General features: G+C 71.8%; 57 protein-coding genes (1 of these 57 cut by a window edge). 29 read left to right on the top strand and 28 right to left on the bottom strand.

What is annotated here, in order from left to right; translation table 11 throughout:
- Positions 1-347, bottom strand: the 5' portion of a protein-coding gene (locus tag ACZ3OF_RS33280) for a DEAD/DEAH box helicase (RefSeq protein ID WP_467308546.1). Its footprint begins 2677 nt before the window's first position; 347 of the gene's 3024 nt are visible here — the first part of the coding sequence; its start codon is at positions 345-347; the stop codon falls past the left edge of the window.
- Positions 348-704: 357 nt separating this feature from the next.
- On the opposite strand from ACZ3OF_RS33280, the gene ACZ3OF_RS33275 reads away from it, so the two are divergent.
- The 3 genes from ACZ3OF_RS33275 (at position 705) to ACZ3OF_RS33265 (ending at position 2651) form a co-directional block, all read left to right on the top strand.
- Positions 705-1796 (top strand): fatty acid desaturase family protein, encoded by a 1092-nt coding sequence (locus ACZ3OF_RS33275; protein WP_467308544.1) that lies wholly within the window; start codon positions 705-707, stop codon positions 1794-1796.
- Between the two features lie 16 nt (positions 1797-1812).
- Positions 1813-1995, top strand: a complete 183-nt coding sequence (locus ACZ3OF_RS33270) for a hypothetical protein (protein WP_361444727.1) — start codon at positions 1813-1815, stop codon at positions 1993-1995.
- A 110-nt stretch (positions 1996-2105) separates the two neighbouring features.
- Entirely contained in the window at positions 2106-2651 is a 546-nt protein-coding gene (locus tag ACZ3OF_RS33265; protein WP_361680823.1) for an MOSC domain-containing protein, read from the top strand.
- A gap of 45 nt (positions 2652-2696) precedes the next feature.
- Here the strand turns inward: ACZ3OF_RS33265 and ACZ3OF_RS33260 are convergent, their stop codons facing one another.
- The 4 genes from ACZ3OF_RS33260 to ACZ3OF_RS33245 all read right to left on the bottom strand — a co-directional run bounded on the left by ACZ3OF_RS33260 (position 2697) and on the right by ACZ3OF_RS33245 (position 6256).
- On the bottom strand, positions 2697-4088 hold the full coding sequence (locus tag ACZ3OF_RS33260) for a tannase/feruloyl esterase family alpha/beta hydrolase (RefSeq protein WP_361680820.1): 1392 nt from the start codon (positions 4086-4088) through the stop codon (positions 2697-2699).
- 162 nt (positions 4089-4250) lie between these two features.
- Positions 4251-5156 carry a hypothetical protein gene (locus tag ACZ3OF_RS33255; protein ID WP_467308540.1) on the bottom strand — a complete coding sequence of 302 codons (906 nt, stop codon included), beginning with the start codon at positions 5154-5156 and terminating at the stop codon, positions 4251-4253.
- 93 nt (positions 5157-5249) lie between these two features.
- Positions 5250-5555 (bottom strand): hypothetical protein, encoded by a 306-nt coding sequence (locus ACZ3OF_RS33250; RefSeq protein WP_361680814.1) that lies wholly within the window; start codon positions 5553-5555, stop codon positions 5250-5252.
- An 86-nt stretch (positions 5556-5641) separates the two neighbouring features.
- Complete coding sequence (locus ACZ3OF_RS33245) at positions 5642-6256, bottom strand: class I SAM-dependent methyltransferase (protein ID WP_467308538.1); 615 nt, start codon at positions 6254-6256, stop codon at positions 5642-5644.
- A gap of 151 nt (positions 6257-6407) precedes the next feature.
- Between ACZ3OF_RS33245 and ACZ3OF_RS33240 the strand changes: the two genes are divergently transcribed.
- The 5 genes from ACZ3OF_RS33240 (at position 6408) to ACZ3OF_RS33220 (ending at position 11907) form a co-directional block, all read left to right on the top strand.
- Positions 6408-7325 (top strand): MHYT domain-containing protein, encoded by a 918-nt coding sequence (locus ACZ3OF_RS33240; protein ID WP_467308536.1) that lies wholly within the window; start codon positions 6408-6410, stop codon positions 7323-7325.
- 141 nt (positions 7326-7466) lie between these two features.
- Positions 7467-10448, top strand: a complete 2982-nt coding sequence (locus tag ACZ3OF_RS33235) for a sensor histidine kinase (protein WP_467308534.1) — start codon at positions 7467-7469, stop codon at positions 10446-10448.
- The gene (locus ACZ3OF_RS33230; RefSeq protein ID WP_361444703.1) at positions 10445-10879 is read left to right on the top strand and encodes a roadblock/LC7 domain-containing protein; all 435 of its coding nucleotides are present in this window, start codon (positions 10445-10447) and stop codon (positions 10877-10879) included. Before ACZ3OF_RS33235 ends, ACZ3OF_RS33230 begins: the two co-directional genes overlap by 4 nt.
- A gap of 13 nt (positions 10880-10892) precedes the next feature.
- Entirely contained in the window at positions 10893-11309 is a 417-nt protein-coding gene (locus tag ACZ3OF_RS33225; protein ID WP_361680802.1) for a DUF742 domain-containing protein, read from the top strand.
- Positions 11290-11907 carry a GTP-binding protein gene (locus ACZ3OF_RS33220; RefSeq protein WP_361444698.1) on the top strand — a complete coding sequence of 206 codons (618 nt, stop codon included), beginning with the start codon at positions 11290-11292 and terminating at the stop codon, positions 11905-11907. Before ACZ3OF_RS33225 ends, ACZ3OF_RS33220 begins: the two co-directional genes overlap by 20 nt.
- Positions 11908-11922: 15 nt before the next feature.
- Here ACZ3OF_RS33220 and ACZ3OF_RS33215 read toward each other — a convergent pair whose 3' ends face one another.
- Positions 11923-12348, bottom strand: a complete 426-nt coding sequence (locus tag ACZ3OF_RS33215; RefSeq protein ID WP_361680799.1) for a PPOX class F420-dependent oxidoreductase — start codon at positions 12346-12348, stop codon at positions 11923-11925.
- A gap of 163 nt (positions 12349-12511) precedes the next feature.
- Between ACZ3OF_RS33215 and ACZ3OF_RS33210 the strand changes: the two genes are divergently transcribed.
- The 3 genes from ACZ3OF_RS33210 (at position 12512) to ACZ3OF_RS33200 (ending at position 14982) form a co-directional block, all read left to right on the top strand.
- Positions 12512-12916, top strand: coding sequence for a roadblock/LC7 domain-containing protein (locus tag ACZ3OF_RS33210; RefSeq protein ID WP_361608886.1), 405 nt, complete (start codon positions 12512-12514; stop codon positions 12914-12916).
- 83 nt (positions 12917-12999) lie between these two features.
- The gene (locus tag ACZ3OF_RS33205) at positions 13000-14106 is read left to right on the top strand and encodes a DUF6397 family protein (protein ID WP_467308530.1); all 1107 of its coding nucleotides are present in this window, start codon (positions 13000-13002) and stop codon (positions 14104-14106) included.
- Positions 14107-14268: 162 nt separating this feature from the next.
- Positions 14269-14982: a DUF6333 family protein gene (locus tag ACZ3OF_RS33200; RefSeq protein ID WP_467308528.1), complete on the top strand. Its 714-nt coding sequence runs from the start codon at positions 14269-14271 to the stop codon at positions 14980-14982.
- 2424 nt (positions 14983-17406) lie between these two features.
- Here the strand turns inward: ACZ3OF_RS33200 and ACZ3OF_RS33195 are convergent.
- Positions 17407-17970: a DUF4232 domain-containing protein gene (locus ACZ3OF_RS33195; protein ID WP_467308526.1), complete on the bottom strand. Its 564-nt coding sequence runs from the start codon at positions 17968-17970 to the stop codon at positions 17407-17409.
- Here ACZ3OF_RS33195 and ACZ3OF_RS33190 point away from each other — a divergent pair.
- The gene (locus tag ACZ3OF_RS33190) at positions 17969-19516 is read left to right on the top strand and encodes an ATP-dependent DNA ligase (RefSeq protein ID WP_467308524.1); all 1548 of its coding nucleotides are present in this window, start codon (positions 17969-17971) and stop codon (positions 19514-19516) included. The genes ACZ3OF_RS33195 and ACZ3OF_RS33190 overlap by 2 nt on opposite strands.
- A gap of 14 nt (positions 19517-19530) precedes the next feature.
- Here the strand turns inward: ACZ3OF_RS33190 and ACZ3OF_RS33185 are convergent, their stop codons facing one another.
- Complete coding sequence (locus ACZ3OF_RS33185) at positions 19531-20046, bottom strand: DUF6328 family protein (RefSeq protein ID WP_361681477.1); 516 nt, start codon at positions 20044-20046, stop codon at positions 19531-19533.
- Positions 20047-20226: 180 nt separating this feature from the next.
- On the opposite strand from ACZ3OF_RS33185, the gene ACZ3OF_RS33180 reads away from it, so the two are divergent.
- From ACZ3OF_RS33180 to ACZ3OF_RS33165, 4 genes are all read left to right on the top strand, one after another.
- Complete coding sequence (locus tag ACZ3OF_RS33180) at positions 20227-20604, top strand: hypothetical protein (protein WP_361681479.1); 378 nt, start codon at positions 20227-20229, stop codon at positions 20602-20604.
- Between the two features lie 196 nt (positions 20605-20800).
- Positions 20801-21595: a polysaccharide deacetylase family protein gene (locus tag ACZ3OF_RS33175; protein ID WP_361681482.1), complete on the top strand. Its 795-nt coding sequence runs from the start codon at positions 20801-20803 to the stop codon at positions 21593-21595.
- A gap of 392 nt (positions 21596-21987) precedes the next feature.
- Positions 21988-22689 carry a hypothetical protein gene (locus ACZ3OF_RS33170; protein ID WP_361681485.1) on the top strand — a complete coding sequence of 234 codons (702 nt, stop codon included), beginning with the start codon at positions 21988-21990 and terminating at the stop codon, positions 22687-22689.
- Positions 22686-23054, top strand: a complete 369-nt coding sequence (locus tag ACZ3OF_RS33165) for a peptidase inhibitor family I36 protein (protein ID WP_361681488.1) — start codon at positions 22686-22688, stop codon at positions 23052-23054. Before ACZ3OF_RS33170 ends, ACZ3OF_RS33165 begins: the two co-directional genes overlap by 4 nt.
- Positions 23055-23103: 49 nt before the next feature.
- On the opposite strand, the gene ACZ3OF_RS33160 is transcribed toward ACZ3OF_RS33165, so the two are convergent.
- The 6 genes from ACZ3OF_RS33160 to ACZ3OF_RS33135 all read right to left on the bottom strand — a co-directional run bounded on the left by ACZ3OF_RS33160 (position 23104) and on the right by ACZ3OF_RS33135 (position 27476).
- Positions 23104-24291, bottom strand: a complete 1188-nt coding sequence (locus ACZ3OF_RS33160) for a globin domain-containing protein (RefSeq protein WP_467308520.1) — start codon at positions 24289-24291, stop codon at positions 23104-23106.
- 101 nt (positions 24292-24392) lie between these two features.
- A complete protein-coding gene (locus ACZ3OF_RS33155) occupies positions 24393-24845 on the bottom strand; it encodes an RrF2 family transcriptional regulator (protein WP_467308518.1) in 453 nt (150 codons plus the stop codon).
- Positions 24846-24890: 45 nt separating this feature from the next.
- Positions 24891-25730, bottom strand: coding sequence for a hypothetical protein (locus ACZ3OF_RS33150; protein ID WP_361681497.1), 840 nt, complete (start codon positions 25728-25730; stop codon positions 24891-24893).
- A gap of 95 nt (positions 25731-25825) precedes the next feature.
- Entirely contained in the window at positions 25826-26227 is a 402-nt protein-coding gene (locus ACZ3OF_RS33145) for an SHOCT domain-containing protein (RefSeq protein WP_361681500.1), read from the bottom strand.
- 128 nt (positions 26228-26355) lie between these two features.
- The gene (locus ACZ3OF_RS33140) at positions 26356-26811 is read right to left on the bottom strand and encodes a peroxiredoxin (RefSeq protein WP_467308516.1); all 456 of its coding nucleotides are present in this window, start codon (positions 26809-26811) and stop codon (positions 26356-26358) included.
- A 95-nt stretch (positions 26812-26906) separates the two neighbouring features.
- A complete protein-coding gene (locus ACZ3OF_RS33135) occupies positions 26907-27476 on the bottom strand; it encodes a PadR family transcriptional regulator (RefSeq protein ID WP_361608916.1) in 570 nt (189 codons plus the stop codon).
- A gap of 80 nt (positions 27477-27556) precedes the next feature.
- Between ACZ3OF_RS33135 and ACZ3OF_RS33130 the strand changes: the two genes are divergently transcribed.
- Positions 27557-28036, top strand: coding sequence for a TetR/AcrR family transcriptional regulator (locus ACZ3OF_RS33130; RefSeq protein ID WP_467308513.1), 480 nt, complete (start codon positions 27557-27559; stop codon positions 28034-28036).
- A gap of 62 nt (positions 28037-28098) precedes the next feature.
- The gene (locus ACZ3OF_RS33125; protein ID WP_361681509.1) at positions 28099-28893 is read left to right on the top strand and encodes an ArsR/SmtB family transcription factor; all 795 of its coding nucleotides are present in this window, start codon (positions 28099-28101) and stop codon (positions 28891-28893) included.
- Positions 28894-28963: 70 nt separating this feature from the next.
- Here the strand turns inward: ACZ3OF_RS33125 and ACZ3OF_RS33120 are convergent, their stop codons facing one another.
- Positions 28964-29677, bottom strand: coding sequence for a response regulator transcription factor (locus ACZ3OF_RS33120; RefSeq protein ID WP_361681512.1), 714 nt, complete (start codon positions 29675-29677; stop codon positions 28964-28966).
- Positions 29674-30510 carry a sensor histidine kinase gene (locus ACZ3OF_RS33115; RefSeq protein WP_361681514.1) on the bottom strand — a complete coding sequence of 279 codons (837 nt, stop codon included), beginning with the start codon at positions 30508-30510 and terminating at the stop codon, positions 29674-29676. The genes ACZ3OF_RS33120 and ACZ3OF_RS33115 overlap by 4 nt, the downstream gene beginning before the upstream one ends.
- 137 nt (positions 30511-30647) lie before the next feature.
- On the opposite strand from ACZ3OF_RS33115, the gene ACZ3OF_RS33110 reads away from it, so the two are divergent.
- Positions 30648-31370 carry an ABC transporter ATP-binding protein gene (locus tag ACZ3OF_RS33110; RefSeq protein WP_467308510.1) on the top strand — a complete coding sequence of 241 codons (723 nt, stop codon included), beginning with the start codon at positions 30648-30650 and terminating at the stop codon, positions 31368-31370.
- A complete protein-coding gene (locus ACZ3OF_RS33105; RefSeq protein WP_467308508.1) occupies positions 31367-33718 on the top strand; it encodes an FtsX-like permease family protein in 2352 nt (783 codons plus the stop codon). Before ACZ3OF_RS33110 ends, ACZ3OF_RS33105 begins: the two co-directional genes overlap by 4 nt.
- A gap of 202 nt (positions 33719-33920) precedes the next feature.
- Here the strand turns inward: ACZ3OF_RS33105 and ACZ3OF_RS33100 are convergent, their stop codons facing one another.
- The 4 genes from ACZ3OF_RS33100 to ACZ3OF_RS33085 form a co-directional block, all read right to left on the bottom strand.
- Positions 33921-36419 (bottom strand): ATP-dependent Clp protease ATP-binding subunit, encoded by a 2499-nt coding sequence (locus tag ACZ3OF_RS33100; protein WP_467308506.1) that lies wholly within the window; start codon positions 36417-36419, stop codon positions 33921-33923.
- Between the two features lie 203 nt (positions 36420-36622).
- Positions 36623-37771: an MFS transporter gene (locus tag ACZ3OF_RS33095; protein ID WP_361681572.1), complete on the bottom strand. Its 1149-nt coding sequence runs from the start codon at positions 37769-37771 to the stop codon at positions 36623-36625.
- A 95-nt stretch (positions 37772-37866) separates the two neighbouring features.
- Positions 37867-38433 carry a Chromate resistance protein ChrB gene (locus ACZ3OF_RS33090; protein WP_467308505.1) on the bottom strand — a complete coding sequence of 189 codons (567 nt, stop codon included), beginning with the start codon at positions 38431-38433 and terminating at the stop codon, positions 37867-37869.
- Positions 38434-38523: 90 nt separating this feature from the next.
- Complete coding sequence (locus tag ACZ3OF_RS33085; RefSeq protein WP_361681529.1) at positions 38524-40131, bottom strand: extracellular catalytic domain type 2 short-chain-length polyhydroxyalkanoate depolymerase; 1608 nt, start codon at positions 40129-40131, stop codon at positions 38524-38526.
- A gap of 264 nt (positions 40132-40395) precedes the next feature.
- On the opposite strand from ACZ3OF_RS33085, the gene ACZ3OF_RS33080 reads away from it, so the two are divergent.
- A complete protein-coding gene (locus tag ACZ3OF_RS33080) occupies positions 40396-40905 on the top strand; it encodes a tetratricopeptide repeat protein (protein WP_361681575.1) in 510 nt (169 codons plus the stop codon).
- Between the two features lie 16 nt (positions 40906-40921).
- Here ACZ3OF_RS33080 and ACZ3OF_RS33075 read toward each other — a convergent pair whose 3' ends face one another.
- Both ACZ3OF_RS33075 and ACZ3OF_RS33070 read right to left on the bottom strand, forming a co-directional pair.
- The gene (locus tag ACZ3OF_RS33075) at positions 40922-41239 is read right to left on the bottom strand and encodes a cupin domain-containing protein (RefSeq protein ID WP_361681532.1); all 318 of its coding nucleotides are present in this window, start codon (positions 41237-41239) and stop codon (positions 40922-40924) included.
- Between the two features lie 89 nt (positions 41240-41328).
- Positions 41329-42621: a M20 metallopeptidase family protein gene (locus ACZ3OF_RS33070; RefSeq protein WP_467308502.1), complete on the bottom strand. Its 1293-nt coding sequence runs from the start codon at positions 42619-42621 to the stop codon at positions 41329-41331.
- A 96-nt stretch (positions 42622-42717) separates the two neighbouring features.
- Between ACZ3OF_RS33070 and ACZ3OF_RS33065 the strand changes: the two genes are divergently transcribed.
- Both ACZ3OF_RS33065 and ACZ3OF_RS33060 read left to right on the top strand, forming a co-directional pair.
- The gene (locus ACZ3OF_RS33065) at positions 42718-43368 is read left to right on the top strand and encodes a M15 family metallopeptidase (protein ID WP_361681538.1); all 651 of its coding nucleotides are present in this window, start codon (positions 42718-42720) and stop codon (positions 43366-43368) included.
- A 70-nt stretch (positions 43369-43438) separates the two neighbouring features.
- Positions 43439-43780 carry a DUF5713 family protein gene (locus ACZ3OF_RS33060; protein WP_361681541.1) on the top strand — a complete coding sequence of 114 codons (342 nt, stop codon included), beginning with the start codon at positions 43439-43441 and terminating at the stop codon, positions 43778-43780.
- Between the two features lie 170 nt (positions 43781-43950).
- On the opposite strand, the gene ACZ3OF_RS33055 is transcribed toward ACZ3OF_RS33060, so the two are convergent.
- Complete coding sequence (locus ACZ3OF_RS33055; protein ID WP_361681544.1) at positions 43951-44535, bottom strand: TMEM165/GDT1 family protein; 585 nt, start codon at positions 44533-44535, stop codon at positions 43951-43953.
- 311 nt (positions 44536-44846) lie between these two features.
- On the opposite strand from ACZ3OF_RS33055, the gene ACZ3OF_RS33050 reads away from it, so the two are divergent.
- The 3 genes from ACZ3OF_RS33050 to ACZ3OF_RS33040 all read left to right on the top strand — a co-directional run bounded on the left by ACZ3OF_RS33050 (position 44847) and on the right by ACZ3OF_RS33040 (position 48145).
- Positions 44847-45449 carry a TetR/AcrR family transcriptional regulator gene (locus tag ACZ3OF_RS33050; protein WP_361681546.1) on the top strand — a complete coding sequence of 201 codons (603 nt, stop codon included), beginning with the start codon at positions 44847-44849 and terminating at the stop codon, positions 45447-45449.
- Between the two features lie 35 nt (positions 45450-45484).
- Positions 45485-46909: an MFS transporter gene (locus ACZ3OF_RS33045; protein ID WP_361681578.1), complete on the top strand. Its 1425-nt coding sequence runs from the start codon at positions 45485-45487 to the stop codon at positions 46907-46909.
- Between the two features lie 132 nt (positions 46910-47041).
- Positions 47042-48145 (top strand): PP2C family protein-serine/threonine phosphatase, encoded by a 1104-nt coding sequence (locus ACZ3OF_RS33040; protein WP_361681549.1) that lies wholly within the window; start codon positions 47042-47044, stop codon positions 48143-48145.
- Positions 48146-48180: 35 nt separating this feature from the next.
- Here ACZ3OF_RS33040 and ACZ3OF_RS33035 read toward each other — a convergent pair whose 3' ends face one another.
- A complete protein-coding gene (locus ACZ3OF_RS33035; RefSeq protein ID WP_361681552.1) occupies positions 48181-49017 on the bottom strand; it encodes a hypothetical protein in 837 nt (278 codons plus the stop codon).
- Positions 49018-49325: 308 nt separating this feature from the next.
- Positions 49326-49739 (bottom strand): cupin domain-containing protein, encoded by a 414-nt coding sequence (locus ACZ3OF_RS33030; RefSeq protein WP_361681555.1) that lies wholly within the window; start codon positions 49737-49739, stop codon positions 49326-49328.
- Between the two features lie 52 nt (positions 49740-49791).
- Between ACZ3OF_RS33030 and ACZ3OF_RS33025 the strand changes: the two genes are divergently transcribed.
- Entirely contained in the window at positions 49792-50886 is a 1095-nt protein-coding gene (locus ACZ3OF_RS33025) for a helix-turn-helix domain-containing protein (protein ID WP_467308497.1), read from the top strand.
- Positions 50887-50971: 85 nt separating this feature from the next.
- Here the strand turns inward: ACZ3OF_RS33025 and ACZ3OF_RS33020 are convergent, their stop codons facing one another.
- Both ACZ3OF_RS33020 and ACZ3OF_RS33015 read right to left on the bottom strand, forming a co-directional pair.
- The gene (locus tag ACZ3OF_RS33020) at positions 50972-51613 is read right to left on the bottom strand and encodes a hypothetical protein (protein WP_467308495.1); all 642 of its coding nucleotides are present in this window, start codon (positions 51611-51613) and stop codon (positions 50972-50974) included.
- Between the two features lie 303 nt (positions 51614-51916).
- Positions 51917-52501 carry a nucleosidase gene (locus ACZ3OF_RS33015; RefSeq protein ID WP_467308493.1) on the bottom strand — a complete coding sequence of 195 codons (585 nt, stop codon included), beginning with the start codon at positions 52499-52501 and terminating at the stop codon, positions 51917-51919.
- Between the two features lie 78 nt (positions 52502-52579).
- Here ACZ3OF_RS33015 and ACZ3OF_RS33010 point away from each other — a divergent pair, with 78 nt between their 5' ends.
- Complete coding sequence (locus ACZ3OF_RS33010; RefSeq protein WP_361444587.1) at positions 52580-52783, top strand: cold-shock protein; 204 nt, start codon at positions 52580-52582, stop codon at positions 52781-52783.
- 17 nt (positions 52784-52800) lie between these two features.
- Here ACZ3OF_RS33010 and ACZ3OF_RS33005 read toward each other — a convergent pair whose 3' ends face one another.
- Entirely contained in the window at positions 52801-53169 is a 369-nt protein-coding gene (locus ACZ3OF_RS33005) for a hypothetical protein (protein WP_467308491.1), read from the bottom strand.
- A gap of 109 nt (positions 53170-53278) precedes the next feature.
- On the opposite strand from ACZ3OF_RS33005, the gene ACZ3OF_RS33000 reads away from it, so the two are divergent.
- The coding region (locus ACZ3OF_RS33000) for an Hsp70 family protein (protein WP_361681569.1) at positions 53279-54385 on the top strand (1107 nt) is incomplete at its 3' end.

The raw sequence follows: 54385 nt of genomic DNA, 5'->3' as shown, positions 1-54385 counted from the left end.
CCGGGCAGCAGCAGCCCCCGTGCCGCCAGGTGCAGGGCGAACAGGGCCGCGGCGCCCCAGAACGCGGTCGCGGGCGAGGCCCCGTCCGAGAATCGGGCACGCGTGAGGAGCGGCAGGGCGTCCCGTACGGGGAGCAGCGCGGCGGCGACCTTCTGCGGGCGTACGTCGTCGGCCACCACGGTCAGCCGGCCCTCCATCGCCGGCAGACCGTCGGCAGACGGAGCCCCGTCCGTGGGAGGAGTTCCGTCGGGGGACCAGAAGGCGATACGGCCCGCTCGGGGCGGATCGGCGGGCAGGAAAACGGCGGAGCAGCGGGCGAGTTCATCGAGTCTCTGGGACGGCGACAACGCATTCCTCAAATTTGACTACTGGGGGCCGAGCGGCCGAGGGTACAGGAACCGCGCGGCCGTCCGGGAGCGGAATCGCCGTGACCTGGCTCACCTTCCGAGCCCTCCGGCGCGGGTGGAGAAATCACTCCTGACCGGGCGTCGGGCCCCGTCCCCTGTCCCTGTCGACGATCGCGGCGTAGCCGGAGAGCCCCCTCGGACCCCTAAAGGTGGAGCCAGCCCCACCCCCGCCCCCGGGGCAGCCCCCTGGGGCCTCGGGGGGTGACGCCATGGCTGCGGAGGATCACCGATCCGTACGTTCGAGGGAGTCCGGGCGGCCCGCGCCCGGGCCGCCGCCCACGGACACCGGAGACCGCCATGCCCCACGCCACAGCAATGCTCACGGCGCCGGATCGGAGCGCCGCGGCCCGGCGTGACGGCGGACGCGGCGGTGCCAGCGAGTTCGCACCGCTGCTGCGGACCATCAAGGAGCAGGGACTCCTCGAGCGCAGGGCCGGCTGGTACGCGCGCGGCATGGCGGTCAACTTCCTCGGTCTGGCCGCCGTCGTCGCGGGTCTGGTCCTGCTCGGCCCCTCCTGGTGGGCCCTCCTCCTCGCCGTCCCGCTCGCCCTGTTCTCCGCCCGCGTCGCCTTCGTCGGCCACGACGCCGGACACGCCCAGATCAGCGCGGACCGGCGGCGGAACCGGATGATCCAGCTCGTCCACGCCAACCTGCTCCTCGGTATGAGCCAGGAGTGGTGGAACGACAAGCACAACCGCCACCACGCGAACCCCAACCACCTCGACAAGGACCCGGACGTCGCGGCCGACATCCTCGTCTTCGCCCAGCACCAGACCACCGGGCGGGCGGGGATCCGCGGCTGGCTCACCCGCCACCAGGCCTGGCTCTTCTTCCCGCTGACCACCCTGGAGGGCGTCGCACTGAAGGTGTACGGGTTCCAGGCCCTGTTCTCCAAGGACGGGCCCTGCCGGACCCGGCGCGAGCGGCTCGTCGAGGGCGCCCTGCTCCTCGCCCACGTCGTCGGCTACGCGACGCTGCTCCTGACCACCCTCACCGTGGGCCAGGCGCTCGTCTTCGCCCTGATCCACCAGATGCTCCTCGGACTGCACCTGGGCATGGCCTTCGCCCCCAACCACAAGGGCATGGAGATGCCGGACGCCCACCCGGACGGCGACAGCTGGGGGCATCTGCGACGCCAGGTGCTCACCTCGCGCAACATCCGGGGCGGCTTCCTGACCGACTGGTTCCTCGGCGGACTGAACTACCAGATCGAGCACCACCTCTTCCCGAGCATGCCGCGGCCGCATCTTCGGCTCGCCCAGCCCGCCGTGCGTGCGCACTGTCGTACGGTGGGTATCCCCTACACAGAGACCGGTTTCGTCGAGTCCTACCGACAGGCGCTCGGACATCTGTACGAGGTCGGGGAGCCGCTGCGCTCGGCAGCGTGACAAGGAGGCGTCGGACATGTCGACACGGACGAAGATCGTGATCGGGGGAGTGGCCGTCGGCCTCCTCCTGTGGCCCCTCATCGGATTCTGGTTCTCCTTGCTGATCGTGCTCGGCGTCCCGGCCGTGGCGTACCTGGCCCTGGACCCGAGTCAGCGGCGCCGGCTGCGCCGGATCTCCCGCAAGGAGCTCAACCGCTGAGGAGACCTCGGCGAGCCGCCACCGCCCGCTGACCTCGACGTACGGCTGACGTACGCTCGATGATGATCACGCTTATGTGATCATCGGATCGGAGAAGGGGAGCTCCCGTGATGAGCAGCGCTACCGTCACGACGGTCAGTAGCAACGGCGTCTACTCGTTCACCAAGCCGAACCGGGACAGCATCACGCTGCTCGCCGGCCTCGGCGTGGAGGGCGACGTCCACGCGGGTGTCACGGTCAAGCACCGTTCCCGCGTGGCCAAGGACCCGACCGTGCCGAACCTGCGGCAGGTGCACCTGATCCACGCGGAACTCTTCGACGAGGTCGCGGGCGCCGGGTTCGACATCACCCCGGGCGCCCTCGGCGAGAACGTCACCACCCGGGGCATCGACCTGCTCGGTCTGCCGACCGGAACCCGGCTGCACCTCGGATCCGACGCCGTCGTCGAGGTCACCGGGCTGCGCAACCCGTGCGCCCAGATCGACAACTACCGGCACGGGCTCCTCAAGCAGGTTCTCGGCCGCAACGACAACGGGGAGATCGTCCGCAAGGCCGGGATCATGAGCATCGTGCTGACCGGCGGTGAGGTGCGGCCCGGCGACCCGATCCGGGTCGAGCTGCCGGCCGAGCCGCACCGGCCCCTGGAGATGGTCTGAGCCAGGGTCCCGCCCGGCCCCGGCGGAGGGGATCCGTGATCCTCCCTACGGGGTCTCCAGCGCACAGGAGTTGACCACGTCACCGCCCGCCGGCCTTGCGATCGTACGGTCCGCGGGCGGAGCCGTACCCTCCTCGACCCACTCCCGCAGAGCGGCGAACGCCGAGCGGTAGCAGGGCAGGATCGGCCGCAGCCGGTCCGGGTACGTGTCGTACAGCCCGTCGGTGTGCGTACCGTCCTGGACCGTGTAGTACCGGTGCTTCCCGGACCGCCCCCGCGCGTCGACCATCCCCGCGTACACGTCGGAGTCGGTCGCTATCGGCAGCAGGGTGTCCAGATCGCCGTGCAGGGTGAGGAGCGGCTTTCCGATGCGCCCTGTCAGCGCGACCTCCGCGACCGCCCGGCGCACGGACGCCGGACGCGAGGCGTAGTCGTACGAGGCGTCGGAGGCACACGGGGCGAGGATCTCTTCGACCGTGGAACCGGCCGTCGTCCCCGGGCACTCGGGGTCGTACGACGGATCGAACTCGGCCCGGAAGCTCTTCTGCGTCACGCCCCAGTACGCCTTCTCGTGGTACGGCCACAGAAAGCGCGAGCCCGGAGCGAAACCGACGTCGATCAGGTCCTCGTCGGAGGCCCTGCCGAGGGAGCGGGCGACGGTGACCGGGAGGCTCGTCAGCAGGTTGGGTCCGTGGGTCGTCCACAGGACGCCTTCCCAGTCGACCCCGCCGTCGTACAGCTCGGGACGGTTCTCCAGCTGCCAGCGGGTCAGGTAGCCGCCGTTGGAGATGCCCGTCATGTACGTGTGCCGGGGCGCCCGTCCGTAGTGCTGCCGTACGGTCTTCTTCGCGGCCTTCGTCAGCTCGGTCACCCGCCGGTTCCACTCGGCGACCGCGTCGCCCGGCTCGCGCCCGTCGGTGAAGAAGTCCGGCCCGGTGTTGCCCTTGTCGGTGGCGGCGTAGGCGAAGCCCTGGGCCAGGACGTGGTCGGAGATGAGGGCGTCGGTGGCGTACTGGCGCCGGGTGCCGGGCGCGCCGGTCACGACGAGACCGCCGTTCCATTTCTCGGGGAGCCGGATGACGAACTGGGCGTCGTGGGACCAGCCGTGTGTGGCGTTGAGGCGGGAGTCGTCGGGGAAGTAGCCGTCGATCTGGACGCCGGGGACACCGGACGGATTCCGGGTCCCCTTCGCGGAGAGCCCGGCCTGGTCGGCCATGTCGGTGTACCGGGTGCCCGCCAGGCCCGCGGTCGTCAGATCGGGGAGACACGCCGTCTCCTGGTACGCGGCCCCGGGGACGTGGTCCTGGGGCACGCCCGCGCAGCCGGGCCGGCCGGGACCGGACTCGGCCCCGGCCGGTGCGGCGGGGCCGACGACGGTCAGCGCGGTCAGGAGCGCGGCGAGGAGCGGAACGCCTCGGAACAGGCGCGTGGACGGCATGGACGGCCTCCGATGGGACGACGGGAAGGGGTGCGCCGCCACATCGTGCGGTCGTCCCTTTCCGCGCGGCCATGGTTCCGCGCCACACCTCGGGACCGTCAGCCATGTGTGAGGCCGGCCCGGGGGAACGGCCCCCAGGGTGGATCGGCCCCGGGGGACGGATCAGGACGGGCGTACCGCGATCGCGTCCAGGGCCTCCAGGAGCGCGGGCAGCTTGGGGCCGCGGGCCACGGGGAGGACCTCGCGCGGCTCGTCGTCCAGAAGGACGAAGGCCATGTCGTCGGTCCGCGCGACCATGGACCAGCCGGGTCCGTCGGCCCGGAGCATGCGCGCGTCACCCGTCGCGAAACTCGACCGCACCCGGCCCACCGGCGGGGCGTCCTCCAGATAGCCGCGCAGGTCGGAGAGGGCACGACGTACGCCGTCGTACGGGTCGTGTGCCGGGCCACCGGACGCTTCCGCACCCGTGCCGCCCGCCGCACCCCCGCCGACCGCACCGTCCGCGCCCGCCCGCGCGCCGGCGTCGGCGGCTTCCTCGGCGACTTCGGCCCCCGACTCGTCCTCGTCCATCTGGGCCCGCCAGGCCGCCCACTGCAGCGCCACCTCGTCGGCACCTAGCCTGCGCTGCGCCGGACCCCAGCCGTCCGCTTCGGGCGGGGACAGCGGGACGCGGTCACCCTCCTCCGGGTCCGGGTCGTGCGGGGCAGGCAGGCCGGGCGCGGCCGTGGCCACGGCGAGCGGCCAACCGGGGAGCGCCGCCACCACCGAACGCTCGTCGGGGGAGAGGTCGTACTCCATCCCGCAGTCCCAGGAGGCGATGGCCACGGCGACCAGCGACACGTCGTCGACGATCACGGTCCACCGGGCGCCCGTGCCGTCCTGGCCGAGCACCAGCCCGTACCCTCCGGCGTACGGTTCGATCTCCAGCGCCGCGCACGCCGCCGGGTAGTCGTCGCCCAGCACGCTCGGAAACTGCGCAGGCGTGAGCAGCACGGCGGTCAGCACATACAGCGCGTCGTCGTCGGCGGTAGCCACGGCAGCCTCCCCATCTGGTCGTCGGCGCACCATAACCAGTGGGTAACCCGCGCGTCGAGAGTCTCCGGAAGGGAATGTGGCGGGGAGGGGAGCCGGGAAGGTGCCCGGGCGCCCGTTCCGTACGGCTCAGGCCGGAGGCAGCCCGAGCAGCGACCGTGCCACGGTCTCGGGCGTCTCGTCCCGCTCGCGGGCCAGCGCGATCACCGCGCGGCAGGCGAGCTCGTTGATGCCGAACGAGAGGGCCTCGGGGGAGACCCAGGTGACGGCCTCGTCGATCCGCTCCTGATCGTCCTCCACGCATCCCGTGACGTAGGTCGCCGCGGCTTCGAAGATGTTGTGCTGCCGTCGCACCGGAGCGGGTTTGCGTGGTGCGTCCGGTGCCCGTCGTGCGGTCGGCAGGAGGGCGTTGAACAGCGCTCGCACACGGGCCATGGCCTGCCGCCTCTCCCGGACACGGCTGCCCGGCACCTCCACGGTAGACAGGGAACTGCCGCGAAAGAAGGGTGCGTCGGAGGTCTCTACGCCGGAGCGATGTCGTCCTGTCGAGCGGCGAGCACGAGATAACGGTCGTCCTCGTCCACGTAACTGACCATCCGCCATCCAGAACCGGAAAGAAGTGGGCGCAGGTTGGATTCGGCACGCAGGTCGTCGTCGGTGATCTGCCGACCGTGGCGTGCGGCGAGCGCGGCCCGGCCGATGGGGTGGAAGAGGGCGAGCCGGCCGCCGGGGCGCACGACCCGGGCCAGTTCGCGCAGGTCGGCGGCCGGGTCGGCCAGGTGGGAGATGAGCCCGGCCCCGAACACGGCGTCGAGTGCGCCGTCGCGCAGTGGCAGCCGGGCGACATCGGTCAGGATCAGCTCCCCGGCCTCGTCACGCCCGGCCCGTACCGCCTCTTCGAGCATCTCGGGGGTGAGATCCGCGCCGATGACGGTTCCCGCCGGGCCCACGGCCGCGCGGAGCGCGGTCAGTGCCCTGCCGGTTCCGCACCCCGCGTCGAGCACGGCGGCGCCGGGGCGCAGGCCGAGATCGGCGACCGCCGCGCCGTAGGCGGGGCCGTCGTCAGGGAAGCGGGAGTCCCAGTCGGCGGGGCGGGAGCCGAAGAACTCTTGGACACGGGTGGGGTCATCGCTCATGCGTGCATGATGCCTCAGCCTCAGGGGTGAACGCCCTGTGTGCATGTTCGACCTCGGCACGATCGTTCAGGAACATCTCTGTGTCATATTCCATCAGCTTTCGAAATGCGCCCCTGATGCGCCCCCTTGTCCGGTCTAGCGTCCCTGAGTCATGGGACACCTGGACCACGCCGCCTTCGGCTGGCTGACACCTGTGCTGTCGTACGCGATGGCCTGCATAGGCGCCGCCCTCGGGCTGCGCTGCACCGTACGGGCGCTCGACGCGACCGGCCGATCGCGACGCAACTGGCTGCTCACCGCCGCGTCCGCCATCGGCACCGGAATCTGGACGATGCACTTCGTCGCGATGCTCGGCTTCGGCGTCACCGGAACCGACATCCGCTACAACGTTCCGCTGACCATCCTCAGCCTGCTCATCGCCGTGGTGGTCGTCGGTGTCGGCGTCTTCGCCGTCGGCTACGGACGCCAACGGGCCGCCTCGCTCCTGATCGGCGGGCTGACGACCGGGATCGGCGTCGCGAGCATGCACTACATGGGCATGGCCGCCCTGCGGCTGCACGGCCAGGTGACGTACGACCCGATGCTGGTCGCGGTCTCCGTCGCCATCGCCGTCGTCGCCGCGACGGCCGCGCTGTGGGCCGCGCTCAACATCCACGCGCCGGCCGCCGTGGCGCTCGCCTCGCTGGTCATGGGAGCGGCCGTCAGCAGCATGCACTACACGGGCATGTTCGCCGTCGAGGTCGAGGTCGTCCCGTCGACGGCCGGCCTCCCCGGAGCCACCGCCATGCAGTTCATCTTCCCGCTCGCCGTGGGCCTCGGCTCCTATCTCTTCATCACCTCGGCCTTCGTGGCCCTCTCCCCGACCGCCAAGGAGCGCGCCGCGTACGCCTCGGCCGAACGGCTCACCGAACCGGACGAGCGCGCGGTCGACGTGGCGCCTCCCGGCTTCCGGGGCGGAGGACGGGGGAACGCCGCGGAATCGGGGACCGCGGGCCGCGGAACGCCCGGCGCCTCGCCTTCCTACGCGTACCGGGCGGGCCCGGTGGACACCGGGCCGGCGCGGTCGTAGGGGACGCCCATCCCGCTCATGGGCGGACCGTCGCCCTTCCCGCACGGGGCGCGCAGTCGGCCCACCGGGCCCATGGGCGTGCGGGGTCGGCGCGGGGCACGCACATCGCACCAGGACAGACGCAGCCGGAACGAGGAGGCCATGCGAACTCCCCGCAAGACTCAGAACGCCGGGACGACGGCGCCGCCGCCCGCGGCGCGCGGACGGCGCGCGCACGCGGGGCCGCCCGCCGACGAACCACCCGCGCACGCCCCCGAAGCACCACCCGGCGGGGCCGCATCGTCCGGCCCCTCGGCCCCTGCCGCGTTCCCCGCCTCCTTCGCGCGGTCGGCCCCGCGTGGTCGTCGCGGGCTGCGCCCCCGTACCGTCCGCGCGAAGATCGTCTCGCTGCTGATGGTCCCGGTCGTCTCCCTGCTGGCCCTGTGGGGCTTCGCCACGGTCACCACCGCCCAGGACATCTCCCGGCTGCGCCAGCTCCAGCGGGTCGACGCGGAGATCCGCGAACCCGTCGCCGCCGCCGTCACCGCGCTCCAGGCCGAACGCCGAGCCGCCGTACGCCAGGTCGCCGCGCCCGGCACGGGACGGGCCGCCGAGCTCAAGGACCAGGCGCGGCGCACCGACGCCGCCGTCGCCCGGCTCCGCCTCGACGACGAACACACCGTCGGCGACAGGGGAGACCTCCCGCGTGATGTCGCCGACCGGATCGGCCGGTTCGTCACCAAGGCCGAGGGCCTGGGCAGGCTCCGTACCGCCGCCGCGGCCGGCGACGGTGACTGGGACCAGGTGTACACGGAGTACACCGCCGCGATCACCGCCGCCTTCGCCGTCGGCGGCGCCCTGACCGGCATCCAGGACGCCGAGATCGGCGCTGACGCGCGCGTGCTCCTCGAGTTCGGCCGCGCCGGCGAGATGCTCGCCCGCGAGGACGCCCTGCTCGGCTCCGCCCATCTCGCCGGCGAGCTGAGCGCGGACAGGCATCGCCGGTTCACCGGAGCCGTCGAGACGCGCCGCGCGCTCATCGAGTCCGCCACCGCCGACCTGCGCGGCCCCGAGCGCGCGGCCTGGCGGAAGCTCGCCGACCAGCGCGGCTACCAGCAGCTCACCACCGCCGAGGACCGCATCGGAGCCGCCGCGCCAGGCCGTAAGGCGGTCCAGGCCGTGCCCGCCGCCACCTGGGACGACGCCATGGCGGTCGTACGGGGCGGGCTGACGTCCATCGAGAGCGACGCCCGCCGCGCCGCGGCCGACCGCGCGGACCCCTTCGGCGGAGGCGCCTTCACCGCCGGCGGCGCCGCCGTACTGCTCGGCCTCGCCGCCGTCGCCGCCTCCCTCGTGATCTCCGTACGCATCGGTCGCGCCCTGGTCATCGAGCTGATCAGCCTGCGCAACACCGCCCTCGGGATCGCCCGGCGCAAGCTTCCCGGCGCCATGCAGCGGCTGCGGGCCGGCGAGGAGATCGACGTACAGGCCGAGGCCCCGCCGGGCCCCGCCCCGCAGGACGAGATCGGACAGGTGGGAGAGGCCCTCACCACCGTCCACCGGGCCGCGCTCTCCGCCGCCGTGGAACGCGCCGAACTCGCCAGCGGCATCTCCGGCGTCTTCGTCAACCTCGCCCGCCGCAGCCAGGTCCTGGTCCACCGCCAGCTCAATCTGCTCGACAGCATGGAGCGGCGCGCGGACGACCCCAGCGAGCTCGGCGACCTGTTCCGGCTCGACCACCTCACGACCCGCATGCGGCGCCACGCCGAGAGCCTGATCATCCTCTCCGGCGCAGCGCCGGGCCGCGCCTGGCGGATGCCGGTACCTCTGACCAATGTCGTACGCGCCGCCGTGTCCGAGATCGAGGACTACGCGCGCGTGGAGGTGCGCCAGCTCCCGGAGACGTCCGTCATCGGCGGCGCCGTCGCCGACCTCACGCACCTGCTGGCCGAACTCATCGAGAACGCCGCCCAGTTCTCCCCGCCCCACACCAAGGTGCGGATCAGCGGAGAGCCCGTCGGCAACGGCTACGCCCTGGAGATCGAGGACCGGGGCCTCGGCATGGGCAAGGAGACCCTCGCCGAAGCGAACACGAGGATCGCGCAGTCCGAGGCCCTCGACCTGTTCGACAGCGACCGGCTCGGCCTGTTCGTGGTCAGCCGGCTCTCCTCCCGGCACGAGATCAAGGTCCATCTGCGGACCTCTCCGTACGGCGGCACGACCGCGGTCGTCCTGCTCCCCACCGACGTGCTGCAGGGCGCGCTCCCGCCCGGGAGGAGCACCGCGCACGGGCGGACGGGGGAGCCGGCGCGCGGGGACGATCCGCGGGAGTACGCGGTGCACCGGGAGCGTCCGGGCGGCGAGGAGGGGCCCTTCCCGCGCCACCGTGCCCGGCCGCCCGTCTCCGTGGGCTCCGTACCGCCCTCGCCCCAAGCCCAGGCTCTGCCTCCGTCCGGCACCACGCCCTCGTCCCGGTCGTCCCACCCCTCGCCGGAACAGGCCTCCCCGTCCGGTCCCCACACGTCGCCGTCGTCCTCCGCTGCCCAGTCGCCGTCGCAGTCGCCGTCGGAGTCCCAGGCGCCGTCGACGCCGCGGCCGCGTCCGCCCCGCATCCCCGCTCTCGCGGGACAGCAGGAGGCGGCGGGACACGGTTCTCCCGAACAGCCGCCGGCCGGCGTCACCACCCTGCGGCAGCGCGGCCGCTCCGCTGCTTCACCCCCGCAGGCACCACCCGCGACGCCCGCGCCCGGTCCGGCAGCGGCACCCGCCGACGACTCCGGCGACCTGCCCCGACGTGTGCGCCAGGCCAGCCTCGTACCGCAGCTGCGCGAGGCGCCGCCGGCCGACCTGCCGCCGACCCCGACCGTCCAGGGCGCCGACGAGCGGACCCCCGAACAGGTCAGGGACCGGATGACCGCCTACCGCGACGGCTGGGTCCGGGGCGGCGGCCCGGCCCCCGGTACCCGTCGGCCCCTCGGAACCGGCTCCGGCCGCGACTTCGGCCGTGACTCCGGCCCCGGCCGTGACTCCGGCTCCGCCTTCGGGCGCGACTCGCGGTCCGGCTCCGGCCCCGACTTCGGCAACGATCCAGACCACGGCCGCCACCTCGGCCGCGACTTCGGCAGTGAAGGAGACCACGCATGATCGACCACGAGAGGATGTCCCACCACCGCTCCGGTGAACTCGACTGGCTCCTCGACGACCTGGTCCTGAGGGTCCGTGAAGTCCGGCACACGGTCGTGCTGTCCAACGACGGCCTCGCCGTCGGCTCCTCCAACGGACTCAGCCGCGAGGACGCCGAGCATCTGGCCGCCATCGCCTCCGGCTTCAACAGCCTCGCCAAGGGCGCGGGCCGCCAGTTCCACACCGGGGGCGTACGCCAGACGATGGTGGAGATGGACGACGGGTTCCTGTTCGTCGCCGCCGCCGGAGACGGATCCTGCCTCGCCGTCCTCAGCTCCGTTAGCGCCGACATCGGCCTGATCGCCTACGAGATGGCCCGCCTCGTGAAGCGCGTCGGCGAGCATCTGCACACCCCGCCGCGGCTCACCGCGACCCCGCCGGCCGCCGGCTGACCGGAGACACCCCATGAACGAGGACAGTCCCGGCGACGGCAAGGCCCCGCCGGGCAGTCAGTGGTACGACGCGGACGCCGGGCCGCTCGTCCGGCCGTACGCCATGACCGGCGGCCGTACGAAGCCGGGACCGAGCAACGTACGGTTCGACCTCATCGCACTCGTCGTCGTCGACGACAATCCGCCCGGCCGGGCCGAGGAGTCGCTCCTCGGTCCCGAACACCGGGCCCTGCTCACCCTGTGCCGGGCGGAGACGCAATCGGTGGCCGAACTCGCCGCCGACGCAGATCTGCCCGTCGGGGTCGTCCGGGTCCTCCTCGGCGACCTCCTCGAAGCGGGCTTCGTCAGGGTCAGCCGACCCGTACCGCCCGCGCAGCTGCCCGACGAACGGATCCTGAGGGAAGTCATCGATGGCCTACGAGCGCTCTGAGAGCACGGGTGCGGGCGGTGGCGTGGACACCACGGCCCTCGCGTTGAAGATCCTGGTCGCCGGTGGTTTCGGCGTCGGCAAGACCACTCTGGTGGGTGCGGTCAGTGAGATCCGTCCCCTGCGCACAGAGGAACAGCTCAGCCGGGCCGGGGAGTCGGTGGACGACACCGGGGGCGTGGACCAGAAGACCACGACGACGGTCGCCATGGACTTCGGCCGCATCACCATCCGGTCCGGCCTCTCGCTGTACCTCTTCGGTACGCCGGGGCAGGACCGGTTCTGGTTCCTCTGGGACGAGCTCTCCCAGGGCGCGCTCGGGGCCGTCGTCCTCGCCGACACGCGACGGCTCGAGGACTGCTTTCCCGCGGTCGACTACTTCGAGCACCGCAAGATCCCCTTCGTCGTGGCGGTCAACTGCTTCGCCGGCGCCCGGAACTATGGCGCGCACGAGGTCTCGCGTGCGCTGGACCTGGACCGTGGCACTCCGGTGGTGCTGTGCGACGCGCGCGACCGGGACTCGGGCAAGGAGGTGCTGATCCGGCTGGTCGAGTACGCGGGACGCATGCACACGGCGCGGTTGCTCGACTCGGTCGGGTGAGTTCCTCCCTCGGGCTCAGTCGGCGACGCCGCTCTCGGCGGTCACCTTCTCGATCCGTACGCGTACGAGGAGTTCCCCGGGGACCCCGTTGCGGGCGCCGAACTCCTCGGCGCGGTCCTCGCCCATGTACCGGGCGCCGATGCGGGCGGCCCAGCGACGCAGTTCGACCAGGTCCTCGCTGATCTCGGCGCGGCCCCGGAGCGTGACGAAGGCGAACGGCGGCCGGTCGTCGTCGACACAGATCGCCGCCTGCCCGTCGCGGGCCAGGTTGCGGCCCTTGACGGTGAGCTTGCCCGTGTTGAAGACGATGTCGTCGCCGTCGAGCACGAACCAGATCGGGACCACGTGCGGACTCCCGTCGTCGCGCACGGTCGCCAGCTTCCCGGTGCGGGTTCCCTCGGACACGAACGCCCGCCACTGTTCCTGAGTCATCTTCGGCATGCCCCCATGGTGCGCCACCCCGAACACCGCAGCACGCTCGCCACCCCCGGCATCCCCAGGGGTGCTTGCTCTGTCCACGACAGTGCGTAAGGCTTGCCGAGACACGCGGACCGCGGGGACTTCGGGTCGACGGGGACGCCACACACAGGGGGAAGGACCACGCATGGCGCTGGACAAGGAACTGGACTGGCTCCTGGACGACTTGACCCGGCGGGTCGAGTACATACGGCACGCGCTCGTACTGTCCAACGACGGCTTGGTCACGGGAGCGAGCAGCGGACTGGAACGGGAGGACGCCGAGCATCTGGCCGCCGTCTCCTCGGGCCTGCACAGCCTTGCGCGCGGCTCCGGCCGGCACTTCCAGGCCGGGCGCGCGCGGCAGACGATGGTCGAGTTCGACGAGGCCCTGCTCTTTGTTACGGCGGCGGGCGAGGGCAGCTGCCTGTGCGTGCTGAGCGGCGCGGACGCCGACGTCGGCCAGGTGGCGTACGAGATGACGCTGCTGGTCAACCGGGTCGGCGAGCACCTCGGGGTGGCGGCGCGGCAGCCGGGCATCGGCGGCCTCTGAATTATCCACAGGCCGCGCGGGGCTGGGCCGGGCGGAGATACGGTCGTCACCGAGAGTAATCGTCGCTCACGGGGGAGACCGTCATGACAGGAGAAGAAGGCACTCGCGTCGCGTCGGCGCCGGCACAGACGTCGGCACCTGCACCGGCACCTGCACCGACGCTGGCAGCCGCTCCGGCACCGGTACCGACGCTGGCACCGACGCGCGCAGCGCAGGAACTGGAGCTGAGGCGGGACGAGTTCCAGCTCGCCGTCCAGCTGGGCCTGGTGAGGACCGTGCCGGGAACCGCTCCTGGTGCGCCTCGACCACCGCGAGCCGCCGCGCCGGGAGCCGCACCAGGCGTCGCCGGCGTCCGAGGCGGACGGCGCCGGGTGGAGCAGTCGGAGATCGACCGGCTCAGAAGCGCGCCGGACTTCCCGGCCGGACTCCGCGACCGGGTCCGTACGGTCGGCACGGGCGAGGCCGCCGAGTTGCTCGCCGTGCCGCCGGACCGCTTCACCAAGCTCGCCAGGACGGGACACTTCAGCCCGGTGCGGTTCTATCTCAACCGTTACCGCGCGGTGGTCTGGCTCTATCTCGCCGGTGAGCTCGGCGAGTTCGCCCTGACGCATCCCGGGCTGCTCACCGGCAGGCTGCCGAGGGAGATCGGGGAGCGTGTCGACGGCGGCGAGGACCGACGGCCGCGCAACTGGCGGGCGCGTCGCCTGGGGCTCCTGCTCCGGTCGACCGAGGACCCCTGGGCGCGGGCCGCGGCCATCGCCTCGCTCCTCGACCCCGGCCGGTTGTCCGAGGTCGTCGACGACCCGTACGAACGCACCCACCTCGACCGCCTCCGCCCCGAAGCGTCCTCCGGGCGAACGGAGTCGGCGGCCGCCCGTGACATCGTGGACCGACTCATGGTGGCGGACGACCCGGACGAGATCCTCTGGCACCGCATGAGCCTCGCCCTCGCCCTGGACGAGGCCCGAGCGGACCGTCCCGCCCCGCGGCTCGGCACCGCACCCACGCCGGACGCGCCGACGCCCCGCCCATCCCGCACACCCACCCTGGTCCGCCCACCCGGGCGCGGTACGCGCCGCAGTCTGCTCGACCGTCTGAGGCGCCGCAGGGCTGGGGCCGGTGAAGAGGCGGAGGAGGTTGCTCGCGTCGAGGTGCGGTCTGCGAAACTGCCGGTCACCGCCGCGCGTTGACCGCTCCGACCAGCACGTTCGCTTCGTCGCGGACGGTAAGAATCACACGTGCTCGCGGTCCGGCTCGATCCTTGCGGCAGCAATGGCTCCAGCCGGGTCCGAACCGCCGCGACGCGACCTGCCCCGCCCCGCCGCCGTCCTGCCGCACTACGGTGGACGGCTATGACCGACGACAGCATCTGGGACTCCGCGCCCGACGCCTCCATGCTCCGTGACGGCACCTACACCCTCACCGTCATCAACAACCCCTCGCCCCATGCACTTCAGGCTCTTTCCCCGCACGATCCCGCGCGCGCGAGGGAGGTCGTCGCCTCCCTGGCCGCGGTCGCCGGTGTCACCGAGGAACTGGACCCGCAGCACGCCGCCACGGAGCTGGTCCCGCAGGACACCCGCGCCGACCTCGAGCTGGTGCGGGTCGGCTGCTGGGGCCCGGTCACCGAGATCACCGACGCGGCGCTGGCCTTCCGGGACGGGTTCTTCCCTCTGGACGATCAGGCCGCCGCTCTGGCCGAGCGGTTCCCCGGGGCGGCGGTGATCGGGTCGGCCCGTATCAACTTCCCCACCCGCTATGGGGCGTGGGTCCTCCTCCATCCCGCGGGAGCACGTCTGTGGGCGGAGGGATGGTCGGGCGAGGACCCGTGGAACGTGCAGGGGAGCGTCGATGACATCCTCGACGCCTTCCAGGCCCGTACCGCTCTCGACCCCGACTTCGACTTCGACGCCGAGCCCCGGACCATGGACTTCACCGAGGTGGAGGACGCCGTTCTGCGCACGTTGATGCCGGTGGACCGGCGCGAGCGAGTCCTGTCGGTCTTCCGCGTCGCGCGCACACCCGAAGCCGCTGCTCGTCTGGAAGAGACCTGGATGGAAGAGTAACGATCGGGAAACATAAGGGAGTTGGCTGGAAGTAGCCGCCGCGTTCTCGCCTTCGCACTTGCGATGTCCCCTAAGGTTGACGCGTCTCCAGCGCCGCATCCTTCGCCGATCTCAGGAGCCCACGCGGCGCTGTGCAGGGGCTCTTCAGGGGGAGAAAGAACGTGACTGCACAGATACGGCCGCCAGGCCGCACCCGTCGCCTGTGGCCGCGCACCATGCTGGCCCTCGGCGCGGCAACCGCCATCGCCCTGACCGGTCTTCCGGGTGTTCCCGGCTTCCAGGTCGAGGAGGCCGAGGCCAAGCCGAAGCCGCAGCGCTGCGACGAGATGTACCTGGGGCACAAGTACGGCAAGACCCCGGACAACTCCGGTCCGCCGATGTCCGGGGACTACGACCCGTTCCCGGCGGACGAGAACTACACGTACGTCAACCCGGCCAAGGACTTCGACGGCGTTCTCGCTCCCACCGACAAGCAGCGGGAGAGGGCCGGCACGGACTACCGCAAGTGGCAGAAGCTCTGGGAGAAGAACGGCAACCCGGGCGACCGTGTCATGGAGATGTACGCCCGCTACAACGCCCAGTACAACAACGCCACCGGGTACAAGAACTGGGACGACTGGAAGCAGATACGCTGGCTCGCCCCGCACGGCAACCCTCCGCGCGGCTTCGCGTTCATGCAGCGGATGGTCAAGAAGTACAACATGGTCGGCCCGGACTGGTGGTGCGAGGACACCCTCGAATACACCGACGAGAAGGGCAACAAGCAGGAACGCCGCATCGACGCCCGCAACCGGGTCAAGGGCATCAACGTCGAGGCCAAGTCCAACGGTCACATCGAGAACGACCAGTTGAAGGGCGACAAGCAGCTCGCCAAGCAGTACCCGAAGGACAAGTTCCAGTACCTCACCGGGCAGACGACCGAGAAGGGGACCAAGGACAAGGTCGCCGCCTTCAACAAGGAGATGAAGGACGCCCGGGGCACCAGCGAGCGGCAGGCCAACATCGTCGAGCGCCGTTCGAACGCCATCGAGCGCCCGCTGAAGCCGAACGTCTACACCAGCTCCGACCCTCGCTTCAACGCCGACCCGCTCAAGGCCGGACGCTCCTCGATCATGGACCAGGCCCTTCGCTCGGGGAAGACCCCCCAGGAAGCGGCCCGGATGCAGAAGCAGTACGAGGCCAACAACCGGGGCGGCTACTTCAACCGGGGCCCCGGCGGCATCGACTTCTCCAGCATGGAACTCAACTACGTCTCCACGCCCGCCAAGGGCAAGGGGATGCGGTACTCCATGAAGACCACGTACGTCCCCGACGCCCAGGGCAAGCCCGGGTGGGGCGGTGAAGCCCGTCTGAACCTCGCCAACGACGCGTTCTTCACCTGGCTGGCGCTGACCCCCGACAAGTTCTGGGTGAACCTGAACCCGGTGCAGCCCGACGTCATCATGGACAAGGAGTTCGCCAAGACCGACGCCGGCCGCATCCTGCTGGAGGCGGACCTCACGCTCAAGCACGACTACGCCGACGCGATGAACCCCGACAAGTACGAACGCGGGGAGCGCTTCTGGCGCGCCGCGCCGCGTACTCCCGAGGGAGCGCCGTGCCTGCCGATCATCCGGCAGTGGATCACCCCCAAGACGGCGACGGTCCGCGAGCAGGACGGCGGCATCTACATCCTCGACGCGCCGCTGAAGGTCAACATGGAGGTGGCAAGCGGCCCCAACAAGCCGCCGAACACCTGCAGCATCACCGAGGCGCAGTCCAAGCAGGCCGAAGCGCTCATCCGCAGCGAGATCCTGCCGGAGGTGGAGCGCCGCGTGAACGAGGAGGCCGGCTACGCCGACCTGCGCTACGTCTACCGCTCCCGCGTCGCCGCCGAGCACGTCCGCCGCGCCGATGCCGCCCAGCCCACGGACTTCCGCACGGTCATCAACAGCAACGACGTCAAGCGGTGGCCGCTCCGGGGCGAGAACAAGGACTGGGACAAGAAGACCGTCTACGACAAGTACGTCCACTCGTTCAAGAACGGCGACTACAAGTTCGAGCGGGTCTACGACGGCAAGGTCTGGATCCTGTCCATGGGAGGGGTCGACTTCTCCAAGTCCCCCAAGCGCAACATCACACGGACGCAGTTCAACGTCCAGCACCGTGACCTGGACAGGACCACGAAGACCTCCCTGCAGACCGAGACCACGCACCGCGGTTCCGAAGAGGTCTTCCTCGGCTCCTCGGGTGAACGGGACGGCGGCGGCAGCGATCCCACGCCGACACCCACGCCGACGGACCCCGGCAAGCCCAGCGGGCAGCCGACGACCCCGGCACCCGATCCCTCCACGCCCGGAGGCGGCGACCACAGCACGCCGCCGGCGACGAAGGACCCCGAGGGCGACCTCGCCGACACCGGCAGCAGCACCCCCGTCGGCATGATCATGGGCATCGCGGCGGTCCTCGCCGCGGCCGGCGCGTCGGCGGTCCTGGTAGCCGATGGACAGCGCCTCCACCGACCGTCCTCCCGCTGCCTCGGAAGAGGAACACGCCCGCGTACGCCTTCTCCTTCGGCCCGATGGCGGCGATCGGCCGGTGCCCGGACCCCATCACGTCGATCGGCCCCTCGATCTCGGCGCCGAAGCCGACGTACGGGTAGTGGTAGAGGGTGCAGGCCTTCCCGCTGATGTTGCGGGCCGTGATGAGGACGTTCTGCCCCGAGTCCTGGCGCCAGAACGACGTGGTGATCGAGAGGTCGTTGTCGTTGCAGGCCGCGGCGGTGGCCCTGCCGCCGCCGTCGGGAGTGATCGGGCTCTTGCCGTTGTCCGTGCCGCCGGACTCGCGGGCCGTGGCCGAAAGAGCGCGGTGATGGCCGCGACCCCCAGGACGTAGGTTCTCCAACTGTTCCGGACAGTGCGCATGGTGGCCCCCGAGGGCACGCCCCCACCCCTCCCGTGCCGCGTCCGACGTGCGGCTCCCGGCCTCGCCGAGGGAGGATGGGCGCATGCTTCTGGCACGACTCGCCGACGCGTCCCAGCAGGTCGCCGCCACCTCCGCCCGTTCGCGGAAGATCGCGGTCCTGGCCGAGCTGTTCTCGGAGGCCGTGCCCGAGGAGAGCCCGCTCGTGATCGCCTATCTCTCCGGCAGGCTCCCGCAGGGGCGTATCGGCGTCGGCTGGAGCGTGCTCAAGAACGCGATCCCGCCCGCCGTTCCGCCGGCGGAGCACCCCACCCTCACCCTCGCCAGCACCGATGCCGCGATGACCGAGCTCGCCGCCGTCTCCGGTGCCGGGTCGCAGACCGAGCGGGCCCGCCTCGTCCACCGGCTGATGGCCGCCGCCACCGTGGAGGAGCAGGAGTTCCTGATCCGGTTGCTCTCCGGGGAGGTACGGCAGGGAGCCCTCGACGCCATCGCCCTCGAAGGGGTCGCGCGGGCCGCCACCGTGCCCTCGGCGGAACTCCGCCGGGCCGTGATGCTGGAAGGTTCGCTGCTCCGTGTCGCCCAGGCCGTGCTCGCCGACGGGCCCGCCGCCCTCGACAGCTTCGCGCTGAGGGTGGGCGTCCCCGTTCAGCCGATGCTCGCCCACACGGCCGGTTCGGTCACCGAGGCCATCGCGGGTCTCGGGCGGTGCGCCGTCGAGGAGAAGCTCGACGGCATCCGTATCCAGGTCCATCGCCGCGGCGACGAGGTCAGGGTGTTCACCCGCTCGCTGGACGACATCACCGGCCGGCTGCCCGAAGTCGTCGCCGTCGCCCGGGAGACGGCCGCCGACCCGTTCATCCTGGACGGTGAGGTCATCGCCCTCGACCCCGCAACCCGTCGGCCGCTGGCCTTCCAGGACATCGCATCCCGGGTCGGCTCCCGGGTCGACGTCGCCACCGCCAGCGCGACGCTGCCCCTGTCACCCGTCTTCTTCGACGTGCTCGCCGCTGACGGAGAGGTCCTCATCGACCGGCCGGGCCAGGAGCGCCACGCCGCCCTGGTCCGCCTGCTTCCCGAGCACCGGCGGGTCCGCCGCTTCGTCGTCGACGACCCCGGCGCGCCCGAACAGGTGGAGGCGGCGGAGCGGTTCTTCACCGACACCCTGTCCCGGGGGCACGAAGGAGCACTGGTCAAAGCACTGGACGCGCCCTATGTGGCCGGCCGGCGCGGTCGCACCTGGCTCAAGGTCAAACCGGTGCACACGCTCGACCTCGTCGTCCTCGCCGCCGAATGGGGCCACGGTCGCCGGACCGGGCTGCTCTCCAACCTCCACCTGGGCGCCAGGGCCACCGACGGCACCTTCGTGATGCTCGGCAAGACGTTCAAGGGCCTCACCGACGCGATGCTGCGCTGGCAGACCGAGAAGCTCGGCGAACTCGCGGTGGACGACGACGGCTTCACCGTACGCGTACGGCCCGAGCTCGTCGTCGAGATCGCGTACGACGGCATCCAGCGCTCCACCCGTTACCCCGCCGGGGTCACGTTGCGCTTCGCCCGCGTCGTGCGGCACCGGCCGGACAAGCCGGCCTCCGAGGCGGACACCGTCGAGCGGGTCGTCGCCGGAGCATGACCGTGGGGGCTCGCTCAGTCTCCGCTGGTGTAGCGGTTCCGGACCCAGAGCGGCAGCGCGTACCAACACAGCAGGTACCAGGCGACGAGACCCGTGACCAGCCACGGCACGTAGTCGTCGTCCGTCGCCACCCGCAGGACGAGCAGCAGCGCCGAGGTCAGCGTCGCGAGCAGCAGCACAAGCCCGAGGAACGTCAGCCGTGAAGCCCAGGCCACCGTCTGGGGCTTGATCCGTCGGCCTGCCACGATGCGGTGGAAGGACACCGGCCCTATCAGCGCACCCGTCGCCGCCGCGCCCAGCGAGACCGTGACCACGTAGATGGTCCGGTCGGTGTCCGACAGGTCGGAGAACCGCGGGGCGAAGACGACGGTGAGCAGGAAGCCGAACAGGATCTGCACGCCCGTCTGGGCGACCCTGATCTCCTGCATCAACTCCCCCCAGCGCCGGTCCGCGCGCTCCTCCGGCGTCTCGTTGCGCCCACGGGTGAGATCACCGGCGTCCGTCTGTTCCTGGACTGGTCGAGTGGACACGGAACCTCCTGTTGTCGTCCCCTTCTTCGCGGGTAACCGCAGGGAGCCGCTTCAATCCCGCGTCGCCCGAGCCAGGGGGCGGCCGCACCCGCCCAGGGTGCACGGGAACGTCGCGGGACGCTCCGGCGCGAGGGATGCTGGAAGCGTGGCAGGACGACAGGAACGCCTGGCAGCGAGGAGATGAGCGACGTGTACGACACGCACATCGACACGGATGTCACCGTGCAGCTGAGCGATTGCGACCGGGAGGACGCCAAGGCGGTCTTCGATGTCCTCGATCATGTCTACAGGCTCGAGGACATGAGCGCGCCCGGCCCGAAGGCGGCCACCGCGCCCGCCCCCACCGTCTGGATGGCGACGTTCGACACCGCCGGCGGGCGTCGGGAGGAGGCCCGCCCCGTACCTCTCACCGGGATGGTCGGCGCGCTTCTGACCGGTGGGTACCAGGCGGTCGACGAGGTGGAGAAGACCCTCGCCGCCACCTTCGACGTGCAGTCGCTGCAGTCCGTCTCGGGCGACCAGGAGACCGAGGCCCGGATGCTGCTCGCATCCCGCTGACCCGGCCGGCCTCGCCGGCCCACTGAACACCCCGGGCGGAGCGGACGGGCGCCGCCCGGGGCTCACGTCTGCCCCGACCCCCCTATGCATCGCGTGTATACACCGTATGTAGAGTGCTTCGTACGTCACGACGCGGCGCCCCTGACCAGGCGCGCGTCGCCATTCGAAGCCATCTACGGGGAAAGCGGGTTGCAGCATGTTCCGAACCGATACGGGGAAGCGCCGGGGATCGGCCGTCGCCCTTCTGGCGGCGGCCTCTCTCATGCTCGCGCTCACCGGCTGCGGGGTCGACCCGGTCACCCCGGCCGACGCCAGGGGCAAGGCCGCCGGTTCGGACGACAAGCGGGGTGCGCAGGGGGCTGCCGGTTCGGCAGCGCCGGTCGACTGTGCCCGGACGAAGTGCATAGCCCTGACCTTCGACGCGGGCCCCGGCAAGGACACGCCTCACCTCCTCGACGTGCTCAAGGAGAAGAAGGTCCCCGCCACGTTCTTCCTGCTCGGCAAGAAGCACGTCGACCGCTACCCCGAGGTGGTCAAGCGCATCGCGGACGAGGGGCACGAGGTCGCGAACCACACGTGGACCCACCGCATCCTGACCGATCTGGAGGCCGACGAGGTGCGGGACGAGCTGTCCCGCACCCAGGACGCCATAGAGAAGATCACCGGCAGTCGCCCCACCCTCATGCGGCCCCCGCAGGGGCGGACCGACGACACGGTCTCCGAGGTGAGCCGCGACCTCGGCCTGGCGCAGATCCTGTGGAGCGTCACGGCCAAGGACTACTCCACGACCGATTCGGAGCTCATACGGAAGCGGGTGCTCGAAGGAGCGCAGGGCGACGGGATCATCCTGCTGCACGACATCTACGACGGGACCGTCCCCGCCGTGCCGGGCATCATCGACGAGCTCAAGGAGCGGGGCTTCACCTTCGTGACGGTTCCGCAGCTCCTCGCGCCCGGCAAGGCCGAACCGGGGGCCGTCTACCGTCCGTGATGTGAGACGCACGAGCGGTTAAAACGGGGTGAGGTGTCTCACATCGGACAGCCTGGGCGCCGCAGAACTCGTCTTGAAGGTTTATCGTTCATCAATGTGTGACGGCGAAGGGGCCCGGTCCCCAGGTCCCCCCCTTGTGGTGACCGCTCTTCGTTGTCGCGGCAATCGGCCCCGGTTGGAATCCCCCGTCCAACCGGGGCTTTGTCGTTCCCCGGGCCGTGCTCGTGACCGTTTCGCAGGTGCGGGCCGGACGTGAGCGGCGCGCACTCCGGCGCGTTCAACCCCTTCGAGTGACTCCTCGCATGCCCTTTCCGTGGCCGGGCAGTGATCGTCACGGGCTGTGACTGACCCGTCACCGGCCTGCTGGCCAGGGACGTCACGAGGGGGCCGCCATGCCGAACGCGACCGCGCACATCCGCCGCGCCGTCGGCACCCTCGCTGCCGGGCTCCTGCTAGCGGGATGCGTCACGACCGAATCCCGTCCGGCCGTCCCGCCGACGCCGCAGGCGCAGGCCGAGCTGCTCAGGACCGTGGAGCGCACCCTCGTCGACCGCTGTCTCGACGCCCGGGGACTCACTCTCGCCCGGCGGCCGGACACCCCCGAGGAGGACCGGCGCCTCCAGGGGGCGCTCTTCGGTACCGGCCCCCGCGAACTGTCACTCACCCTGGCCACCGGTCACACGGTCACCGCCCACACCGACGGCTGCCTCGCCTCCGCCCGGCAGACCCTGTACGGAGACCAGAGGCGCTGGTTCCGTGCGCAGGTGACCGTCGACAACCTGCGCGCCGAGGCCCAGAACCGGATGAAGGACGACCCCGCCCACCGGGCCGCCCTCGCCCGCTGGAACCGCTGCGCGACCCCCTCCGGCCATCCGCCCGCCGAACGCCCCGACCCCGCGGTCGTCACCCGCTGCGACACGGAGAGCGGACTGGCCGACGTGCGGGCGCGGCTGGAACCCGCCGAGCTGGCGACAGTGCGCGTCCTGCGCGCCGACCAGCTCACCACCTACCAGCAGCTGCGCACCCGCGCACTGCGGCGGGCAGCCGAGCTGTCCGCACCCCTCACCGCACAGGAAGGCAACAACGCTTCATGAAGCGCATCCTCACCACTGCCGCCGCCCTGCTCGCTCTCACCGGCGGACTCGCCCTGACCGCACCCGCCCAGGCGGCGGACTGTCCGAGTGGCGAGTTCTGCACCTGGCAGGAAGCCAACTTCGGCGGCCAGCGCGCCAACTGGAGCGGCGACGACGGCTGGTGGGAGAGCTGGATCGCCGACACCGACTCCTCCTGGGCCAACCACGGCATCTCGGGACCGGGCATCAAGGACCACGTCCGGGTCTACGAAAGCGCTCATCAGGGCGGCGCGATGACGATCTGCCTGACCCCCGGACAGGAGGTCGGCTACAACGGCGTCGCCAACGACCGAGGCGACTCCCACACCTGGGCGATGAGCTGCTGAGCCGTCCTTCCTCCGTGACCCGCTCCCGCACCTTCCCGGTGCGGGGCGGTCAGTTCTCGGCGCCGAGCCACAGGTCCGGGCCGAAGACCTCGTAATGGACGGCCGAGGCGGCGACGCCGCCCGCCAGGAGGTCTCCGCGTACCTGACGCATGAATGGCAGCGGGCCGCAGAGGTACGCCGTCACGCCCGCGGGCAGGTCGAGCGTGCTCACGTCCGCGCGTCCCAGGCGCGCGTCCGCAGTCCCAGGCTGTTCGTACCAGAGGTGCAGGGTGCCGTTCGGCAGTGCGCCGACCAGTCGGCGCAGCTCCTCGCGGTGCGCGTGGTCCGCGGGGGAGCGGTCGGCGTGCACGACGGTGACCGAGCGGCGCGAGTCGCTGGTGGCGAGGTGGTCGAGCATGGCCAGCATCGGGGTGCTGCCGATTCCCGCGGAGGCGAGGAGCAGTGGACCCTCGCCCTCGGGCAGGACGAGGTCTCCGAACGGCGCGGACACCTCGACGGTGTCGCCCACGCACGCGTGCTCGTGCAGCCAGGTCGACACCTCGCCTGCGGGGTCGCCGGTCACCCGCTTCACCGTGATCCGCCACTGAGGGCGGCCCGGCGCGGCGGAGAGGCTGTACTGGCGGATCTGCCGGGCACCGTCGGGCAGATCCACGCGCACGCTCACGTACTGCCCCGGCCGGAACGGCCCCGTCGGACGTCCGTCGGTGTGGCGCAGTGCGAAGCAGGCCGTGTCGGCCGTCTCCTGGTGCCGTTCGACGATCTCCATCGGCCGGCGGACATCGCCCTCCGCGACCCCCTCCTCCGCGTAGAGCCGGGCCTCCAGTGCGATGAGGGCGTTGGCCATCAGCCAGTAGACCTCGTCCCAGGCCTGGGCGACCTCCGGTGTGACGGCCTCGCCGAGCACATCGACGATCGCGGCGAAGAGGTGCTCGTGGACGACCTTGTACTGGTCGGACGTGACGCCCAGTGAGGCGTGCTTGTGGGCGATACGGGAGAGCGTGACGTCCGGACGGGTGTCCGGGCTCGCCAGGAGCGCCCCGGCGAAGGCGGCGATCGAGCCGGCCAGGGCGCGCCGCTGATCGCCGTTGGCCTGGTTGCCGCGGTTGAAGAGGTCGCGCAGCAGCTCGGGCCGGGCCGCGAACATCCCGGCGTAGAAACGCTCGGTGATCTCGTCGAGCGCGGCTCCGACGGCGGGGAGGGTGGCGCGGACGACGGGGGTGGCCTGCTCGGACAGCATCGGGGCTCATAATCTGGTAGATGATCTACGTATTTAAAATCGTGAGGGGAGTGGTAGTGGGGGATGGGGGTGAAGCCTCTTGGAGGGAGTGAGGGGGGTTCTCAGGCGCCGTGCCGGATGCCCAGCGACACGAGTACCGGGCCCGTGGGTGACTCGACCAGGTCCGCCACGGTCAGCGGATCGAGTGTCGCGTAGAACGCCTCCTGCGCCTGGCGCAGCGCGCCGCGCAGCCGGCAGGCCGCACGCAGCGGGCAGGGGGTCTCGCCCTCGCAGTCGACGACCTCTTCCTCGCCCTCCAGTGTCCGGACCAGCCACCCCACCGAGGCGCGTCGCCCGGTCTCGGTCAGGACGAGGCCGCCGCCGCGTCCGCGCCGCGCCTCGACGACGCCGAGGTGCTGGAGCCGTGTCACGACCTTCGCCATATGGGCGTAGGGCACGGCCATCACCTCGGCCACCTCGCGCGTGGTGACCGCGGGCTCCTGGCCGGGTGTTCCCGGGACCGCCAGACGCATCACGGCACGCAGCGCCAGGTCGGTGAATTTCGTCAACCGCACACCGGGACCGTATCAAATAGGTATGTCGGAGGCTGATTAAGGGGGTCAGTGGGAGCGGCGCTTCGAGTGGTGGCTCCAGAGCCACATGCCACCCACCACCACGGGAGCGGCCACCAGGACGAGGGCGAGCAGCGGCCACCGGCCGCCGCCGAGCTCATGGTCCGTGAGGAGGACCAGGGCCGCAGCCACCACCGGGACGACGATCGACGCCAGCGCCCGCAGCGCGGACGCCACCATCTCCGGCTGGAGACGGCCGGTGCGGGGTGGACGCGGGTCACGGGTGCCGAAGTAGAAGACGGTGGCCCGATCCATCAGTCGGGTGGTGGCGCGGTGGTACGAGACACCCATGTACGGCAACCACACCAGCGGCGCCACGAGACCGGTCAGGAACACCAGGCCCAGGAGCGCCCACTGGCCGAGCCGGGCGAGCCTGCCCCGACCGCCGTCGTCCGGTGTGAGGATGCCGAGGAGGCGGGCCATCCGCATCGTCAGGTTCCAGAGTGAGGCGATCCGGCCCGGGCGGGGCCGCGTGTCGTCGGCGGGTGCAGGCCGGGCGCGCAGGCCGGCCTCGGCGGCCGCCGTGTCCGCGTACACCCCCTGCAGGACCAGAAGTTCGGCGGCGCGTTCGCGGACGGTGGTGTCCCGACCGTCCAAGCCTGCCAGTTCGAGGATCGACCGCGCCTGGATCAGCAGCGCGCCGCAGAACGCGACGGGGATCAGCACGATGAACGGCCCGCCCACGAACGCCCCTTCGGCGGTCACTGCCCGCCGGGTACGCGCCGCGACCAGGGCCCGGAGTTCGGCGGGAGTCGCCTCCGGACGCTCCAGGCGCAGCCGCTCCACGGCACGGCCGGCCGACGGGCCCATGTGCCGCAGGGCGAACATCGCCAGCAGCTCCGGCAGTCGGCCCGGCTCGGCCCATACCTCCCGCAGCAGCGAGCCGGAGGGAACGGGAGCCGCTGTGTCGGCGGCGCCGTTCCTCAGGACAGGACCTTGGCCTTCGCCCTCTCGAACTCCTCGTTCGTGATGGCGCCCTTGTCCTTGAGCTCCACCAGCCGGGCGAGTTCGTCCACGCTGCTGCCCGTGCCTTCGCCGCCCGTACCCGCGGCCTTGCGGATGTACTGCTGGAAGGCGGCCTCGTTCTCCTTGGCCTGCTTCACGTCCCGGCGGCTCATGCCCTTGCCGCGCGCGATCACGTAGATCAGCACGCCGAGGTAGGGGAGGAGGATGCAGAAGATCAGCCAGCCGGCCTTGGCCCAGCCGTTCAGCTCATGGTCCCGGAAGATGTCGGTGATGACCTTGAACAACAGGAACAGCCACATGATCCAGAGGAAGAACCAGAGCATGGTCCAGAAGACGTTGAGGAGGGGGTAGTCGTCCATTCCTGCGCTCCGTTCCGGCGGCGGCCGCAGTCGGCCGCGCGTAAGAGCGAGTGTCGCCCACCCCCTGTCGGCTCGCATGTCGAGGCGTCTGGATCATGGAGCGTGGATATCGGATATCGGATCCACGATCAGGCCGTGCGCGCCCTCAGCGCTGCCAGGGCGCGGTCCGCGTGCGCGCTCATCCGCAGCTCACTGCGGACCACCTCGAGGATCCGCCGGTTCTCGTCTATGACGAACGTGACCCGCTTGGTCGGTGCGAGCGAGAAGCCCCGCTTCACCCCGAACCGGTCGCGGATCGAGCCCTCCGGATCCGAGAGCAGCGGATAGCCGAGCGAGTGGCGGTCGGCGAACTCCTGCTGTCGCTCGACGGCATCGGCGCTGATGCCGACGGGGCGCGCTCCCGCCGCCCGGAACTCGGCGGCCAGGTCACGGAAGTGGCAGGCCTCGGCCGTGCACCCGGCGGTCATGGCCGCCGGGTAGAAGAAGAGGACGATGGGCCCGTCCGCGACGAGATCGACCAGCGATCGGGGCTTCCCCGTCTCGTCCGGAAGAGTGAAGTCCTCGACGATGTCACCGACGTTCATCCGGCCCACCCCTTGTCTCCGACCGGCCCGTCCGGTCGTCGACGGGTGACGCTACCGCAGGGTAGGAACGCGCGTCACCGGTGGGCCGCCCCGCCTCAGGCCCGCTGGCGGGCCGCGAGCCGCCGGTCCAGGATCGCCAGCACCTGCTCGCCCCAGCGCAGGTTCTCCTCTTCGAGATACCGGCCGCGCATCAGCGTGAGATACGGCCCGATCCGCTCGGCCTCGCGCAGGTACGTGGCCTCGTCACGGCCGGCGAGCATCCACTCCCGCAGCCGCTCCCAGCGGGCGAGTTTGCCCCGCGCCCACTCCATCCGCTCCTGGACGAAGCCGCGCACCGCTTCGGTGTCGCCCTCGTCGCACGCCTGAACCTGGACCATCAGCTCGTCGCGGATGGCGGTCGGGCGCGGCGGCTGGGCCGTGTACGCCATGAGATCCTGCCGGCCCGCGTCGGTGAGGGAGAACATGCGCTTGTTGGGGCGCCGTTCCTGCTCCACGACACGGGCGGCGATCAGACCGGCCTCGGAGAGCCGGTCGAGCTCGCGGTAGAGCTGCTGCGGCGTGGCGGCCCAGAAGTTGGCCACGGACACGTCGAAGATCTTGGCCAGGTCGTATCCGGACGCCTCGCCCTCCAGGAGGGCTGCGAGGACCGCGTGCTTCAGGGACATCCGGACACGCTAGCAGCACCGTTGATCAGGTGGTTTCGCACCTATTCAACAGATTGTCCCCGCGGTGGCCTCTGGGAGGTGTGCGGGGTCCAGTCGGCGTCACGTCCGCGTACCACCGCACCCGTTCGGCCCTGCTGACCGCACTGGTCCGGCGCCTGGTCGAGCTCGACCAGGCCGAGCCGCGGGCGCCGGGGGAGCGCGTCGGCGAGCTGCGCTCCGCCGCCGAACTGGCAGGCGCGGTCGCGGCGCTCGTCGCCGCGCGGCTCTCCGGGGAGGGCAGGCGCCGTTCCCTCGCCCGCTACGCCTGCACCGTCGAGAGCGTGCGGGACCCCGAACTCCGCGAAATCCTGGTTCCAAGGGAGAACCCGGGGCGAGACGCGGTCCGCCGCTTCCTCGCCGCCCAAGGGGTCGAGGACCCCGAGGGACGCATGCTCGCGCTGCTCGCGTGTGTGGACGGGCTCGTGCTCGACCGGGTGGTGCGAGGCGGAGGCGTCTCCGCGGAGGAGGTGCAAGGCCTGGTGGTGGCGGCCCTGCGGCCCGTCGGCGCGGTCGGTCGTTGACATGCAGCCAAGTGGCTGCCTATCCTGGATGCAGTCAAACGGCTGCATGTTGAGGTGGGGCGATGGACGAGGTGTTCAAGGCGCTGGCCGATGCCAGTCGGCGACGGCTGCTCGACAGCCTGAACGCCCGCAACGGCCAGACCCTGCGTGAACTCTGCGCGGGTCTGGACATGGCACGGCAGTCCGTCAGTAAGCATCTGGCGCTCCTGGAGGCGGCGGGGCTGGTGGTCACGGTGCGGCGCGGGCGGGAGAAGCTGCACTACCTGAACGCCGCTCCGATCCACGCCATCGGGGACCGCTGGATCAGCCGGTACGCCCGCGAGCGCGTCACCGCGCTCGCCGACCTGAAGTCAGCATTGGAGCAGAACCCGATGGACAGCAACGCGTTCGTCTACACCACCTACATCCGCACCACGCCCGAGCAGCTCTGGCAGGCCCTGACCGACCCTGACTTCACCCGGCGCTACTGGGGTGTCGCCTTCGAGACGACCTGGACCGCGGGATCCGCCATGGTCTGGGACGAGGGCGGCCGGAAGACGAGCGACCCCGAGCAGGTCGTTCTCGCGGCCGAGCCCGGCCGCCGTCTCTCCTACACCTGGCACACCTTCACGCCCGCGTGGGCCGAAGCGGTCGGGATCGGCGACGAGGTGTACGCACAGCTCGCGAAGGAGCGCCGCTCGAAGGTGACCTTCGACATCGAGCCGGCCGGGGACATGGTCAAGCTCACCGTCGTCCACGACGACCTGGAGCCCGACGGCACGATGCGCGGCATGATCGGCGAGGGCTGGCCGGCCATGATCTCCAGCCTCAAGTCCCTGCTGGAGACGGGCGAGGAGCTGCCGGAGCCGCCGCGCTGACACGGCCGGGACGACGCAACGGGCCCGGGCCGGGCGAGCCCCGGGCCCCGGCCCCGCCGCTTCCGGCCGCTCATGCCTCCGTCGAGCCGCCCGGTGTGACCAGACCCGTCTCGTACGCGAGCACCACCGCCTGCGCCCGGTCGCGCAGCGCCAACTTGGCGAAGATCCGGGCCACATGGGTCTTCACGGTCGCCTCGCTCAGCGTCAGCACCTCGGCCAGTTCCGTGTTGGAGAGCCCCCGGCCCAGCAGCGTGAGCACCTCCCGCTCCCGGGGCGTGAGCGCCGCCAGATCGCGGTGGACCGCCGTCCCGGCGCCGGCGTCCGGAGCGCGATCGCCGCCCGCGAACCGCTCGACCAGACGACGGGTGATCGACGGTGCGAGCAGCGCGTCGCCCGTGTCCACCAGCCGTACGGACGCGGCGAGATGCTCCGGCGTCACGTCCTTCAGCAGAAACCCGCTCGCGCCCAGGGCCAGCGCCGCGTACACGTACCGATCGAGGTCGAAGGTCGTCAGCATCAGCACCTTGCAGCTCGGCGACTCCGCCAGGATGCGCCGAGCGGCCTCCAGCCCGTCCGTACCCGGCATTCGGATGTCCATCAGGACCACGTCCGGGCGCAACCGCCGGGCCTCCGCCACCGCCTCGGCCCCGTCCGAGGCCTCCCCGACGACCTCGATGCCGCGCGATGCCAGGATCAGTCGGAATCCGGTACGGATCAGAGCCTGGTCGTCGGCGATCAACACGCGAGGCGCCCCGGGGAGCAGTGTCGCGCCGGCGGCCGTCATGCGCCGTCCACCGGGATCCGGGCCCGGACGCGGTAGCCGCCGCCCAGGCGCCGCCGGGCGTCCAACTCCCCGCCGTACACCGCGACCCGCTCGCGCAGCCCGATCAGCCCCCGGCCCGCCCCCGCGTGGTCACGGAGCGACAGCTTCGGCGCGGCGCTGCCGGTCAGAACGCTCGGACCGCTGTTGAGCACCTCCACCCGCACATAGCGCTCCCCGTACCGCACCGACACCTCCGCCTTCTCCCCGTCCCCGTGCCTGAGCGCGTTCGTCAGCGCCTCCTGCACGATCCGGTACGCCGTCACATCCACGCCCGTCGGCAACGACTGCGGCTCGCCCGAGATCCGTACCTCGACCGGCAGCCCGGCGAAGGCGATCCGGTCGACCAGCGGACCGAGCCTGCCGAGACCCGGCTGCGGGGCGAGGTCCGCCGTGTACGGCTCGTCCCCGCCGCTCTGCGAGGGCGCGAGCAGCCCCAGCAGATGACGCAGCTCGGTCATCGTGTCCCGACCCGCCGACTCGACGGCCTCGATCGCCGTCGCCGCCTCCTCCGGCAGCGTGGCCAGCACCTCGCGGGCCGCCCCCGCCTGCACCACCATCAGCGCCACGTTGTGGCTGACGATGTCGTGCAACTCGCGGGCGATCCGGGCACGTTCGTCCTCCACCGCGATCCGGGCCGCGCTCTCCCGCTCCCGTTCGAGCAGCAGGCGCCGCTCCTCCAGCGTCCTGCGCTGCAGCCGCCGGCACCGTACGAGCGCCACCGCGAGCCATGCCGCGACGGCCCCGAGCCCCACCACCACACCTGTCGCCCACCAGCCCACCCACGATCCACCCACGTGTTCACCCTCGCAGAACGCCAGGTCATCCGCATCATCACCGGGATGCAGCCGCGTACATCCCGAGGATGACAGGGCCGCGTGGATACCTCGGGGGAGTGATGCGACGCCCCGCCCCGGATCGTAGTTTTCCTGCCATGACCACGGAGAGAGACACCGCCACCGGCCGGACGGGCCAGACCGTCGTACGACTCGACGGCATACGCAAGGAGTTCGGCGGGACGACCGCCCTGGACGGGGTCTCGCTGGAGATCCGCAGCGGCGAGGCAGTCGCCGTCATGGGGCCCTCGGGCTGCGGCAAGTCCACCCTGCTGAACATGGTCGCCGGACTCGACCGCCCCACCTCCGGAAGGGTGCTCGTCCACGGGGACGACCTCACCGGCATGAACGAGAAGGAACTGGCCCTGTTCCGGCGACGCCGGATCGGCATGGTCTTCCAGTTCTTCAATCTGCTCGACGACCTGCCGGCCCTCGACAACGTCGCCCTCGCCGCGCAGCTCACCGGCACACCGGCGGCGCAGGCACGCCGCCGCGCCCTCGAACTCCTCGACGAACTCGGCATGGCCGACCGCAGAGGCGCCTACCCGGCCGTGCTCAGCGGAGGGGAACGCCAACGGGTCGCGGTCGCCCGCGCGTTGATGAACCGGCCCGCCCTGCTCCTCGCGGACGAGCCGACCGGAGCCGTCGACACCCGGGCCGGCGAACAGATCATGGACCTGCTCCTCGACCTCAACCAGATCGGCCAGACCCTGCTCATGGTCACCCACGACGAGCGGATGGCGGAGCGCTGCGCCGGACGGATCGTCGACATGGTCGACGGCCGGGTGGCCGGCGAACGCAGCGCGGAGCGCACGGCATGAGCGCGGTGTGGCGCGCCTCGCGCGCGGCCGTCCGGCGCCGCCGGCTGCAGACCTTCGTCATCGGCCTCGTCGTCCTCTTCTCCACCGCCACCATCGTGGTGGCACTCGGCCTCCTCGAAGCGGCCTCGGGGCCCTTCGAAAAGGGCTTCGCCCAGCAGCGCGGGGCGCACGCCGTCGCCGCGTACGACGCGGCCGAGGTCACGGAAGCGCGCCTGACCGAGGCGTCCGGGACGCCAGGCGTCGAGGCGTCCGCAGGCCCGTACCCGCTGGCCGTCCTCCAGATCCCCGAGGGCAACTCGCCACGCTACGTCGGCCCCTTCAACGTGGTGGGCCGCTCCGGACCCGGCGGGGACGTGGACCGCGTCGACCTGTGGCAGGGCCGCTGGGCGACCGCCCCCGGGGAGATCGTCGTCAACGAGTCGCGGCCCGCGCCCGCCCTGCTGCCCTTCGAGGCGGAGCACCCCGGCCCGCCGCTCGGCGACACGATCAAGGTGCCCGGCCTGCCGGTCCTCACCGTCGTCGGCTACGCGCACAGCCTGAGCAACAGCGCCGACGGCTGGGTCTCACCGGACCAGATCGACGCGCTCGGCCCCACCATGACCGAGATGCTCTACCGCTTCACCGACCACGCGACGGACGCGGACGTGGCGGCCGGGCTCGCCACGGTCGACTCCGCGCTCCCGTCCGACTCCCTCGTCGCCTCGCACTCGTACCTCACCATCCAGCGCGCCGTGGCCTCCGGACCCGGCGCGTACGTGCCCTTCCTCCTGGTCTTCGGTCTCCTCGGTCTCGCGGTCGCCGTGCTGATCGTGGCGAACGTCGTGAGCGGCGCCGTGGTCTCCGGCTTCCGGCACATCGGTGTGCTCAAGGCGCTGGGCTTCACGCCCGGTCAGGTCACGGCCGTCTACCTCCTGATGGTGTCCCTGCCGGCCGTGATCGGCTGCGTGCTCGGGACCGCCCTCGGCGACCTCGCTGCCCGCCCGCTGCTCTCGGGCGCCTTCCAGGGCACCGGCATGCGTATCGAGGGGATCAGCCTCCGAGTGGAGCTCGCCGCGCTGACCGGGATGCCGCTCGTGGTGCTCCTCGCCGCGCTCGTCCCGGCGCTCCGGGCCCGTCGGCTCTCCGCGAGCGAGGCGATCAGCGCGGGCAGCGCACCGCGTCGGACCGGCCGCGGGCTGCGGATCCAGCGCCGGCTGAGCCGGACGCGGCTGCCGCGCGCGGTCAGCCTCGGCCTCGGCCTGCCGCTGGCCCGCCCCGGCCGCACGGCACTGACGCTGTCCGCGATCGTGCTCGGCGTGCTCACGGTGACCTTCGCGAGCGGCCTCGCCGACACCGTCGTCAAGGTGACGGAGGCCTCGCACCAGGACGTCGATCTCACCCTGCGCCCGGCGAACCCGTTCTTCGACGAGGAGACGGCGAAGGACCGGAGCGACGCCGAGATGGAGGCGCTGCTGCGCTCCGCTCCCGGCGCGGCCGAGGTGACACCCGACCTGATCGTCTCGCTCGCACTGGCCGGACAGGCGGATGCCGTCGACGGATTCTTCCTGCGCGGGGACCACGCGGCGCTCGGGTACGGGAAGCAGCTCGTCGACGGCCGGTGGCTGAAGGGTGCCGGGGAGACCGTCGTCGCCTCGGAGTTCCTGAACCAGACCGGCGGGAAGGTGGGCGACCGGCTCACCCTGGGCCTGGCAGGGAAGCGGACCGAGGTGACCATCGTCGGATCGCTCATGAACCACGAGCCCGACCGCCTGCTGCTCGACCGGCGGACGCTGACGCGGCTCGACGCGAACTACCGGCCGCAGACTCACCAGTACCGCTACCACATCAAGCTCGACTCCGGCACCACGCCGCAGACGTACGCGAAAGCGGTGGACCAGGCGGCAGGGCCGGGTCTGTACCCCATCTTCAACGAACCCGCCTCCTTCACCGTCGCCGTCATCAGCCTCTCCACGGCCCTGTCCCTGATGCTCGGCACGGTCGCGGCGCTCGGGGTCTTCAACACCGTCGTCCTCAACACGCGCGAGCGCCGCCGGGACATGGGCATGCTCAAGTCGATCGGCATGACCCCGCGTCAGGTGATCGCCATGGTGGTCACATCGATGGCGGCGCTCGGTCTGGTCGGCGGTCTCGTCGGCGTTCCGCTGGGGATGGCAGCCCATCGGGTGGCCGTACCGCTGGTGGCCGAGGCGGCACTCGTCACCCTCCCGAGGTCCGTCCTCGACGTCTGGACCGCCCCGACGCTCGCCCTTCCGGCACTGGCCGGCGTCACGCTCGCCGTCCTGGGCGCCCTGATCCCCGCCCGCCGCGCCGCGCGCCTGACGATCGCGGAGGCCCTGCGCGGCGAGTGAGCCACCGGCAGGCGGACTCCGCGCCGAGGGGGCGCATGGCCGCGGGGCCTGAAGCGGAGGACAGCACTCTTCAGGCCCCGCGGGGTTCGTGGGCGGGCGCGGCGGGCGCGGCGGGCGCGGCGGAGCGCGGCGGGCGCGGCGGGCGCGGCGGGCGCGGCGGGCGCGGCGGGCGTGGCGGGCGTGGCGGGCGCGGGAGGCGCGGTCAGGCCGACGCGTCCTGCTTGGATCTCACCCGGCACACCAGCGCGTCGTTCACAACGTCCGCCACGATCGTGTCGCCGGGGTCCGCCTCACCGCCCAGGAGCAGGTCGGCGATCCGGTTGTCCAGCTCCGTCTGGATCGTGCGGCGCAGCGGCCGCGCGCCGAACTCCGGCTGGTGACCGTGCGCGACGAGCAGCTTCTTCGCCGCCTCGGTCACCTCAAGTTCCAGCCCCTGGGCGCGGACCCGGCGCTCGCTCTGGCGCAGCAGCAGCTCGAGGATGTCGCCGAGATCGTCCTCGCCCAGGCCGTGGAAGATGATCGTCTCGTCGATGCGGTTGAGGAACTCCGGCGTGAAGTGACCCCGCAGATCCTGCTTCAGATCGTCGCGGATCTCCGAGACATCGCCGTGGTGGGCCAGGATCCGCTGGGCGCCGATGTTCGACGTCATGATGACCACACAGTGACGGAAGTCCACCGTCCTGCCCTGCGAGTCCGTCAGACGGCCGTCGTCCAGGACCTGGAGCAGGGTGTTGAAGACGTCCCGGTGCGCCTTCTCCACCTCGTCGAAGAGCAGGACGCTGTACGGCTGGCGGCGCACCTTCTCGGTAAGCTGGCCCGCCTCCTCATGGCCGACGTATCCGGGCGGCGCGCCGACGAGCCGGGATACGGTGTGCTTCTCCTGGAACTCGCTCATGTCGAAGCGGACCATCCGCGTCTCGTCGCCGAACAGCAGCTCCGCCAGCGCTTTCGCCAGCTCGGTCTTGCCGACACCGGTCGGACCGAGGAAGAGGAACGAGCCCACCGGACGGTTCGGGTCACCCATGCCGGCCCGGTTGCGGCGCACGGCCTGCGCGATCGCCGTGACGGCCTCGTCCTGACCGACCACCCGGCTGTGCAGGGCGTCCTCCAGCTTGAGGAGCTTCTCCTTCTCGCTCTGGGTCATCTGCGCGACGGGGATACCGGTACGGCGCGACAGCACCTCCGCGATGTCGTCGACCGTCACCTCCATCACGCCCTCGCGCCGCTCCACGAGACCGGCCACTTCGGCCTCGATCCGCGCGATCTCGTTCTTGTGCTCGTTCGCCTTCTCGAAGTCCTCGGCGGCCACGGCCTCGTCCTTCTCGCGGCGCAGCTTCGCCAGCCGGTCCTCGCGGTCCACCACCGCGGTCGACTTGCCCAGCGAGCGCAACCGCACCCGGGCGCCGGTCTGGTCCATCAGATCGATCGCCTTGTCCGGCAGGAAACGGTCCGGGACGTAGCGGTCGGAGAGCTCGGCGGCGCCCACGAGCGCCGCGTCGCTGTAACGGACCTGGTGGTGGGCCTCGTAGGAGTCCCGCAGCCCCTCCAGGATCTGGATCGTCTCCTCCACCGAGGGCTCGGGGATCAGCACGGGCTGGAAGCGCCGCTCCAGGGCGGCGTCCTTCTCCACGTACCGCCGGTACTCGTCGATCGTCGTGGCCCCGACCACGTGCAGCTCACCGCGGGCCAGCGCGGGTTTCAGCATGTTGCCCGCGTCCATCGCGCCCTCGCCCGCCGCGCCCGCGCCGACCACGGTGTGCAGCTCGTCGATGAAGAGCACGGTCGAGTCCGCGTCCGCCTTCACCTCGTCGATGACGTTCTTCAGCCGTTCCTCGAACTGGCCGCGGTACTGGGCCCCGGCGACGAGCCCGGACAGGTCGAGGGCGATGACCCGCTTGCCCTCCAGCGTCTCGGGGACCTCGCCCGCCACGATCCGCTGGGCGAGCCCTTCCACGATCGCGGTCTTGCCCACGCCCGGCTCGCCGATCAGCACCGGGTTGTTCTTCGAGCGGCGGGAGAGGATCTCGACGGTCTGCTCGATCTCCTCGGCCCGTCCCACCACGGGGTCGAGCTTCCCCGCCCGCGCCTCCTCGGTCAGATCCCGGCCGTACTCGTCGAGCGTGGGCGTCCTGCTCTCCGGCCGGGCCGTGGGCGCGCCGTCGGGCCGCCCCGCGCGCTCGGCCGTGGAACGCAGACCGCCGACATCCGTCCCGTACGCCGTCAACAGCTTCGCCGCCGCCGAGTTCGGGTCGTCGAGGAGTGCGCCGAGGATGTGTTCGGGGCCGATGTACGAGACCCCCGACTCCCGGGAGTGCTCGTACGCGCGCAGCAGGACGCGCTTGGCCGACGGGGTGAGCCCGGGCTCCGCCGACGGGAGGCCGCTCGCGCCGGGCAGCGCCTCGGCGATCGACGCGGCCAGCTGATCGGGGTCGGTGCCCGACTGGGCGAGCAGGGTGCGCGACGGGTCGATCTGGGTGCAGGCCCAGAGCAGATGCTCCGTGTCCAGGTCGGCGCTGCCGTCCTCGGAGGCACGCGCGGTTGCCCGGCCGATCAGTTCCCGCGCGGAATCCGTCAGAAGTCTGCCGATCGGCACGCGCTGGACGGCCGGGGGCGAGGCGGCCGGTGACATGCCGAAGAAGCGGTTGAGAAGGTCGTTGAACGGATCCGATCCACCGAGGGAACCGAAGGGAGACATGGTCATGTGGTGCCGTCCAGGTGCGTCGACGTCCGGTCAGTGCTCCCACCACTCGACCAGCTGCCGGGCGTCCCCACCCGCCGAACCCCGGCTACGGAGCGTGGCCGGCGCGGGCACCCCCGCCCCGGCTCACGGTCCCGGCGGCTCTCCCCGACCGTGACGTCCCGGCCACCCGGTCCGCCGATCGGGTGAGTCGGGTTCCCTGCCGCTCAGCGAGGTGCCGCGTCGCTCCGGCGCCGGAGCGACGCCAGGGTGAGGAGCGGGCCGACGGCCAGGAGTACGGCGAGGGCCGCGAAGCCGTACGTGAGGGTGGAGACGGTGGCGACGGCGGCGACCAGCAGGGGGCCTCCGGCGTCGCCGAGTTCGCGGCCGAGCTCGGCCGACCCCATGGTCTGGCCCATCCGCTCCTCGGGCGTGCTGGTCGCGAGGGCGGTGAAGCCGAGGGGAGTGATCAGCCCGGTGCCCGCACCGATGAGGACCGCCGCGGAGAGGACGCCGACCAGGCCGGGCAGCGTCGCGCAGAGCAGGCCGGCCGCGGTGACCGCGAGTCCCACGGCGAGGCCGGTACGCGTGGTGAGGCGGCCGGCGTCCAGGGCGTGTCCGGCGTACGGCTGGACGACGGCGGCACTGGCGGCCAGCACGGAGACGGCCGCGCCGGTGGCGACGGTACCGAGACCGGCCACGGCTCCGGAGACGGGCAGGAAGCCGACGCCGACCGACAGCGCGGCGGTGGCGGCGGCCAGGGCGGCGGTAGGGGCGAGGAACGAGCGGTCGGCCAGCCGACGGGCGAGGTCGGCGAGGGTCTGGCGCTGCTTGGGCAGCGGCGGCACGGCCGGTACGGCGAGCACGGCCCACACCGCGACGGCCGCGGCGAGCACGGCCATGACCGTGAAGAGCAGACGCAGCCCGCCGGCCCAGACCAGGAGCCCGCCGAGGAGCGGGCCGAGGGTGTAGCCGATGGACTTGTAGAAGCCGTAACTGCCGAACGCGCGGCCGCGTTTCGCGGCCGGGTTGAGGCGGGCGACGAGCGCGGAGGCGGACGGGGAGAACGCGGAGGCCGCGGCGCCCTGACCGAGACGGGCGGCCCACAGCCAGCCGGGGCTGTCCGCGACGGCGTACAGGGCGGAAGCGGCGGCGAAGAAGGCAAGGCCGCCGAGGAGTACCGGCTTCGCGCCGATCCTGTCGGCCAGGGATCCGAAGACGGGCTTGAGGACGACTTCGGCGCCGTCGTACAGCGCGAGCAGACCGCCGAGGACGAGCAGGGACGTGACGGCGTCGTCGGAGAAGCCGCCGAGGTTGGCGGCGATGCCGTGCGCGCCGAACGCGGTGGTGAACCCGGCCGCGTACAGCGGCCACATGGACCGCTTCGGCGCGGCGGCCCGACCGCTGCCGGACTCCGATGCCGGGGACGCAGGGGATCCGGCGGGTGTACGAGGGGTGCGGGGCGCCTCGCTCATGCCTGGCCCTCCTGACCGCCGTGCAGTGCCGTGAAGACACGCTCGGCATAGTCCTCGCAGACCGCCGTGCACAGCTTGAGGCGTTCGCCGGCCTCGCGCGCCTCGGGCGCCCCGAAGACATCGCGCGCGGTCAGGTCCCGGTGCCAGCGGCGCAGCCGCTCCAGGCTCTGCTCCTCCTCCTCGAGCTCGGCCAGGGTGAATTTCTCGTTGCGGATCTCCTTGGCGATCTCCTGCTCGAACTTGCCGCAGTCGGCCAGGAATTCGACCCAGTCGGCGCTGCGGGCGGCAGTGAACATCGCTTCGAGGCCCGACGCGTCCTCCGGCGAGCGCCCGGCCGCCCGCAGGGTGACGGCCTGGCCGCCACCCGTGTTCGTCAGCTCGACCGCACGCCGTACCCCGTCGGCGAAGGCCGGTACGTCCGGTACGGCCCAGACACCCTGCCCCAAGGAGAGAGCGCCGGCCTTGCGCAGCTCGCGCCAGACGGCGACGCGGTGCCGGGAAGGATCGGCGGGCACTTTGAGGACCAGGACCAGCCACGGTGTCTGCGCGTCAGTTGGCGTCACGCCAGGAAATGTAGCAGGCGTTACATCAGGGGTGGTACGGGGAACACCCCCGCAGTTCGAACTGCGGGGGCCGCTGCGCACGTACGCCGGTCAGCGGTACTCGACCGTGAGCGTCACCGGCGTGTCCTTGTTCACGAAGAGGTACGCGTTCGAGGTGGGAGCCGTCTCGAAGCGCAGCCGGACCTGCGTCGTGCCGCTGCGGTCGAGGGCGGCGAGCGCCGGGGCCGACAGGTCCGAGGAGGCCGCGGAGCCCGAGGAGAACGCCGCGATCTGTGCCCCGCCCGCCACGGTCGCGGGCGCCGACCAGTCCGAGGGCTCGACGGCGCACCCGCCGAAGCAGCCCGTCCTCACGTCCGCCAGGAGCCGGTTGCCCGCCGGGGATGCCCAGGGGTCGCCCGCACCGCTGCTGCGCGCCACCGTCAGATACGCGCGCGTGATCTCCTTGCCCGCCGGGATCTGCGACGTGTCGAAGGAGAGCAGTGTCCGGTTCACCTTGGCGTCCGTGCCACGGCCGAGCGCGAGCCCGTACGTGTCCTCCAGCGTGCCCACCGTCGGACCCGAGCCGTCACCGGAGGCCTTCACGTAACCGTCCTGGGCATCGACGCTCGGCAGCGTCACCCGGTCGGTCACGGGCGGGGGAGTGGAGCCGCGCAGCGCGCGTACCATCCCCATGATCGTCTCGATCTGCTTGCCCCCGTGCCGGGCGTGCGCGGAGTCGCCGAGATAACCCCACCAGTTCCAGCAGCCGTTGGGGTTCTCCAGTGTGGCCGTCGCCTTCGCCTGCGGGTAGAGCACGATCATCTCGTTGGTGTCGGCGTACTCGTTCAGATACGCCTTGTCCACGAACTGGGTCCCGAAGCCCTGGTACCCGTACCCCTGCTTGCAGCCGTGCAGCGCCACCATCAGGGAGCAGGACGCGCCGTCGGAGCAGGACTTCGGCACGTAGACGAAGCCGTTGTCGTCCAGCGACAGGGCCGCGGCGGCGCCGCCCGGGGCGTAGACGTTCTGGTCGAACCGGATCAGCGTGCCGCCGGGGGTCGTACTGGGCGGGGCGACGGAGCCCCGCAGGTGGCCGAGGAGTTCACGCTCGGCGTCGATGCCGCAGTTGTTGATGAACGGACTCTGCGTGACCGTGCAGGAGTTGGGGCCGAGCGGGCTGATCCAGGCGTGACCGGCCGCCGTGCTCCGGTTGTACTGGACGCGTGCGCCGAACCGCCCGTAGTGGTCGGCGAGCGCGTCCGCCACCGGGCGCTTCACGGTCGAGTCGCCCGAGCCGCTGAAGACGTACACCGGGTCGCCCGCGAGGTTCGCGACCGGGTCGACGAGCCCCTGCGCCGACCAGTTCCGCGTGGTCTGCTCCAGTTGTGCGAGCTGGAGGTCCTGGACGGTGTTCATGCAGGCGTTGAGGGCGGTGGCGAGCGCGTTCTGGGCGCAGTTGTACGGCCCCGAGGCGAACACCGCCGAGCCGCTGAAGGTTCCGGAGTACGCCACATGGAGCTGCGTGGCCATGTATCCGCCCGACGAGATCCCGGAGCTGTAGACGGCATCGACGTCGTACGGCCGCAGCTCACCGGGTACGGGCGTGGGGGCGGCGGCCGCGGCGGGTGTCACGGACGGGAACAGGGCCGCGGCGGCGAACAGCAGCAGGGCTGCCGGCCGGCGCGGTCCGCGGGGGCGGAGTGTGTGGGGTGGACGCATGGGATCTCCCGGGCGGCTCGGTCATGCCAAGGGCATGTCGGGGTGGTGGCCGGGAGATTAGGGGCGGGCGACGCGTGCCACCTATGGGGCCGGGCGCCACAACCACCGGGCTGGAGTGTGGCGTTCCGTCATCTGGCAGCCGCCGCACCGCACTCCCGGAGGACCTGCGACGATGCGACCATGAGCGACTCCCAGAACGACGAACGCCCCGTGAACGGCTCCGACTCCGGCTCCGACGCGGGCCCCGACTCTTCCGTCGGGCACGTGAGCGCCGGCGAACGGGACGGTCTGCTGGCCGCGGCGGTCGGACTGCGCGAGCAGGGCCGTCAGGAGGAGGCACGGGACCGCCTGGTGGCGCTCGCCGCATGCCACCCCGACGACGCGGAGGTGGCCTACCAGACCGCGTGGGCGCACGACGTGCTCGGCCTGGAGGCCGAAGCCGTCCCCTACTACGAGCGGGCACTGAAGGCGACGACCGGCGAGGGGCTCTCCCCGGAGGACCGCAGGGGCGCGCTCCTCGGCCTCGGCAGCACCTTCCGCATCCTCGGCCGGTACGAGGAGGCCGTCTCCACCCTGCGCGGCGGCATCGAGGAGTTCCCGGACGACGGCGCGCTGCGCACCTTCCTGGCGATGGCCCTGTACAACACCGGCGAGCACCACGAGTCGACGCGTCTGCTGCTCCGCCTGGTCGCGGCCACGAGCGAGGACCCCGGGGTACGCACGTACCGCAGCGCGATCGAGCACTATGCCGAGGACCTGGACGAGACCGTGTGAGCGCTCGGGCGCAGGATCAGTCCATGACGGCGGTGAGCAGGACGACCGCATCCTCCAGAGCGGTGAGTCCGTGCCGCTCCTTGGGGATGATCTTCAGCTCTCCCGCCGCCAACTCCTCGGACCACCCCGGGGCCGTCAGCTTCACCCGTCCCCGCAGCACCTGCAGACTCGCGGCGGGCGGCGCGGTGTGCTCGTCGAGCGCCGCGCCCGCGAGCAGGGCGATCACGCTCTGCCGGAGCACGCCGTCGTGCATCACCACCTGGGCGCTGCGGTCGTGCGGCGCGGCGCGCGCGGCGGCCAGATGCTCGTCGGCGAGGGCTGCGAGATCACTCATCGTCTCTCCCTGCGGCTACGCGGTACGGGGTGGCGGGTACGCGGGTCCAGTCCCAGCCTCTCGCCTGTCACGCGCGCCGCAACTCGGGGCTAGGGGGCCAGTGAGCCGGTCAGATGGTCGTACGCCATGTGCGCGTGCAGCCGGACGCCGGTGACGAGGGTGTCGTCGTCGGCGTAGAAGTGCGGATTGTGGTTGGTGACCAGGCCGCGCCCGCCGGGCAGCGGGACCGGGCGGCCGTCCGCGCCCAGCGAGGCGTCCTGGACGCCCAGCATCACGTACAGGCCGCCGAAGCGGTTCATGAACTCCGACACGTCGTCGTATCCGAGCGTCGCCCCGGTCTCGACCGTCCGCTCCTCGCCGACCACCCGGCGGATCGTCGGCAGTCCCGCGGCGACCCACTCCGCGCTGTTGTGCACTGGTGGGACCGCCTGCAGGTACTCGACCGTGGCCGTGGCGCCGTACGCCGCGGCCGAGTGCTCGGCGAGCGTGGTGAGCCGCCGCTGCACCTCGGCCATGTCCGACTCGACCGCGCACCGGACCGTGCCCCACAGGGTGACGGCCTGGCCGATGATGTTGAAACGGCCGACGTCCTCGATGTGGCCGATGGAGACCGTGATCGGGTCGAACGCGGAGACCTGCCGGTAGAGCTGTCCGATGCCGGTCAGCACCGCGCCCACCGCCGGCATGGGGTCCACGCCCTGCCAGGGTGTCGAGCCGTGCACCTGCTTGCCCGTGACCACGATCTTCACCAGGGTGGAGGCGCCGTACTGATTCCCCACCCGGTACCCCACGTGTCCCTTGGGATAGGGCGTGACATGCATCCCGAACGTCATCGTCGGCACCGGGTCGTCGCACGCGCCCTCGTCGAGCATCGCCCGTGCCCCACCGCGCTCGCCGACCGGAGGACCCTCCTCGGCGGGCTGGAAGACGAACAGCACGGTGCCCGGCAGCCGATCGCGCACTCCGGAGAGCACGGTGGCGGCGCCCATGAGCATGGCGGTGTGGCAGTCGTGGCCGCAGGCGTGCGAGACAGGGAAGGGGCCCCCGGGGTAGTCGGTGTCGACGACCCGCGAGGCGAAGTCCGTACCGCACCGGTCCTCGACGGGCAGCGCGTCGATGTCCGCGCGCAGCGCCACCACCCGCCCGCCCTCGGCCGCCCCGTTGCCACCGCGCAGCACCCCCACCACGCCGTGCCCGGCGATGCCCGTGCGGACCTCGTCCAGGTCCAGGGAGCGGAGATGGTCGGCGATCAGGCGGGCGGTGCCGGCCTCACGGTTGGACAGTTCGGGGTGCCGGTGCAGATGGCGCCGCCAGGCGACGACCTGAGCGGCCGTCTTCTCGGCACGCCGGTCCAGTTCCTCATGGATCTGATCGGTGCTCAAGGGCCACCCCTCGTCGTCGGACCGTCCCTCCAGAGTGGCATTCCGGCCCGGCTAGGCTCGCCGAAAGCCACAGACGATCACTGCGAACGGGTGACCATGAGTGAGATCACGCTGATGTCGGACCCTCGGATCGCCGTCCTTCCGGTCGAGGAGTGCGGCGAACGGCTCGTGGACGTAAGGGAGGCCGAGGCGCTGCTGGTCGACAACCGCTGTCACGACGGAACCGGCGCCTTCGCGCACCTTCGGGAGGGCGTCCTCGAACGGCTGCTCGTGGCACAGTCACGACTCCCGGACGGGCTGCGCCTGTTGTACGTGGAGGGGTACAGGCCGCCGTCGCTGCAGCGGAGGTACTTCGAGGAGTACGGCGCCGAACTGCGCGCCGCCCACCCGGAATGGTCCGCACCGGAACTGCACGCCGGCGCGAGCCGCTACGTCTCCCCGCCCGAGATCGCACCGCACAGCGCCGGTTCGGCGGTCGACGTCACCCTGGCCGACGCCGACGGGCGCGAACTGGACCTGGGCACCCGGATGAACGCGAGCCCGGAGGAGAGCGAGGGCGCCTGCTACACCGCCGCCCCCGCCATCCCCGCCGAGGCGCGTCGGCACCGGGTGATCCTGGGCGCCGCGCTGACCGGAGCGGGGCTCGTCAACTACCCGACCGAGTGGTGGCACTGGTCCTTCGGTGACCGCTACTGGGCCCTCGCCACGGGGGCCCGCGCCGCGCTCTACGGGCCGAAGGAGCTCTGACCGGGGCGGCGTTGTCGGTGGCGTGGTGCACGATGGGGACGTCCGATGATCACGCGGGAAAGGGACCCAGATGTCGATCACGAACGAGCAGGTGGCGGGGTACGCCTTTCTCAAGGCGCTGTACGAGGACGGGTACTACCCGGACCACGTCGTCGACAAGGGGCGGGCGATCCTGCTGAGACTCTGCGAGCGGATCGAGGCGGAGCAGCCGGCCGACCTGACCGCGCTGTACGCGCTGACGGAAGTGGCCACCGAGGAGTTCAACGCGCTGGAGGCGGACTTCGACGAGGCCGGGAGCGAGATCGAGACCGTCGCGCGCGAGGAGATCGCCGAGAACTTCTGGTTCGTGGCCACGGCCTACGGGTTCGCTGACGCCGACGTGGAGGAGCTGGTGGCCGCCCGCGAGTGGTGACGGCTCGTCGGCGGTGCGCCTGCCGACGAGCGGGCCGAAGCCCCTGTGGTTCGCCGCGCCGTGTTCGTGGCCGAGGTCGACCCACGACGACCGAGGCACGCGCCCCCGCCGGCGGTCGGCCGGCCGGGGCACGCGGGTCAGCGCGCGAGTGTCGCCGAAGGGCCAGGGGGTCAGCCGACGAAGATCTCGGTCAGCGACCAGATCGCCAGGGCCGCCATGCACAGGCCGCCGATGCGCTGGACCGTCTTCAGCGGCACGCGCTTGGCGATGAAGCGGCCCGCGACCAGGGCGAGGGCCGAGACGCTCATCAGGGCGGCGGCGGAGCCGATCGCCGTGGACCAGGTGCCGTTCGTGGCGGCGAGGTTGGCCGTGGTGATCTGCGTCAGGTCGCCCCACTCGCTGATGAAGACGGCCATGAACGCGGTCGAACAGACCGGCCAGAACCCGGTCACCGCCTTGCCGCCCGCCTCGTCGTCCTCGTCGTCGCCCCCGCCGCGCAGCAGCATGAAGGCGCCGAAGGCGAACAGCAGGGCCGAGATCAGTTTGACGATCCAGTCGGGCAGCAGACCGATGAGGCTGCCGGCTCCCACGGCGATGGCGACATGCGCGACGAACGCGGTCGACGTGCCGAACCAGACGTACAGCGGACGCATGCGCGTGCCCATGGCGAGCGACGCGAACATCGTCTTGTCGGGCAGCTCGGCGAGGAAGATCAGCCCGAAGGCGGTGAGGATCGCCAAGGGGTCGAGGTGCATACCGGGGCTCTCTGTTCGGTCCGGGCCCGGGATCCGCACGGCACCACGGCGGGCGACGGGGAGAACCACTCGGCCCGGCATGACGGACCACGCCCACAGGATGCGGACATGGCGAATGCCTGGCCGAAGGTCTCGCCCGTCCGCGCCTTCGCGCGGACCCGGCCACCGGGAACCCGAGGGCTCCAGTGTGTCGACGACCGGTTCGCAGGGCTACTCCCCTTCGCTGTCGATCAGTGTAGCGGAGGGCGCTCTCGATCTTGATGCGGGTGGGTCCGTAGACACTGTCTACGGCTACATGGTAGACAGTGTCTATGAGTGAAGAGAGCGAGGCCGGACTGCGCGGCCGGCTGATCGACACCGGCGTGGAGCTGGTGCACACGGAAGGCGCGCAGGCGCTGTCCCTCCGGGAGATCGCCCGGCGGGCCGGCGTCTCCCACGGCGCCCCCCGCCGGTACTTCCCGACCCACCTCGACCTGCTGTCGGCCATCGCCCGCGAGGGCTTCGCCGAGCTCGCGGGACGGATCGGCGCCGCCGTGGGGGAAGAGGCGGAGACGCGCGACGGCGCGCGGGCCCAGCTCGACGCCCTCGCCCGCGCCCATCTCGACTTCGCGCTGACCCGGCGCGGCATGTACGAGCTGATGTTCCGGCACGACCTGCTGGAGAGCGGACGGCTCGGGCTGCGCGAGACGAGCCTGCCGCTCTTCGGCCTCCTCGGCCGGCTCGTCGCCCGCGCCCGTCCTGGAGCCGCCCCGGAACCGACCGTCGTCGCGGCCGCGCTCTGGGCGAACCTGCACGGCATCGCCCAGCTCTGGGCGTGGGGCAGCCTCCAGCTCGCCGTGTGTACCCACGACGTCGAGCCGCTGCTCCGGGCCGCCCTCGACGCGCACCTCGGCCCCGCCGGGCGGGAGCAGTGATACGGCAGCGGTGGGTGACCCTCGCCTGCAGCGTCATGGGCGCGGCAGTCGTAGCCCTGGACGGCACCCTGCTCACGATCGCCCAGCCCACACTCCAGCAGGATCTGCACGCGGACTTCGCCGCGGTCCAGTGGACCAGCACCGGGTATCTCGTTGCTGTCGCGAGCCTCCTCGTCTTCGCGGGCCGGCTGGGAGACGCGTACGGCCACCGGCGGCTCTTCGCCCTCGGCACGCTCGGCTTCGCCGCCACCTCGGCCGCCATCGCCCTCGCACAGGGGATCGGCTGGGTGATCGCCCTGCGGATACTCCAGGGAGTGTTCGGAGCGCTCCTGCAGCCGGCCACCCTGGGCATGCTCCGGGCGGCCTTCCCGCCCGACCGCCTGGCCATGCCGATCGCCCTCCGCATGAGCGCGATCGGTCTCGCGGCGGCGTTGGGCCCGCTCGTGGGCGGCGCCCTCGTCACCGCCTTCGGCTGGCGCTCGGTCTTCGCCCTGACGGCGATCCCGGCCCTGGCCATCGGCCTCCTGGCAGCCGTCACCGGGCCGACGTGCCCGGCGGGCGACTCCGGGAACGGGGCTCCGGGGAGCCGGGAGAGCGGTACGGTGCCGGCGGCCGGCGGCTCGCGCGGGGCGCTCGACCTGCCCGGCGCCGTGTTGCTCGCCGTGACGCTCGCCTGTCTGGTCCATGTGCTCGTCGCGGTGCCGGCATCCGGCTGGACGACGGCGACCGGTCTCGCCCTCGGCGGCGCCGTCGCGTCCGGCGCGGTCTTCGCCCGGCACGAGAGGCGTACCGCCCGGCCCCTTCTGCCGCCCGCCCTCCTGCGGTCGCGGCCCGTCGTGGCCGGGCTCGCCACGCTGCTGGCGACCTCGGCCGTCCTCTTCGGGGCGCTCTTCGTCGCGACGTACTTCCTCCAGGACGTCCGCGGACTCGACCCGCTGTCGACCGGCCTGTGGGTGCTGCCCCTCGCCGTCCTGATGGTGCTCGGCGCGCCCGCCGCGGCCCTGCTGCACCGCCGGTTCGGCCCCCGTCGCACGACCGTCTGGGGTGCGGCCCTGCTCGCCGTCGGCGTGCTCCTGCTCTCCCGGCTCGACGAGTCCGCCACGGCGGTACCGACCGGCGTCTGCTTCGCACTGCTGGGCGCCGGGTTCGGCACGGTCATGGCCACCGCCACCGCCGTCGTCGTGCACCAGGCCTCCGTGGCCGACGCCGGAGTCGCCGGCGGCCTCCAGCAGACCGCCATGAACATCGGCCCCGCGCTCGGCGTCGCCGCCGCGACCCTGCTGATGACGCTCGACCCGGACTCGGGCTTCGTACCGGCGATGGGGACCACGCTTCTCGTCTTGGCAGGCCTCGCGGCGCTCGGCGCCGCCGCCGCGCTCGCACTTCCCGGCCGCCCCGCCCCCACGGGCGGTCCCGAGGCGACAGCCGACCCTCAGCCTCAACCCGAGCCTCAGCCCTGACCCCACCTCAACCCCGGCCGTGGTCTCTCGACCTCGACCTGAGCCCTCGCCCGGCCCTGAACCCCCGGCCCGGACACGCCAGCGCGGCGCGGGCGCCCCGGCCGCGCCGCCCCCGCTGCGTACGATCACGAAATGCCCTCTGGTGCTCACCGTGGCGGCCCTTGGGCGCGGCCGCGCACGCAGATCGTCATCGGCCGGGTCCTGCCGCTACTGGTCATGGCCCTGACGGTGCTGGCCGACCTGGTCACCGCGGACGAGGAACGGTACGACCGGCTCCTGGGGGCCGCGCCCGCCCTCGCCGCCGTCACCTGGAGCGTCCGGGGAACCATCCTCATCGGTGTGGTGGCCATGGCCCTGGGCGCGGTGCTCGGGTTCGCCGGCGGCGACCCGTTCTACCCCGACATCGCCGCCAACGAGGTGGCCCTGCTCCTGGTGACCGCTGCCGCCGCCTGGGTCAGCCGGGCCCGGCTCCGCTACGAGCGGGACCTGCGCGAGGTGACCGCCGTCGCCGAGGTCGTCCAGCGCGTCGTTCTCCGCCCCCTCCCGCCGCGGCTCGGCCCCGTCGACCTCCATCTGTTGTACGTCGCGGCCGCGGCCAAGGCCCGGATCGGTGGTGACTTCTACGAGGCCGTACGCGTCCCCGGCGGCGTACGGCTGATGCTGGGCGACGTCCAGGGCAAGGGCCTCGGCGCCGTGGAGACCGCGTCCGTCCTGCTCGGCTCCTTCCGTGCCGCCGTCAACGACGCGCCCGACCTGCCCGCACTCGCCGACCGCCTGGAGGAGGGCCTCGGCCGCTACGGAGCCTGGGACCCCGACTCCGACGCCGCCGAACGCTTCGCCACCGTCGTCCTCGTCGAGATCCCCGACTTCGAAGCCGTCGCGCGTCTCCTGAGCTGCGGGCACCCGGCTCCGCTCCTCCAGCACGGCACCGACGTACGGCCCGTGGCCTTCACCGACCCGTCTCTCCCGGTCAACCTGTCGGGCCTCCTCGACGCCCGCCATCACGTGGAGGAGGTGCCCTTCGCGCCGGGCGACCGGCTGCTGCTCTACACCGACGGCGTGAGCGAGACCCGCGACCGGGCCGGCACCTTCTACCCCCTGGAGGAACGGATGAGCCACTGGGTGGACGAACCGGGTGAGCGCGTCCCCGCCCTGCTCCACGACGAGCTGGACGCCTATGCCGATCACGGCGTCGACGACGACGTCGCCGCCGTGCTCGTCGTACGGCAGTCCTAGGCGGCGGCTCTGGACGGCGGCCCTGGAGAGCGGTCCTACCGGGCCTGCGGCCCCTCCGGCACCGACTCGTACAGCACCGTGTGGAACCGGCCCGCCGACTCGCGCCCCTCCGGATCCGCCCCCAGCTCCCGTACCGCCTCGATCGCGAAACGCTGCTCGCGCGCGTCCGTGAAGAGCCGCTGCGGGTAGGTCCGCGACGGGTCGGAGACGGTCCGCAGGCCGTAGGCGGCGAGGCACTCGGCGATGGGCTCGTACGACACGGTCCGCAGGACGAAGGCGCTGACCCGCAGCGGCCTGCCCGCCCATTCGAGGAGTGCCGCGAAGGTGCGCCGGGTGAGGTAGCTGCCGCCACCGGTCAGGGTGATCAGGCCGACGTCCGCCATCGCGGCACGCAGTCGCGGGCTCGGCGCCGCGCCCTCCTCCAGGTTCTCCGCGAACGCGTCGTCGAGGAGCCCGACCTCCCGGGCGTAGCGCAGGGCGCTGCCCGCGACGTCGAGACCGATGACCGGCACGGCGTCCGAGCGCCGCCGTGCCGCATAGAACCCCTTGTCCTCCACGGCGAGTTCGGCGGCCGTCAGCCCGCTCACCGCCGGGTCGGTGTAGCGCGCGTACAACTCGGCCAGCGTGACGTCGTGGTTGAGCAGGGCCGCGTTGATCCCGTACGAGCAGCACAGGTCGAGAACCGTCCCGCCGTCCCGCTCGGCCGCCGCGCGCCGGAACGCGCCCTGTGCCTGCTGGGGTATCTCGTACTCCAGCGGTGCGAGGCGCCGGAAGTACGCCCGTGGGTCGGGCCGGTCGTAGATGTCCTCGAACCGAGCCTTGCCGGCCGCCGCGCCCGCCCCGGTCCCTGACCCTGCTTCGGAATCGCTCATGTGTCCCGCCTCCCTCGAAGCCCGCGGTGGGCATCGTGTGCGGAACGTGACCCGGCGCTCGCGTCCGCATCGGGGGCGCACGGGCGCACCACCCGCACCGCCGCGCGGCCTCCGGGCGGTGCCCACCCCTCCAGGATGGTCCGCCCACCGGCCACCCGCACGGGACGCGGCGGCGGCCACGCGCGCGCACGCCTGGGGACCTCCCGTTCGAAACGTGGAAAACCGGGCAAAGGGCGTCGTTCCTGACGTGGTACAGCGCCCCGTGCGCCGGCCGCCCGACGGTCACCCCACCTCCGCGCCTGTGAGGATCACGCGTCCAGCACGTGTCCCGTCGTCGCGTCCACGTGGTCGGGGATCTCCTCGTGGCGGTCGCCGACCGAGAGGGTGCCCGTGGGCTCGAACATCAGGATGGACGCACCGGAGGGTGCGTAGGGGCGGTGTTCCACGCCCTTGGGGACGGTGAAGACCGAACCCCGGGGGAGGGCCACCGTCCGCTCCGCGCCGTCCTCGCGCAACGAGATGTGCAGCTCGCCCTCGACCACCAGGAAGAACTCGTCGGTCTCGTCGTGGGCGTGCCACACGTGTTCGCCCGCCACCTTCGCCACGCGCACGTCGTAGTCGTTCACCCGCGTCACGATGCGAGGGCTCCACAGCTCCTCGAAGGACGCGAAGGCCGTGGCCAGGGCGATGGGAGCGCTGTTCTCAGCGGTTTTCCGGCTCATGCGGCCATCCTGGCCCGTGGCCGTCACCCAGCGTGAGTGCTAGAAATAGCATATGCCGCAAGGATCCTCGCAGCCCGGAGCGCACCGAGTCGTCGTGATCGTCGACGCCAACTCCAACCCCTTCGAACTGGGCTGTGCCACCGAGGTCTTCGGTCTGCGCCGCCCCGAGCTCGGGCGCGATCTGTACGACTTCCGGCTCTGCTCGCCCGAGCCCGACACGCTCATGCGCGACGGCTTCTTCACCCTCACCGGCGTCGCCGGGCTCGAAGCGGCCGACACCGCGGACACGCTCATAGTGCCCAACCGTCCCGACGTCGAGGTGCCACGACGGCCCGCCGTGCTCGACGCCGTCCGCCGCGCCCACGCCCGCGGCGCCCGTCTGATCGGCTTCTGCAGCGGCGCCTTCACCCTCGCCGAGGCGGGCGTCCTCGACGGCCGGCGTGCCACCGCCCACTGGCAGTGGGCCGACAGCTTCCGCGCCCGCTTCCCCTCCGTGCACCTCGAACCGGACGTCCTGTTCGTCGACGACGGCGACATCCTCACCGCCGCCGGCAGCGCCGCCGCCCTCGACCTCGGACTCCATGTCGTCCGCCGCGACCACGGCGCCGAGGCCGCCAACGCGGTCAGCCGCCGGCTGGTCTTCGCGGCCCACCGGGACGGCGGGCAGCGGCAGTTCGTCGAACGGCCGGTTCCCGAGACCCCCGACGAGTCCCTCGCCCCGCTCCTGGCCTGGGCGCAGGAACGTCTCGGCTCTCCGCTCACCGTCGCCGGCCTGGCGGCCCACGCGGCGGTCAGCGCGGCGACGCTGCACCGCCGGTTCCGCGCGCAGCTCGGCACCACCCCGCTCGCCTGGCTCACCGGAGAGAGGGTGACGCTGGCGTGCCGGCTGATCGAGCGCGGCGAGTCCCGTTTCGAGGTCGTCGCCCGCGCGAGCGGACTGGGCACCGCCGCCAATCTGCGCGCCCTGATGAACCGCGAGACGGGACTCTCCCCGTCCGCGTACCGCCGGCGCTTCGGCCCGACGGCACCCACCGGACCCACGGATGCGTCGGACACCGCGGCGGCCTCGACGTCGGCGGCCCTGTCGGGATCCGCGGCGGGATCCACGTCCGGATCCCCGCAGAGCGCGCAGCCGGCGAGCTCCTAGACTAGGACCTGTCCGGTCGACGGTGCCGAGCCGCCGGCCTGCGGCGACACGGGGCAGCTTCGCAGGGCCAGGCCACGTCTCGTGTTCACCAATCGCAGGTGTGGAACGTACAGAGGCGGACCTCGACGACGCCTGGGAGCCGGGCGATCTCGTCCCTGAGCCCGTCCTGGCTCTGCCCTTCCGGGAAGCTTTCGGGCATGTCCACGTGGAGTTTGAGCAGCCCGGCGCTCTCGGCCACCTGCATCCGAGTGGCGCCGAAGTCCCGCAGTCGTTCCTTACGCTCATTGAACTCCCGGTCGTGGAACCGGCTGGTGCTGTCCAGGGTCGCGTTGAAGTACGGGGGTGGTTCGTTCTCCGGGTCCGAAGGGAGGGCGATCAACGCGAAGGCGAGCGCGCCTGCGAGGGGCACCGTCACCGCGCACCAGGCACCTGGGCGGTTGTCGGCGTCCACGAAGGCAGCGACCAGCAGCAGCAGGGCCGCCGGCAGAAACAGGAACATGCCGATGACTGCACCGATCAGCGCCCAGACCAGCAGGCCCGTCCCGATGACGAGGCAAGCCCGGGCACGTACCTTCGGCTGCTCTCGCACCAACAGCGGCACGGCTGCCGCTGCCGCGCTGACCACGACGACGCCAGCCAGGAACGGGGCGAGCAGGAGTCCCAGGACCGACGCACCCCCTGCCGCCACGACCCCCGCAACAGCCCAGGCCTCCTGCCGGGCGGACACTCCCTGGCATTCCTCCATGACGGCCCCCTCGCCTTGAACGTGTTCAATTGAACGCGTTCAAGGTATCGCACGCGTGGCGCGGCGCAAGTGAGAGACCGATCCGTGCCCCCGCTCGCGGGCCGGGCCGGCACACAGAGAAGCCCGGTCAGGCCGCCCGCCTGAGCAAAGGCTCACGCGGCAGGCACCACCGGGCTTCTACGAAGAGCGGAACAAGAAACGCAACACCGTCGACCGGGCCAACAACCGGCTTGAGCACGCAGTCGTCATCCGACTCCGGGCAAGATCGGCCGGACAAACCCTAGGCTAGGAGCGGTACGGAGTGTTCTCCGCCGCCCAGTGCGCCAGCGACCGGGCACACTCGGCGACCGACTCCCGCCAGCTCCTGGCAGCCCCGTCGCCCGCCTCGTCGCTCACGTGCTTGACGATCCGGATCGGCACCCCGGCCAGGGCCGCCGCGGTCGCGAGGGCGTAGCCCTCCATGTCGACCAGCGGAGCACGGGCCGCGAGCCGGGCCCGGGCGGCCTCGTCCGAGATGAAGGCGTCCCCGGTCGCCAGAGTCACGTCACCGCCGCCCGGCAGGGAAAGCTGAGCCCCGTACGTCTCACCGGTCAGCGTCGCGAGCAGCTCCCCGTCGAGATCGTGCTGGATCACCGTGCCCACCACATGCGTCCCCGTCCACCCCGGCCGCAGCGCCCCCGCCGTCCCCAGGTTGACGACGCCCGAAGGGCGCGGGCCCCGGCCCAGAACGGTGGCGAGCGAGGTCGCCGCGTTCACCTTGCCCATGCCGGTCAGCAGGATCGGCAGATCCGTGTCGAGGAACTGAGCCTCTTCCTTGACGGCAAGGACGAGCAGGGGCCGGTCGGCCGTGATGTCTCCGATGAGTTCCATGCCGCCACGCTACCCGCCGGGACTTCCGGCCCGTGCCGAGAGAGGATGGAAGTGTTCGTCAGTGCCGAGGAGATCACCATGGCCACCGGAACAGTGAAGTGGTTCAACGCCGAGAAGGGCTTCGGCTTCATCGAGCAGGACGGCGGAGGCCCCGATGTCTTCGTCCACTACTCGGCCATCGCCAGTACCGGCTATCGCGAACTCACCGAAGGACAGAAGGTCGAGTTCAGCGTCGTGCAGGGTCCGAAGGGCCCCCAGGCCGAGAACGTCAGTCCCGCCTGAAGCGCCGGCACCCGCTCTCATTCCAGCAGGTCCGTGGGGACGTACGGGCCGAGTTCCCGTACCGCCCGCTCCGGATCGGGGTCGGAGACGGCCAGCCGACCGTAGGGCGCGTCCCGGCGCAGCTCGACGCAGACGACCGGTCTGCCCGGCTTCACCGCCGCGAAATCCCGGCCGTCCGGCAGGACCCGGATCCCCACGCAGATCCGGTCGGGGATCCACAGGCCCCGGCCGCGGCCCCCGCGCAACGCGCGCCACCAGTCGGGCTCGATCCGTACCTCGCGCAGAAAGGTCAGCGGCACCCGTACGGAGCGGCGGCGCGCGGCCAGCTTCTCGCGCGGGGACAGCCGGACGACGATGTATTCGCCGTCCACCGTCACCCGCGCCATCGCACCTCACCGACCGTTCTGATCGTCGACCCCGTCGGGACATCTCCCTCCATGATCGGGCCGTGGATGGGTAGGTGCCAGACGGGGACGACGGGCTGAGGAGAGGGCCATGTCACGCGCAGTCGGTATCGACCTCGGAACGACGAACTCGGTGGTCTCCGTCCTGGAGGGCGGAGAACCGACGGTCGTCACGAACACCGAGGGCGGCCGGACGACGCCGTCCGTGGTCGCCTTCGCGAAGAAGGGCGAGGTGCTGGTCGGCGACGTCGCGAAGAGGCAGGCGGTGACCAACGTCGAGCGGACCGCCCGCTCGGTGAAGCGGCACGTCGGCGACGTGAACTGGCGCTTCCCCGAGAGCGGCGAGATCGACGGCCGTCGCTACACGGCGCAGGAGATCTCGGCCCGGGTGCTGCAGAAGCTGAAGCGCGACGCGGAGGCCTACCTGGGCGAGGACGTGACGGACGCCGTCGTCACGGTGCCCGCGTACTTCAACGACAGCCAGCGCACGGCGACGAAGGAGGCGGGGGAGATCGCCGGGCTCAACGTGCTGCGGATCATCAACGAGCCGACGTCCGCCGCGCTCGCCTACGGCCTCGACAAGGAGAACGACCAGACGATCCTCGTCTTCGACCTCGGTGGCGGCACGTTCGACGTGTCCCTCCTGGAGATCGGCGAAGGGCTTGTCGAGGTGAAGGCCACCAACGGCGACACGCACCTCGGTGGTGACGACTGGGACCAGCGGATCGTGGACCACCTGGTCAAGGAGTTCAAGAACGGGTACGGGGTGGACCTGGCCAAGGACAAGATGGCACTCCAGCGTCTCCGTGAGGCGGCCGAGAAGGCGAAGATCGAACTGTCCGCGGCGACGGAGACGGCCATCAACCTGCCGTACGTGACCGCGTCCGCCGAGGGTCCGCTGCACCTGGACCAGAGGCTGACGCGTGCCCAGTTCGAGCAGCTGACGGCCGATCTGCTCGAGCGCTGCAAGACGCCGTTCCACCAGGCGGTACGGGATGCCAAGGTCGACGTGTCCGACGTCGACCATGTGATCCTCGTGGGCGGTTCGACGCGCATGCCAGCGGTGAGCCAACTGGTACGGGAGTTGACGGGCAAGGACCCGCACAAGGGTGTGAACCCGGACGAGGTCGTCGCCATCGGTGCCGCCCTGCAGGCCGGTGTGCTGAAGGGTGAGGTCAAGGACGTCCTGCTCCTCGAC

The organism is Streptomyces sp. NPDC022552 (genome assembly GCF_055561875.1).
This window is presented reverse-complemented; position numbering and strand designations above follow the sequence as displayed.

Bases quoted from the DNA above. Each gene is read 5' to 3' on its own strand.
- ACZ3OF_RS33025 (WP_467308497.1), top strand. From the start codon at position 49,792: ATGCCGCAAGGATCCTCGCAGCCCGGAGCGCACCGAGTCGTCGTGATC.
- ACZ3OF_RS33160 (WP_467308520.1), bottom strand. From the start codon at position 24,291: ATGCTGTCCGAGCAGGCCACCCCCGTCGTCCGCGCCACCCTCCCCGCC.
- ACZ3OF_RS33240 (WP_467308536.1), top strand. From the start codon at position 6,408: ATGGGACACCTGGACCACGCCGCCTTCGGCTGGCTGACACCTGTGCTG.
- ACZ3OF_RS33145 (WP_361681500.1), bottom strand. From the start codon at position 26,227: ATGGACGACTACCCCCTCCTCAACGTCTTCTGGACCATGCTCTGGTTC.
- ACZ3OF_RS33030 (WP_361681555.1), bottom strand. From the start codon at position 49,739: ATGAGCCGGAAAACCGCTGAGAACAGCGCTCCCATCGCCCTGGCCACG.
- ACZ3OF_RS33105 (WP_467308508.1), top strand. From the start codon at position 31,367: ATGAGCGCGGTGTGGCGCGCCTCGCGCGCGGCCGTCCGGCGCCGCCGG.
- ACZ3OF_RS33040 (WP_361681549.1), top strand. From the start codon at position 47,042: ATGCCCTCTGGTGCTCACCGTGGCGGCCCTTGGGCGCGGCCGCGCACG.
- ACZ3OF_RS33235 (WP_467308534.1), top strand. From the start codon at position 7,467: ATGCGAACTCCCCGCAAGACTCAGAACGCCGGGACGACGGCGCCGCCG.
- ACZ3OF_RS33095 (WP_361681572.1), bottom strand. From the start codon at position 37,771: ATGTGGCCGCTGTACGCGGCCGGGTTCACCACCGCGTTCGGCGCGCAC.
- ACZ3OF_RS33165 (WP_361681488.1), top strand. From the start codon at position 22,686: ATGAAGCGCATCCTCACCACTGCCGCCGCCCTGCTCGCTCTCACCGGC.
- ACZ3OF_RS33120 (WP_361681512.1), bottom strand. From the start codon at position 29,677: ATGACGGCCGCCGGCGCGACACTGCTCCCCGGGGCGCCTCGCGTGTTG.
- ACZ3OF_RS33205 (WP_467308530.1), top strand. From the start codon at position 13,000: ATGACAGGAGAAGAAGGCACTCGCGTCGCGTCGGCGCCGGCACAGACG.
- ACZ3OF_RS33065 (WP_361681538.1), top strand. From the start codon at position 42,718: ATGAGTGAGATCACGCTGATGTCGGACCCTCGGATCGCCGTCCTTCCG.
- ACZ3OF_RS33220 (WP_361444698.1), top strand. From the start codon at position 11,290: ATGGCCTACGAGCGCTCTGAGAGCACGGGTGCGGGCGGTGGCGTGGAC.
- ACZ3OF_RS33045 (WP_361681578.1), top strand. From the start codon at position 45,485: ATGGGCGCGGCAGTCGTAGCCCTGGACGGCACCCTGCTCACGATCGCC.
- ACZ3OF_RS33135 (WP_361608916.1), bottom strand. From the start codon at position 27,476: ATGTCCCTGAAGCACGCGGTCCTCGCAGCCCTCCTGGAGGGCGAGGCG.
- ACZ3OF_RS33180 (WP_361681479.1), top strand. From the start codon at position 20,227: ATGAGCGACGTGTACGACACGCACATCGACACGGATGTCACCGTGCAG.
- ACZ3OF_RS33230 (WP_361444703.1), top strand. From the start codon at position 10,445: ATGATCGACCACGAGAGGATGTCCCACCACCGCTCCGGTGAACTCGAC.
- ACZ3OF_RS33075 (WP_361681532.1), bottom strand. From the start codon at position 41,239: ATGAGTGATCTCGCAGCCCTCGCCGACGAGCATCTGGCCGCCGCGCGC.
- ACZ3OF_RS33225 (WP_361680802.1), top strand. From the start codon at position 10,893: ATGAACGAGGACAGTCCCGGCGACGGCAAGGCCCCGCCGGGCAGTCAG.
- ACZ3OF_RS33210 (WP_361608886.1), top strand. From the start codon at position 12,512: ATGGCGCTGGACAAGGAACTGGACTGGCTCCTGGACGACTTGACCCGG.
- ACZ3OF_RS33005 (WP_467308491.1), bottom strand. From the start codon at position 53,169: ATGGCGCGGGTGACGGTGGACGGCGAATACATCGTCGTCCGGCTGTCC.
- ACZ3OF_RS33035 (WP_361681552.1), bottom strand. From the start codon at position 49,017: ATGAGCGATTCCGAAGCAGGGTCAGGGACCGGGGCGGGCGCGGCGGCC.
- ACZ3OF_RS33060 (WP_361681541.1), top strand. From the start codon at position 43,439: ATGTCGATCACGAACGAGCAGGTGGCGGGGTACGCCTTTCTCAAGGCG.
- ACZ3OF_RS33260 (WP_361680820.1), bottom strand. From the start codon at position 4,088: ATGCCGTCCACGCGCCTGTTCCGAGGCGTTCCGCTCCTCGCCGCGCTC.
- ACZ3OF_RS33175 (WP_361681482.1), top strand. From the start codon at position 20,801: ATGTTCCGAACCGATACGGGGAAGCGCCGGGGATCGGCCGTCGCCCTT.
- ACZ3OF_RS33195 (WP_467308526.1), bottom strand. From the start codon at position 17,970: ATGCGCCCATCCTCCCTCGGCGAGGCCGGGAGCCGCACGTCGGACGCG.
- ACZ3OF_RS33100 (WP_467308506.1), bottom strand. From the start codon at position 36,419: ATGACCATGTCTCCCTTCGGTTCCCTCGGTGGATCGGATCCGTTCAAC.
- ACZ3OF_RS33275 (WP_467308544.1), top strand. From the start codon at position 705: ATGCCCCACGCCACAGCAATGCTCACGGCGCCGGATCGGAGCGCCGCG.
- ACZ3OF_RS33140 (WP_467308516.1), bottom strand. From the start codon at position 26,811: ATGAACGTCGGTGACATCGTCGAGGACTTCACTCTTCCGGACGAGACG.
- ACZ3OF_RS33150 (WP_361681497.1), bottom strand. From the start codon at position 25,730: ATGTTCGCCCTGCGGCACATGGGCCCGTCGGCCGGCCGTGCCGTGGAG.
- ACZ3OF_RS33125 (WP_361681509.1), top strand. From the start codon at position 28,099: ATGGACGAGGTGTTCAAGGCGCTGGCCGATGCCAGTCGGCGACGGCTG.
- ACZ3OF_RS33050 (WP_361681546.1), top strand. From the start codon at position 44,847: ATGAGTGAAGAGAGCGAGGCCGGACTGCGCGGCCGGCTGATCGACACC.
- ACZ3OF_RS33250 (WP_361680814.1), bottom strand. From the start codon at position 5,555: ATGGCCCGTGTGCGAGCGCTGTTCAACGCCCTCCTGCCGACCGCACGA.
- ACZ3OF_RS33270 (WP_361444727.1), top strand. From the start codon at position 1,813: ATGTCGACACGGACGAAGATCGTGATCGGGGGAGTGGCCGTCGGCCTC.
- ACZ3OF_RS33015 (WP_467308493.1), bottom strand. From the start codon at position 52,501: ATGGAACTCATCGGAGACATCACGGCCGACCGGCCCCTGCTCGTCCTT.
- ACZ3OF_RS33200 (WP_467308528.1), top strand. From the start codon at position 14,269: ATGACCGACGACAGCATCTGGGACTCCGCGCCCGACGCCTCCATGCTC.
- ACZ3OF_RS33085 (WP_361681529.1), bottom strand. From the start codon at position 40,131: ATGCGTCCACCCCACACACTCCGCCCCCGCGGACCGCGCCGGCCGGCA.
- ACZ3OF_RS33255 (WP_467308540.1), bottom strand. From the start codon at position 5,156: ATGGTGCGCCGACGACCAGATGGGGAGGCTGCCGTGGCTACCGCCGAC.
- ACZ3OF_RS33265 (WP_361680823.1), top strand. From the start codon at position 2,106: ATGAGCAGCGCTACCGTCACGACGGTCAGTAGCAACGGCGTCTACTCG.
- ACZ3OF_RS33190 (WP_467308524.1), top strand. From the start codon at position 17,969: ATGCTTCTGGCACGACTCGCCGACGCGTCCCAGCAGGTCGCCGCCACC.
- ACZ3OF_RS33215 (WP_361680799.1), bottom strand. From the start codon at position 12,348: ATGCCGAAGATGACTCAGGAACAGTGGCGGGCGTTCGTGTCCGAGGGA.
- ACZ3OF_RS33010 (WP_361444587.1), top strand. From the start codon at position 52,580: ATGGCCACCGGAACAGTGAAGTGGTTCAACGCCGAGAAGGGCTTCGGC.
- ACZ3OF_RS33170 (WP_361681485.1), top strand. From the start codon at position 21,988: ATGCCGAACGCGACCGCGCACATCCGCCGCGCCGTCGGCACCCTCGCT.
- ACZ3OF_RS33055 (WP_361681544.1), bottom strand. From the start codon at position 44,535: ATGCACCTCGACCCCTTGGCGATCCTCACCGCCTTCGGGCTGATCTTC.
- ACZ3OF_RS33245 (WP_467308538.1), bottom strand. From the start codon at position 6,256: ATGAGCGATGACCCCACCCGTGTCCAAGAGTTCTTCGGCTCCCGCCCC.
- ACZ3OF_RS33110 (WP_467308510.1), top strand. From the start codon at position 30,648: ATGACCACGGAGAGAGACACCGCCACCGGCCGGACGGGCCAGACCGTC.